Source organism: Gemmatimonas sp., assembly GCF_031426495.1.
GTDB lineage: Bacteria > Gemmatimonadota > Gemmatimonadetes > Gemmatimonadales > Gemmatimonadaceae > Gemmatimonas.
Genome location: NZ_JANPLK010000077.1, coordinates 1 through 57671, shown reverse-complemented (window position 1 = coordinate 57671; position 57671 = coordinate 1). Strand labels below are relative to the sequence as shown.

47 protein-coding genes, 2 tRNA genes, 1 pseudogene and 1 riboswitch (1 of these 51 running past the window's edge) are annotated in these 57671 nt (G+C 65.3%); of the genes and pseudogenes, 24 read left to right on the top strand and 26 right to left on the bottom strand.

Going from position 1 to position 57671, the window contains the following annotated elements:
• The 11 genes from RMP10_RS18820 to RMP10_RS18770 all read left to right on the top strand — a co-directional run.
• Nucleotides 1-700, top strand: the 3' portion of a protein-coding gene (locus tag RMP10_RS18820; RefSeq protein ID WP_310571649.1) for a glycosyltransferase. It extends 563 nt beyond the left edge of the window; only the last 700 of its 1263 coding nucleotides appear in the window; its start codon lies beyond the left edge, outside the window; the stop codon is at nt 698-700.
• A gap of 3 nt (nt 701-703) precedes the next feature.
• Nucleotides 704-1882 carry a glycosyltransferase family 1 protein gene (locus tag RMP10_RS18815; protein WP_310571648.1) on the top strand — a complete coding sequence of 393 codons (1179 nt, stop codon included), beginning with the start codon at nt 704-706 and terminating at the stop codon, nt 1880-1882.
• A gap of 28 nt (nt 1883-1910) precedes the next feature.
• Nucleotides 1911-3920, top strand: a complete 2010-nt coding sequence (locus tag RMP10_RS18810; RefSeq protein WP_310571647.1) for a hypothetical protein — start codon at nt 1911-1913, stop codon at nt 3918-3920.
• The gene (locus tag RMP10_RS18805) at nt 3917-4873 is read left to right on the top strand and encodes a hypothetical protein (RefSeq protein ID WP_310571646.1); all 957 of its coding nucleotides are present in this window, start codon (nt 3917-3919) and stop codon (nt 4871-4873) included. Before RMP10_RS18810 ends, RMP10_RS18805 begins: the two co-directional genes overlap by 4 nt.
• An 85-nt stretch (nt 4874-4958) precedes the next feature.
• Nucleotides 4959-5031 (top strand) — tRNA-Lys (locus RMP10_RS18800).
• Nucleotides 5032-5059: 28 nt separating this feature from the next.
• Nucleotides 5060-6721 (top strand): mechanosensitive ion channel family protein, encoded by a 1662-nt coding sequence (locus RMP10_RS18795; RefSeq protein WP_310571645.1) that lies wholly within the window; start codon nt 5060-5062, stop codon nt 6719-6721.
• Between the two features lie 15 nt (nt 6722-6736).
• Nucleotides 6737-8671: a histidine kinase gene (locus RMP10_RS18790; RefSeq protein WP_310571644.1), complete on the top strand. Its 1935-nt coding sequence runs from the start codon at nt 6737-6739 to the stop codon at nt 8669-8671.
• Between the two features lie 82 nt (nt 8672-8753).
• Nucleotides 8754-9434, top strand: a complete 681-nt coding sequence (locus tag RMP10_RS18785) for a response regulator transcription factor (RefSeq protein ID WP_309669101.1) — start codon at nt 8754-8756, stop codon at nt 9432-9434.
• A 69-nt stretch (nt 9435-9503) separates the two neighbouring features.
• Nucleotides 9504-10019: a phosphatase PAP2 family protein gene (locus RMP10_RS18780; RefSeq protein WP_310571643.1), complete on the top strand. Its 516-nt coding sequence runs from the start codon at nt 9504-9506 to the stop codon at nt 10017-10019.
• 252 nt (nt 10020-10271) lie between these two features.
• Nucleotides 10272-10730 (top strand): hypothetical protein, encoded by a 459-nt coding sequence (locus RMP10_RS18775; protein WP_309669099.1) that lies wholly within the window; start codon nt 10272-10274, stop codon nt 10728-10730.
• 101 nt (nt 10731-10831) lie between these two features.
• Nucleotides 10832-12454 (top strand): transglycosylase SLT domain-containing protein, encoded by a 1623-nt coding sequence (locus RMP10_RS18770; protein ID WP_310571642.1) that lies wholly within the window; start codon nt 10832-10834, stop codon nt 12452-12454.
• Nucleotides 12455-12499: 45 nt separating this feature from the next.
• Here the strand turns inward: RMP10_RS18770 and RMP10_RS18765 are convergent, their stop codons facing one another.
• From RMP10_RS18765 to RMP10_RS18755, 3 genes are all read right to left on the bottom strand, one after another.
• Complete coding sequence (locus tag RMP10_RS18765) at nt 12500-13204, bottom strand: transglycosylase SLT domain-containing protein (protein ID WP_310571641.1); 705 nt, start codon at nt 13202-13204, stop codon at nt 12500-12502.
• A gap of 126 nt (nt 13205-13330) precedes the next feature.
• Nucleotides 13331-13837 (bottom strand): cyclic pyranopterin monophosphate synthase MoaC, encoded by a 507-nt coding sequence (gene moaC, locus RMP10_RS18760; RefSeq protein WP_310571640.1) that lies wholly within the window; start codon nt 13835-13837, stop codon nt 13331-13333.
• The gene (locus tag RMP10_RS18755; protein WP_310571639.1) at nt 13834-14925 is read right to left on the bottom strand and encodes a hypothetical protein; all 1092 of its coding nucleotides are present in this window, start codon (nt 14923-14925) and stop codon (nt 13834-13836) included. Before RMP10_RS18755 ends, moaC begins: the two co-directional genes overlap by 4 nt.
• 46 nt (nt 14926-14971) lie before the next feature.
• Between RMP10_RS18755 and RMP10_RS18750 the strand changes: the two genes are divergently transcribed.
• From RMP10_RS18750 to RMP10_RS18740, 3 genes are read left to right on the top strand one after another with little or no spacing between them, the layout of a single operon-like run.
• The gene (locus RMP10_RS18750) at nt 14972-16180 is read left to right on the top strand and encodes a P1 family peptidase (RefSeq protein ID WP_310571638.1); all 1209 of its coding nucleotides are present in this window, start codon (nt 14972-14974) and stop codon (nt 16178-16180) included.
• 11 nt (nt 16181-16191) lie between these two features.
• A complete protein-coding gene (locus RMP10_RS18745; protein ID WP_310571637.1) occupies nt 16192-17394 on the top strand; it encodes a hypothetical protein in 1203 nt (400 codons plus the stop codon).
• Nucleotides 17391-19016, top strand: coding sequence for a hypothetical protein (locus tag RMP10_RS18740; RefSeq protein ID WP_310571636.1), 1626 nt, complete (start codon nt 17391-17393; stop codon nt 19014-19016). The genes RMP10_RS18745 and RMP10_RS18740 overlap by 4 nt, the downstream gene beginning before the upstream one ends.
• A gap of 11 nt (nt 19017-19027) precedes the next feature.
• Here RMP10_RS18740 and metX read toward each other — a convergent pair whose 3' ends face one another.
• From metX to RMP10_RS18700, 8 genes and pseudogenes are all read right to left on the bottom strand, one after another.
• Nucleotides 19028-21145, bottom strand: coding sequence for a homoserine O-acetyltransferase (gene metX, locus RMP10_RS18735; protein ID WP_310571635.1), 2118 nt, complete (start codon nt 21143-21145; stop codon nt 19028-19030).
• Nucleotides 21142-22520 (bottom strand): annotated as a pseudogene (locus RMP10_RS18730) (O-acetylhomoserine aminocarboxypropyltransferase/cysteine synthase family protein). The gene metX and the pseudogene RMP10_RS18730 overlap by 4 nt, the downstream one beginning before the upstream one ends.
• 65 nt (nt 22521-22585) lie before the next feature.
• Nucleotides 22586-22660, bottom strand: a riboswitch (SAM riboswitch).
• Between the two features lie 228 nt (nt 22661-22888).
• Entirely contained in the window at nt 22889-24130 is a 1242-nt protein-coding gene (locus tag RMP10_RS18725) for an acetate kinase (protein WP_310571634.1), read from the bottom strand.
• 46 nt (nt 24131-24176) lie between these two features.
• Nucleotides 24177-24554, bottom strand: a complete 378-nt coding sequence (locus RMP10_RS18720) for a hypothetical protein (RefSeq protein WP_309669087.1) — start codon at nt 24552-24554, stop codon at nt 24177-24179.
• 7 nt (nt 24555-24561) lie between these two features.
• Nucleotides 24562-25749, bottom strand: a complete 1188-nt coding sequence (gene purK / locus RMP10_RS18715; protein ID WP_310571633.1) for a 5-(carboxyamino)imidazole ribonucleotide synthase — start codon at nt 25747-25749, stop codon at nt 24562-24564.
• Nucleotides 25746-26249 carry a 5-(carboxyamino)imidazole ribonucleotide mutase gene (gene purE, locus RMP10_RS18710; RefSeq protein WP_345785828.1) on the bottom strand — a complete coding sequence of 168 codons (504 nt, stop codon included), beginning with the start codon at nt 26247-26249 and terminating at the stop codon, nt 25746-25748. The genes purK and purE overlap by 4 nt, the downstream gene beginning before the upstream one ends.
• 203 nt (nt 26250-26452) lie before the next feature.
• A complete protein-coding gene (locus tag RMP10_RS18705) occupies nt 26453-27607 on the bottom strand; it encodes a serine hydrolase (RefSeq protein ID WP_310571632.1) in 1155 nt (384 codons plus the stop codon).
• Nucleotides 27608-27645: 38 nt separating this feature from the next.
• Complete coding sequence (locus RMP10_RS18700; RefSeq protein ID WP_310571631.1) at nt 27646-27975, bottom strand: hypothetical protein; 330 nt, start codon at nt 27973-27975, stop codon at nt 27646-27648.
• A gap of 71 nt (nt 27976-28046) precedes the next feature.
• On the opposite strand from RMP10_RS18700, the gene RMP10_RS18695 reads away from it, so the two are divergent.
• Nucleotides 28047-29033, top strand: a complete 987-nt coding sequence (locus RMP10_RS18695; RefSeq protein WP_310571630.1) for an ion channel — start codon at nt 28047-28049, stop codon at nt 29031-29033.
• A gap of 1 nt (nt 29034) precedes the next feature.
• On the opposite strand, the gene RMP10_RS18690 is transcribed toward RMP10_RS18695, so the two are convergent.
• From RMP10_RS18690 to RMP10_RS18680, 3 genes are read right to left on the bottom strand one after another with little or no spacing between them, the layout of a single operon-like run.
• The gene (locus RMP10_RS18690; RefSeq protein WP_310571747.1) at nt 29035-29952 is read right to left on the bottom strand and encodes a rhodanese-like domain-containing protein; all 918 of its coding nucleotides are present in this window, start codon (nt 29950-29952) and stop codon (nt 29035-29037) included.
• Complete coding sequence (locus RMP10_RS18685) at nt 29952-31409, bottom strand: pitrilysin family protein (RefSeq protein ID WP_310571629.1); 1458 nt, start codon at nt 31407-31409, stop codon at nt 29952-29954. Before RMP10_RS18685 ends, RMP10_RS18690 begins: the two co-directional genes overlap by 1 nt.
• Entirely contained in the window at nt 31409-32791 is a 1383-nt protein-coding gene (locus RMP10_RS18680) for a pitrilysin family protein (protein WP_310571628.1), read from the bottom strand. The genes RMP10_RS18685 and RMP10_RS18680 overlap by 1 nt, the downstream gene beginning before the upstream one ends.
• Nucleotides 32792-32855: 64 nt before the next feature.
• Between RMP10_RS18680 and RMP10_RS18675 the strand changes: the two genes are divergently transcribed.
• Together RMP10_RS18675 and RMP10_RS18670 are read left to right on the top strand one after the other, a co-directional pair.
• Nucleotides 32856-34232 carry an amino acid permease gene (locus RMP10_RS18675; protein ID WP_310571627.1) on the top strand — a complete coding sequence of 459 codons (1377 nt, stop codon included), beginning with the start codon at nt 32856-32858 and terminating at the stop codon, nt 34230-34232.
• On the top strand, nt 34229-35101 hold the full coding sequence (locus tag RMP10_RS18670; RefSeq protein ID WP_310571626.1) for an MOSC N-terminal beta barrel domain-containing protein: 873 nt from the start codon (nt 34229-34231) through the stop codon (nt 35099-35101). Before RMP10_RS18675 ends, RMP10_RS18670 begins: the two co-directional genes overlap by 4 nt.
• On the opposite strand, the gene RMP10_RS18665 is transcribed toward RMP10_RS18670, so the two are convergent.
• The 7 genes from RMP10_RS18665 to uvrA form a co-directional block, all read right to left on the bottom strand.
• Nucleotides 35088-35936, bottom strand: a complete 849-nt coding sequence (locus RMP10_RS18665; protein WP_310571625.1) for an alpha/beta fold hydrolase — start codon at nt 35934-35936, stop codon at nt 35088-35090. The genes RMP10_RS18670 and RMP10_RS18665 overlap by 14 nt on opposite strands.
• Before the next feature lie 103 nt (nt 35937-36039).
• Nucleotides 36040-37227, bottom strand: coding sequence for a hypothetical protein (locus RMP10_RS18660; protein WP_310571624.1), 1188 nt, complete (start codon nt 37225-37227; stop codon nt 36040-36042).
• Nucleotides 37224-38141 (bottom strand): prepilin-type N-terminal cleavage/methylation domain-containing protein, encoded by a 918-nt coding sequence (locus RMP10_RS18655; protein ID WP_310571623.1) that lies wholly within the window; start codon nt 38139-38141, stop codon nt 37224-37226. Before RMP10_RS18655 ends, RMP10_RS18660 begins: the two co-directional genes overlap by 4 nt.
• Nucleotides 38129-38509 (bottom strand): hypothetical protein, encoded by a 381-nt coding sequence (locus RMP10_RS18650; RefSeq protein WP_309669073.1) that lies wholly within the window; start codon nt 38507-38509, stop codon nt 38129-38131. The genes RMP10_RS18655 and RMP10_RS18650 overlap by 13 nt, the downstream gene beginning before the upstream one ends.
• Complete coding sequence (locus RMP10_RS18645; protein ID WP_310571622.1) at nt 38506-38994, bottom strand: GspH/FimT family pseudopilin; 489 nt, start codon at nt 38992-38994, stop codon at nt 38506-38508. Before RMP10_RS18645 ends, RMP10_RS18650 begins: the two co-directional genes overlap by 4 nt.
• A gap of 261 nt (nt 38995-39255) precedes the next feature.
• Nucleotides 39256-39329 (bottom strand) — tRNA-Asn (locus RMP10_RS18640).
• 84 nt (nt 39330-39413) lie between these two features.
• Nucleotides 39414-42251 carry an excinuclease ABC subunit UvrA gene (uvrA, locus tag RMP10_RS18635; RefSeq protein ID WP_310571621.1) on the bottom strand — a complete coding sequence of 946 codons (2838 nt, stop codon included), beginning with the start codon at nt 42249-42251 and terminating at the stop codon, nt 39414-39416.
• A gap of 42 nt (nt 42252-42293) precedes the next feature.
• Here uvrA and RMP10_RS18630 point away from each other — a divergent pair, with 42 nt between their 5' ends.
• From RMP10_RS18630 to RMP10_RS18615, 4 genes are read left to right on the top strand one after another with little or no spacing between them, the layout of a single operon-like run.
• On the top strand, nt 42294-44303 hold the full coding sequence (locus tag RMP10_RS18630; RefSeq protein ID WP_310571620.1) for an ABC transporter ATP-binding protein: 2010 nt from the start codon (nt 42294-42296) through the stop codon (nt 44301-44303).
• A 59-nt stretch (nt 44304-44362) separates the two neighbouring features.
• Complete coding sequence (locus tag RMP10_RS18625; protein ID WP_310571619.1) at nt 44363-45154, top strand: Stp1/IreP family PP2C-type Ser/Thr phosphatase; 792 nt, start codon at nt 44363-44365, stop codon at nt 45152-45154.
• Nucleotides 45147-45350 (top strand): hypothetical protein, encoded by a 204-nt coding sequence (locus RMP10_RS18620; RefSeq protein ID WP_310571618.1) that lies wholly within the window; start codon nt 45147-45149, stop codon nt 45348-45350. The genes RMP10_RS18625 and RMP10_RS18620 overlap by 8 nt, the downstream gene beginning before the upstream one ends.
• Nucleotides 45350-46027 (top strand): thioredoxin family protein, encoded by a 678-nt coding sequence (locus tag RMP10_RS18615; protein ID WP_310571617.1) that lies wholly within the window; start codon nt 45350-45352, stop codon nt 46025-46027. Before RMP10_RS18620 ends, RMP10_RS18615 begins: the two co-directional genes overlap by 1 nt.
• Before the next feature lie 8 nt (nt 46028-46035).
• Here RMP10_RS18615 and RMP10_RS18610 read toward each other — a convergent pair whose 3' ends face one another.
• Nucleotides 46036-47319 carry an HD domain-containing protein gene (locus RMP10_RS18610; protein ID WP_310571616.1) on the bottom strand — a complete coding sequence of 428 codons (1284 nt, stop codon included), beginning with the start codon at nt 47317-47319 and terminating at the stop codon, nt 46036-46038.
• A 304-nt stretch (nt 47320-47623) separates the two neighbouring features.
• On the opposite strand from RMP10_RS18610, the gene RMP10_RS18605 reads away from it, so the two are divergent.
• Nucleotides 47624-51403: a TonB-dependent receptor gene (locus RMP10_RS18605; RefSeq protein ID WP_310571615.1), complete on the top strand. Its 3780-nt coding sequence runs from the start codon at nt 47624-47626 to the stop codon at nt 51401-51403.
• Between the two features lie 53 nt (nt 51404-51456).
• Nucleotides 51457-53088, top strand: coding sequence for a hypothetical protein (locus tag RMP10_RS18600; RefSeq protein ID WP_310571614.1), 1632 nt, complete (start codon nt 51457-51459; stop codon nt 53086-53088).
• A gap of 755 nt (nt 53089-53843) precedes the next feature.
• On the opposite strand, the gene RMP10_RS18595 is transcribed toward RMP10_RS18600, so the two are convergent.
• From RMP10_RS18595 to RMP10_RS18585, 3 genes are all read right to left on the bottom strand, one after another.
• Nucleotides 53844-54440: a hypothetical protein gene (locus RMP10_RS18595; RefSeq protein ID WP_310571613.1), complete on the bottom strand. Its 597-nt coding sequence runs from the start codon at nt 54438-54440 to the stop codon at nt 53844-53846.
• 15 nt (nt 54441-54455) lie between these two features.
• Nucleotides 54456-54695 (bottom strand): hypothetical protein, encoded by a 240-nt coding sequence (locus RMP10_RS18590; protein WP_310571612.1) that lies wholly within the window; start codon nt 54693-54695, stop codon nt 54456-54458.
• A 193-nt stretch (nt 54696-54888) separates the two neighbouring features.
• Nucleotides 54889-55239 carry a hypothetical protein gene (locus tag RMP10_RS18585; RefSeq protein WP_310571611.1) on the bottom strand — a complete coding sequence of 117 codons (351 nt, stop codon included), beginning with the start codon at nt 55237-55239 and terminating at the stop codon, nt 54889-54891.
• 562 nt (nt 55240-55801) lie between these two features.
• Between RMP10_RS18585 and RMP10_RS18580 the strand changes: the two genes are divergently transcribed.
• A complete protein-coding gene (locus tag RMP10_RS18580; protein WP_310571610.1) occupies nt 55802-56548 on the top strand; it encodes a hypothetical protein in 747 nt (248 codons plus the stop codon).
• Between the two features lie 741 nt (nt 56549-57289).
• Here the strand turns inward: RMP10_RS18580 and RMP10_RS18575 are convergent.
• Nucleotides 57290-57671 (bottom strand): phosphoenolpyruvate carboxykinase (ATP) (locus RMP10_RS18575; protein WP_310571609.1); only part of this gene is annotated, 382 nt, incomplete at its 5' end.

Here is a 57671-nt window from a genome sequence, read left to right as displayed (position 1 = left end):
GCTCGACCGACTCTTTCCGCTCACGATCGTCGCCTCCGACTACGCGGCGACCGAGCTCGCGCGCATCGGGATCGACCGCGTGGCCAAGGTCCCGCTCGGCGTCGATCTTGAACGATTCTCGCCGGAACGCCGCGAGCGTGCACGAGACACGCGTCGCCGATTCCGGTTGCCCGATGGGCCGTTGGCGGCATTCGTCGGACGATTCGCTCGCGAGAAGGAGCTCGGTGTGGTGCTGGATGCGTGGCGAGACGTTGAGCGTCGATGCGGTGCGCGGCTGGCACTGGTTGGCGCGGGCCCGATGGAGTCAATGCTCAAGGCGCATCCGTACGGAGACCGCGTCACGTTCATCCCATTTCTCCGCGATCGGGATGCGCTCGCCGATTTGCTCGCGTCGCTCGATCTCTATATCGCGGCCGGCCCACTCGAAACCTTCGGGCTGTCCGCCATCGAGGCGATGGCGTCGGGCACACCAGTCCTCACGGTGCGCCACGGCGCCGTCCTCGAGCATGTGCGCACCGGCGGCGGGGCGTCGTACGAGCGCGGCAGCGCGGGATCCCTGGCCGATGAAGCGGTGCAGCTCTTTGCGCGTGACCTGTCCACACTCGGGGAAGCGGCGCGCAGCCATGTGGAACGCGCGCATGCCTGGGATACGGTGTTCGACCGTCTGTTCGCCGTGTACCGCGATGTGCTGGAGCGCTGAGTGATGCCGACAGACACGGGGGCCTCGGTGCGCGCCGACGGGCTGCGTCTCGCGCTGTTCACCGACACCTACGCGCCGCAGGTGAATGGTGTCGCGCGGACGTTGGAGCGCCTGGTCGCGGCGGTGGAGGCGCGGGGCGGGGTGGTGCGGGTATTCGCGCCCTTTGATCCCGAGGGGCAGGCCCATGACGCCGTGGAGCGCTTTGGGAGTCGGGCATTCTGGGCGTACCCGCAACTGCGGCTTTCATGGCCTTCGTCGTCTCGCGTGGAGGCGGCGCTGGCGGCCTTCACGCCGACGCTCGTGCACGCCGCGACCGAGTTCGGCCTCGGCTTGGCCGGCCGTCGGGCGGCGCACGCGCTGGGGATCCCGTTCGTGTCGTCGTATCACACCAGCTTCGTGGCCTACGCCGAGCATTACCGCTTGGGTCTCTTGGCGCGTCCGGGTTGGCACTTCATGCGTTGGTTTCACAATGGGGGATTGCGTACGTATTGCCCGTCCCAGTCCATCGTCGAGGAGGTGAATGCGCACGGGTTCGAGCGGACGGCGGTGTGGTCGCGTGGCGTTGACGGCGAGCGATTTGCGCCGCGCCACCGGTCGTCAGCGCTGCGTGAGCGCCTCGTACAAACCAACGACACGTTGGTGCTGTCGTACGTGGGACGGTTGGCCGCGGAGAAAGGTCTCGACGTGGCCCTCGATGCGCTGGAGCGGGTCGAGCGGGCACGACCGGGGCGCGTGCGTTGGCTGGTGGTCGGCGATGGGCCGTACGAAGCCGAGGTGCGGCGGCGTGCGCCGCAGGGTACGGTGATGACCGGAAAGTTGCAGGGGCCCGCGCTGAGTGAGGCGTATGCCAGCGGTGACGTGTTTCTCTTTCCGAGCACCACGGACACCTTTGGCAATGTCATGCTCGAGGCGATGGCGTCCGGGCTGCCGGTGATTGGCGCCGACGTCGGGCCCACCCGCGAGCAGCTGCAATCGGGGGGCGGGTGGCTGGTGCCGCCGGGCGACGCGGCGGCGTTTGCCCGCACCATCGTGGCCCTGGTTGACGACCGGGCGCTGGTGCGCGATGCCGCCCGTCGGGCGAGTACGTTCGCCGCGTCGAAGTCATGGGACGTCGTGTGGGATAGCCTCCTGCGTGACTATCTGCAGCTGCATCGCGTCCACGCCCCGCCGTCGTTGCGCTAGTCCACTACGCCGAGGTACATAGAGCGTGGTGCCCCGTCCGCTTGGCATTTCCCACCTCTTCTCGGCCATCATGCGACGTTGGAAATCAGAAAGGGTACGCGTCCTGCTTCGCTCGACGCTGGCGACAGCGCTGGTCGCGGGTGCCTGTGTGGCCCCGCTCAAGTTGGCGCACGACGATTCGGATGTCGTATTGGCGCGGCAACTCCTCGCTGCCCCGAACCCGTCGCAGAAGGGCAGCTTCGCCGTCAAGTCGCTCTACTACGGCAGCGGCACCGACAAGCAGCGCGCAGTCTATCGTGATTCCGTCACGCTCAAGACAGCGGTCGTGAACGGCGCCAAGTTCGCGTCGGCCCCTGATCCGAAGCAGGCGCAGATCCGCAAGAAGTATTGGGGGTTCGACTTCACGAAGCTGCCCGTGAATGGGCGCGTCTGGTATCCCGATGCACCGGGGGTATTCCCGTTGGTGCTCGTGGTGCACGGCAACCATGACATGAAGCAATTCTCCGATCCCGGATATCAGTACCTTGGCGAGCTGCTGGCGTCACGCGGCTACATCGTGGCGTCGGTTGATGAGAACTTTCTGAATGGCATTCGTGGTGAGAACGATGCGCGCGGCTGGATGCTGTTGAAGCATCTGCAGGCGTGGAAGGGCTTCAACGACTCCACCGGCTCGCCGCTCAATGGCAAGGTCGACATGCACAACATCGCGCTCATGGGACACTCGCGTGGTGGTGAGGCGGTCACGGTGGCCGGAGCGTTCAATCGTCTGGCGTACTACCCCGACGATGCCACGGTGAAGTTCGACTTCAACTTCGACATCAAGTCGCTGGTGGCGATTGCGCCGACGGACGGGCAGTACCGCCCGGCCGACAAACCGACGCCGGTTGCGAACTACAACTATTTCCTAATGCACGGCTCGCACGACGGTGATCTGTCCACGTTCGTCGGGCTGCCACAGTACGAACGCATCCGGTTCACCGACGGCAAGCCGTGGTTCAAGTCGGCGGTGTTTGTGTACCGCGCGAATCACGGGCAGTGGAATACCACGTGGGGTAGTCTCGACGGCGGGCCGCGTAGCGCGCGCTCGCTCGATACGCGCGGGTTTCTCTCGCAGGCGGATCAGCGGAAGTTCGCGGAGGTGTACATCTCGGCGTTTCTCGACGCGACGTTGCGCGGGAAGAGCGAGTATCTGCCGATGTTCCGCGATCATCGCGTCGTGGGGCAGTGGCTGCCGAAGACGATGTACACGACGCGTTTTCAGGAGAGTAGATTCCGGACGGCCGCCGACTTCGAGGAAGACGTTGACGTGACGTCCGGGTCAGTGCGTGGTATCGCCTTGTCGAGTGACTCGGTGGCGGTGTGGAAAGAGTCGCCGGTGCCGTTTCGTGCGCGCGGATCCACGCAGGCGCACAACGCCGTCACGATCGGCTGGAACAATCGAGTTGCCGGTGATGACACCACGAAGTTCGGAAAGCCGGCGTCGTTCGCGATGCAGGTCAGCGATTCGCTGCGAAGCGCATGGAACGTGGGCGCGTCGTCGTCGCTGGTGTTTTCACTGTCGCCGACTGACGCCAAGCCCGGTCCCCGTGCCGCCGCGCGTGACACCACGAAGAAGGCCGACTCGCTGTCAAAGAGCGCTGCGAAGAAGCCGGTGCCCAAGAAGCCGGCGACCAAGGATGTGAAGCCCGACACGGTCGCCGTTGACCTCTCGATCGAGGTGACCGATGCCACCGGGCGTTCGGCCTCGCTTCCGTTGTCGGCGTATGGAGTCGTCCGCCGTCCGCTCGAAACGTACGTCTATCGACGGGCCGGCCGCGACAAGCAGCGCTTTGCGAACGTGTACGAAATCGTGCTACAGACGTACGCGATTCCTCTCGCCGATTTCACCCGCGCAACGCCCGGGTTCGATCCGGCCCGCATCGCGCACGTGCGGTGGCGCTTCGATCGCAGCGTGGCCGGTACCATCATTCTCGACAACATCGGCTTCTCCAACATGCGTCCCGAGTTCACTGCACAGACGATCGGAGCGGCCCGATGAGCCGTGCGTTGCTTCGCCGCTCCGCGATGGCGGCCTGTGTGGCGAGTGTGTGCGCCAGCGGCGCTCTGGCGTCGTTCGCGCAGGCACAGGCCCCGGCGTCCGATCAGCGTGAGCGCTACGCCCCGCTCATTCTCAAGCTGCCCGCCACGGCGCGCGTGCTGTCGCTGGGCGGCGCGCAGGCGGCGCTCCGTGATGTGGATGCGGTGTTCGGCAACCCGGCGCTGGTAGGCACGGCGACCGGACTGGCATTCGGTGCGGAGCGCTATGCAAACGGCGCCACCGCGGGCCAGTTCGCCAGCAGCTCCACCATCGGACCGCTGGGCCTTGGCGTCGGCGTGCAGTTGCTCGACGCCGGTCCGCGCTACGGCATATTCCCGGCGACGAGTGAGGTGCTCACGCGCGAGACTGCCGCCGGTGCCAGCAGCCTCGCGGCGACGCTCGCCGCGTCGCTCACCTGGAAGCAGATGCGCTGGGGCATCGGCGCGAAGTATGTCGAAGAGCGTGTGACCGACGATCGCGCGGCCGGCGTCGTGTTCGACCTCGGCGTCTCGAAGTCGCTGCAGTTTCTGAACAGCACGGTGGGCGTTGCGGTGCAGCACCTGGGTCCTCGTCTGGAAGTCGCCGGCCGCCGTGAGTCGCTGCCGTCTCAGCTTGCGCTGGGCATCGCCACCGCCCCCCGGGGCCTCGGCAAGTGGTTTGACCTGTCGGGCACGGCGCAACTCGATGTGCGACGCGACGGTGAGCTCTTTCCCCGTGGGGGCGTGGAGTTGAGTTACTCGCCGCTGGAAGGGATTGCCTTCACCGGTCGTGTGGGCGGTCGTCGGCCGCAGCTGCGTGAGGAGCGTCCGGTCGCAGTAGGCGCCGGGCTCACGGTGGATCGCTTCACCCTCGACTACGGATGGGAAGCGCTGCGCGAGGGTGCGGGCCATCGGATCACGGTGCGGTTGCGGTAATACGTTTTTGCGCGCCGTGCCCCCTGTTCGCGCGGCGCGTCATTTCGCTAAATTGAGAGGCTGGCCCGCTTCACCGCGGGTCGGCGCTCCGGTAGCTCAGTTGGTAGAGCAGTGGCCTTTTAAGCCATAGGTCGTGGGTTCGAGTCCCACCCGGGGCACTCGCTGGTCACCCGGCTATCTTTGAGCATGCGCGTTCGCATCCTCATTTCCGCGGCGTTGGGCTTCCTCGCCGCCGGCCTGTCTCTCCCGCAGCAGGCCCGGGCCCAGTTCGGGCTCCCCTCGCGGCCCTCGAGCACGGACAGCGCTCCGACCAGCATGTCGCCGGCATCGCCGCGGGCGGCGCTGCAGTCCTTCCTGCGCCTCGCCGAGGCCAACGACTGGGTTGGTGCCGCCGAGTATCTGTCGGTGCCCACCGCGGAGCGCGATCGGGCCCCACAGCTGGCACGTCGGCTCAAGACGATCCTCGATCAGCGGCTCGCGATCGATGTCCGCACGGTGTCCGGTGCCGTCTCCGGCGACACGACGGATGGCGACCTGGGCGGCGACCGGATCGGCGTGATCACGTCGGTCAACGGCCGCGAGGATCCGGTCCGCTTGGTGCGCCTGTCCGCGCCCGCGTCTGGAGGGCCGGTGCGATGGGTGTTCTCGCAGGCCACCGTCGGCTTCATCGATGGCTGGTTCGAGAATCTCGGCGCACCGTGGCTGCGCGAGCGGCTCCCACGCACGCCCATGCGTACGCTCATGCGCGAAGGCCCGTTCAACGTGTACTTCTGGCAGTGGATCGGACTCGGGCTGGCGATTCCGGTCGTGCTGTTGCTGGCGTGGGGACTCGGGGCCGTGCTGCGCAATCTCCTGGGGCGCATCGCGCGACACACCGTGACCGAGTGGGACGATCTGCTGCTGGAGCATTTGCGCGGCCCCTTCCGATTGTGGGCGGCGTCGTTGGCGATCGGACCGCTCCTTTCGCTGCTGGACCTCAATACGCGCGTGGCCGGATTCTTCACGTCGCTGACGCGCGGTCTCGTGCTGATCTCGATCTTCTGGGGTCTGCTGCGCATCATCCGTCTCGCGCAGGATCGCGTGGCGAATGCGGCGTGGGCCACGGGGCAGGGTACGCAGGCGCGCACATTGGTGCCGTTGCTCGGCAATTTCCTGCGGGTGACGCTGGCGATCATCGCGATGCTGGTGGCGCTGGCGCAGTTCGGCTATCCCGTCGGCACGTTGCTGGCCGGTCTCGGCATCGGAGGTATCGCGGTGGCGCTGGCCGCGCAGAAAACGGTCGAGCATCTGTTCGGCAGCGTGTCGCTGGCCGCTGACAATGCCTTTCGCGTGGGCGACTGGGTTCGCGCCGGTGCGGCGGAGGGCGCCGTCGAGCGCATCGGTCTGCGCTCCACGAGCATCCGGACGGTCGACCGCACGGTCGTGCGCATTCCCAACGGACGACTCGCCGACGAACGCATCGAGACCTTTGGTGAACGCGATCGTATTCTGCTGCGCACCGATATCGACCTGACCTACGGCACGACGGCGGAGCAACTCGAGCGCATTCGCGACGCACTCGAAGCGGCGTTGCGCGCGCATCCGATGGTGTTCGCCGATATCGTACGCGTGCACGTGGTCGGCTTCACCGACTCGGCAATTCGCATCAATGTCGTATCGTGGTTTCTCACGACCGATTGGCAGGTGTTTCTGCGCATTCGGCACGAGATGTTGATCACGTTCATGCGGATCATCGGCGAACACGGATCCAGCTTCGCGTTCCCGTCACGCACCGTGTATCACGTGCAAACGGACGGCGCCCCGCCGGTGTCGATTATCGGCGCCAGCGCGCCGGCGACGGATGTATAGCGTCGTGTGGGCGTCATGAGCCTTCCGCTGTTGGTCCTGGCGCAGGGCGACATGATTCAGTCGCCGCCGCCGCTCTTGGCGACGGAGCTGGCGGCGACGCTGCTGCAGGGGGCGATCACCACCGGACTCGCGGCGCTGTGCGCGCACTTGTATGTGCGGTACCGACGTCCATGGTTCGGCTGGTTCGCGGTGGCGTGGAGCGTGTACGTGGCGCGCCTGCTCTGCATTCTCAGTTTTCTGCTCACCGGCGAGCGGGTCTGGCTGTACTGGCACCAAGTCACCACCGGATGGACCGCGCTCGTGTTGCTCTGGTCGGCGATCGTGTTCCTGCGGCAGCCCAAGGCACGACCGGCGTATCTGGCGTTGGCGCTCTTTCCCGCGCTGTGGTCATATGTCGCCATTTATGAACTCGATCATTTCCTCTGGGCCGCATTGCCCGCCGTGTTGTTCCTGAGCGGTGCGACGCTATGGACCGGATGGGTGTTCTGGCGTCATCATCGCATCGCGAGTTCGACTGGCGCGCGCCTGCTCGCCATCTCGTTCTTCCTGTGGGGACTGCATCACCTCGACTATCCGTTCCTGCGGGCGCAGGGCGCGTGGACGCCGTGGGGCTATTACCTCGACATCTCCTTCGAACTGCTGGTCGGGTTCGGCCTGGTGTTGTTGGTGCTTGATGATCTTGGTCGCGGCGTTCGCGCGTTGTCGGCGCTGTCCGGCGACTTGCAGCGTCGTGATCGCACCACCGATCCGCTCGATGCCCTGCTGTCACGCCCGCTTGCGTTGCCGGGCGTACGCGGCACGGCGATGTACCTGTTCGATGCAGACGGGGCCGACGATGCGGCGGCCGCCGACGTGTTGGATGGCGTGCTGACGGCTTGGCGTGAGGATGAGCCGGCCGACGCGTCGTTGGCCGATCCGACGCCCGTCGCCAGCGCGCCGGCCACCCGCGGACGTTTCGTGCGCGGTGCCGGCTCGTGTGCGTCGTGGGACAATGCCCGCCCCGACAAGGCCGTGCTGGACGCGCTGACGCGCATGCGCATCTCGCGGCGCCCGCAAGTCGTGGCGGCGGAAGGGCGTCAGCCGTTCATCGCCGCGCTGCCCGTGGGTACGGGCACGCGGCTCGTCGGCGCGTTGGTGATGGCGGGCGACGTGCGCAATCCGTTTACGGCACTCGACGACGACTTCCTGCTCACGCTCGGTCAACAGGTTGGCGCGGCACTCGAGCAGTCGGCGCTCGACCGTCAGTTGGCCACACGCACGAAGGCGCTCGAACAGCTCTCCGCCCGCATGGTGCGGCAGCATGAAGACGAGCGTCGCCGCCTGTCGCGCGAATTGCACGACGAAACCGCGCAGGTCTTCTCGGCGGTGAAGATGCAGCTCGAGGCCTTGCGCCCGTTGTTGGCCGACGGGGCGTCGCCACGTCTCGATCGCCTGCTGTCGCTGGTCGATACCGGCATCGCAAGCATTCGGCAGGTCACCAGCGATCTGCGCCCGTCGCTGCTCGATGATCTGGGGCTGCGTCCGGCGTTGCATTCGCTGGTCACCGATTTCACGGAGCGGAGCGGGATTCGCGCCACCTTCGATGCGCCGGCTGGGTTTCCGCCGCTGCATCCTGACGCCGATCTGGCGCTGTTCCGCGCCCTGCAGGAAGCGCTGTCGAACGTCGTGCGCCACGCGCAGGCCTCGCAGGTCGATGTGCTGGTGACCGTGGATGGCCAGGGACTCGTCCTGTGGGTCCGCGACGACGGCAAGGGGTTTCCGATCGGCCGCAACGGCCGTATTCGCGACGCCGAGCATCGCATGGGGCTCACCGGCATGCGCGAACGGATCTTCGCCATCGGCGGCGACGTCGTCATCGCCAACCGGAGCAAGGGCGCTGAAGTGCGAATCAGCGCGCCGCGCGTGGCTGTCGACCTTTCAACGACTCTTTCAACGACTCCGACCCCTTGAACCTAGCGTTCAACGACTCCGACCTCTTGAACGCACCCTTTCAACGACTCCGACCCCTTGAACCTCCTCTTGCTGGCATCTCGTGAAGCGACCCTCTGAAGTCGCGGCGGCGTCCGTGCGTATCCGTGTCTTGATTGCCGACGATCACGCGCTCGTACGCGAAGGCCTGCGCTATGTGCTCGATGCGGATCCGGGCATCGAAGTGGTGGCCGAAGCCGCCAACGGTCGCATCGCCGTGGAACTCGCGCTGCAGTTCGCACCGGATGTCGTCGTGCTCGACATCACGATGCCCGAAGAAACCGGACTGCATGCGGCGGCGCGTATTCGCGACGCGCTGCCTTCGGCGCGTATCCTCATGCTGAGCATGCACGATCAGTCCGAGTACGTGCGCGAAGGCATGCGCATCGGCACGCACGGCTATCTGTTGAAGGACTCGGCCGGCGAGGAACTGCGGGCCGCGATTCATGCGGTACACGCCGGTGGTACGTTCTTCAGTCCCGCCGTGGTCAAGCGTCTCACCGCGAGCGAAGCGGCACCGGTGTCGGCGCCGCACGCGCAGCTCGAGCAGCTCACACCTCGCGAACGCGATGTGCTGAGCGGCGTGGCCCGTGGACTGACCAATAAGGCGATCGCGGCGGAGCTTGGCATCAGTCGCCGTACCGTGGAAGCGCATCGCGAGAGCTTGATGCGCAAGCTCGAGATTCACAGTGTCGCGGGGCTCACCAGATTCGCACTGGAAGCAGGGTTGGTCGCCGACGCGTGACATCCCCGTGTCCCACTGGTGATCGTTCCGTCGGCGCTCCGTCACGGGCGATGACGAATCTATCTGTCCATGAGCCCATGGCTGATTCGACTCGATGCGCGTGACCGCGCCTGGTTCGCCCGCCTTGCCCTGACGTCGGGAACGGCCCGTTCGCGCCGCCAGTTCTGGACCTCCCTCACCCACCTCGGCGGCGCCCGCGCCAGCATCGGTCTCGCGCTCACGCAGTCGCTGCTTCCCGATGGCTCGTTCGCGCTCAGCTGGCGCACGTTGTGTCTGCTCGGGCTGTCGCATCTGGTGGTGCAGCTGATCAAGCGGTCGGTGGGTCGGCCGCGGCCATCGGCCGGTGAATCGTCGGGAGCGTTGGTGCTCATCCCCGATCGGTTCTCCTTCCCGTCTGGACACGCCTGCGCCGCGATGGCCCTCGCGCTCGGCGTCGCGAGCGCGGTACCAGCGCTCACCGTGCCGCTGCTGATCGCGGCGCTGCTGGTGGGGTTCTCCCGCGTGATGCTGGGTGTGCATTACCCTGGCGATGTGCTCATGGGCCAGGCGATTGCGCTGATATCGGCGTACCCGGTACTGGGGTAGGGAGCGACCGGTAGAACCGCGAACAGCGAACTCCCTAGGGAGCAGGAGGGAGGATGTCAGGAAGGAGGAGGCAGGAACGACGCGCTTTTTCCCTGCCTCCTCCCCCTGATACCCTCCCTCCTGCTCCCTAGGGAGTTCCCAGTCTGGAGTTCGCCGCGCAGTCGGTGTGCGACACGTCACACCCCGCCGTGACAGCGCCCCACATGGTTCGTCACCCCTGTGAAGCTCCCACCTTCGCCCCGATCCATTGACATGTTTCTCCCTGAGCTGCTGGTCGGCGGCCTCACGACGACCCGCGTGAACCCCACTGGTACCGCCAGTCGCCTGCGGCTCCTGAGCTGCCGTCTGGAGCGCGGACCGGTCGCGACGTCGCGCGTGTCGGTGGAGTTCGAGGGTCCCGCCGAGTCGCAACGGATTGTGAGTCGGCAAGAAGGATCGGCGTGTCCTGGCGGCGACCTCCGTCTCGCGGCGCTGGCGACCCTGCACGCCATCACGCAGGCCACGGGCGGTGCACTGACCTTCGAGTTGATCGGCGTGAAACCGGTGCGCGCGTTCGATACCACCGTGATGATGGTGGCCGTTTTCGCCCAGCATGGTGGAGATGTGACGCGTATCGTTGGCGCAGCGATCGTCGAGGACGATCAATTGGTGGCCACCGCGCGTGCGGCCCTCCATGCCGCCAACCGGCTGTCTTCGCCTCTGTTCGAATAGTTGCCGTCTGTCGCCTGAAGTCAGCGGGCTGACGGAACGTCACAAGGGGCGAGGGGTCCGACCGGCCACCCCTTCGATCCGGTTCCCGTTAGGTTCCCCGCGTGAAACTTCCTTTCCATTCCGCATCGGTCCTGCTGTTACTCGCGACCGGAGCGTGCGGCCGTGCAGGATCGGTCGCTCCCGTCACCGCGCCGACGCCTGTAGCCGTCGTGCCCAAGCCGGCGACGGCGAAGACTGCGACGCCCGCTGCAACGGCCGACCGGGCCACGCCTGACGAAGTGGTGAGCACGGTGGTCGCCGTCTTCGGCGATAGTGCCGTGCTTCAACGTGCCGACTCGGCCAACGCGGCTGACGACCCGATCTGGGACATCAACGTGCGGTCCTACGAAACGCACGATCGGGTCGAGCACTATGTCGGGCTGTTCTCGAACAGTGCGAAGGAGCGTTTCCTCTCGCGTCTCTCACGCGGCACGCGTTACGAGCCGATGATTCGTGCGAAGCTTCGAGCGAGCGGCATGCCGGAGGACTTGACCTATCTCGCCCTCATCGAGAGTGGCTACGATCCGAATGCGTACTCGCGCGCGGCGGCGGTCGGCATGTGGCAGTTCATGAGCGGAACTGCCCGTGGGGTGGGCATGCGCGTGGATTGGTGGATGGACGAGCGCCGCGACCCGGCGCGATCGACCGACGGCGCGATCCGATTTTTGCGCGAACTGCAGAAACAGTTCGGCTCATTGTACCTGGCGGCCGCAGCCTACAACGGCGGCCCAGGTCGCGTCGCGCGTGGCCTCACGCGATTCGCCAGCGAGATGGATGGTGCCGAAGGCGAGGATCGCTTCTTCGCGCTCGCCGAACAGGACTATCTGCGCGCCGAAACCAAGAACTACGTGCCGCAGATCATCGCGGCGGCGCTCGTGGCCAAGATGCCGGCCCGCTACGGGCTGGTGATCGATTCCTTGCCTCTGTATGGGTACGACTCCGTGCTCGTCACCCCGGGCACCAGCCTCGCGCACATCGCGGCGGCCAGCGGTGCCACGAAGGCGGAAGTGCGCGACCTCAATCCGGCCGTGCTGCGGGGCATCACGCCGCCCGACGCCAGCATCTGGGCGCGCGTGCCGGTTGGACTGGCTGATCGCACGCGCCTGGCGCTCGACGGTATTCCCGAGGAGGAACGCCGGGGCTATCGAGTGGCCTCGGTGAGCGGTAGCACCAGTACGCCGGCCGGCTTCGCCGACGCGCATGGCGTAACGGTCAAGCAGCTGCGTTGGTTCAATCCGACCATCAAGACCACGAAGAAGGGGCGCCTGGTCGCCGGGCAATCGCTACGGATTCCCAGCGCCCTGGCGATCGATTTCGCGCGGGAGATCCCGGATCCCGGCATCGAGCGGTACGGCGGCACGTCGTCGACCACGCTGACCTCCCGCGTCATTCACGTGGTGAAGCGGGGCGAGTCGCTGGGGGCGATAGCCAAGCGTTACGGCACCACGGTGACCCGGCTCAAGTCGCTGAACGGCATCAAAGGCTCGCGCGTGATCGCCGGCCAGACGCTGCGGGTGCGTAGTGGCACGACGACCGTATCGAGTAAGTGGTCGTCTGTGAAGAAGTCCACCGCGAAGAAGTCGAGGGTGAAGAAGTCCACCGCCGAGAAGTCGCCGGCGAAGAAGAAGCCCGTCGCCAAAAAGAAGGCGGCGTCCTCCAAGAAGAAGACGCCGCCGAAAAAGTAGGACTCCCTACTCCCTACTCCCTACTCCTTACTCCCTACTTCGCCGTCAGTCCAAATACCCACGGCCGCGGTAGCCTTTCGTAATGATGCTCTCGTAGCCGTTCGCGGGGCTTAGGCCCATACTGAGCGACCTCTGCACCGCCACTGGACCGCGGTTGTACACCAAGAGGGCCAACTTGAGATCGCCCTTGTAGTCGCGAATCAGCCCTCGGAGATACTTGAAGCCGATGCGGAGGTTCACGTCGGGGTCGAGCAGTTGCTCCCGCGTGACGTTGGGCTCGTAGTCACGCGCGGTGCCGAGCATGAGCTGCGTGAGCCCTAACGCCCCGGCCGAGCTCACGGCTCGGGTATCGAAGACGCTTTCTACGCGCACCAAGCGGAAGCCTAGCTCGGGTTCGATACCGGCGGTTGTCGCGGCATCATAGATCCGGCGGGCCAGCTCCGGCTTGATGCGGTACTTCGCGCTGTATGTATAGATGCGATGCAAGCGACTGAGCGACTCACGGCGCTCGCGTTCCTTCGCATCGTGCCCGATGGGCAGCGACGGCGCCACCGAAACGGCCTTCGAACGCTTGAGCACTTCACCTGCCGGACGCCAGAGCGGCTGGATCGGCAGGCTGGCGGCCTTGGCAGCCGCCGGTGCGGTTGCCGTCATCCCGGTAAAGGGCATGGTCGGCGCCACCACGAGCGTGGGGGCATCGGGGGTCACGATGACGGCGAGCGTAAACACGACAGCTGCCGCTACGAACACGTTCGTTAAACGACGCTTTGCGTGACGACGATGCATCCGTCGTCTGCGAGCCCTCGCGTCGCGGCTCGGTACTTTATCGGTCGAATCGGTCGAATCGGTCATAACACCTCTCGATCAGCAGGACACTCACGGATCTCGGGTGAAATCCCCCTTCGTACCGCCGCGCTTTTCGCGCAGCACGATGTCGGAGATCACCATTGTCCGGTCGATTGCCTTCGCCATGTCGTAAATCGTCAACAACGACACGGAGACCGCAGTCAACGCTTCCATCTCCACCCCCGTCTGAGCGGTGGTCCTGACGAATCCCTCGACCCGAAGGCCCGGCAGGGACTCATCAACGTTAACCCGGACGTCGATCCCCGACAAAGGGAGCGGGTGGCATAAAGGGATGAGGTCGGCGGTCCGCTTCGCAGCCTGAATGCCCGCGAGTCGTGCAACCGGAATCACATCGCCTTTTTTTAACGTGTTGTCACGTATGGCTTTAAGTGTGTTCACCTCCATTCGAATCGAGCCGCTCGCGAGCGCCGAACGGACCGATATTGGCTTCTCAGCCACATCCACCATGGTGAAATTTCCTGCCGCATCCAGGTGCGAAAACTCGCGCGCGGGCACTTCCGGCTTGTCTGGACTCACGGGCGGAGGGTCCGGTGAAGGGAGGAGAGCAACGAAGCACCAAGCAGTTGTGGGCTCACATTGCCCTGTGCTTTGGCCTTCGCGAATTCAACAATGACCACCGCTGATGCCGTGCGTCGCGCGTCCGCCTCACGTCCGACATCGACCAACTGTTTGGCGCGTGCATGCAACAGATGCGTCAACGCCTCAAGGGTATCGGTGAACGATCCGCGCGCGCCGGCCACGCCCTGACGCGCCGCCGCCTTGATACGTTCGGCGGTGCCATCCGGTGTCGACGGATGCAGCGCGGCCTCGAGCAAGCGGCGCGCGGCGGCGAATGCTGCCGCCATTGATTCGCCTGCGAACAACTCGCCAGGCGCGCCATTCATCCGCGCCAGCGCTTCGTCGCGCGGCACTCGGGCGAGCTTGCGTTCCACCACCGCGTCGTTGAGAAACGCATCGATGTCAGCGCGGTTGAGGGTGGGCACGCGAATGGCCACCACGCGCGACTTGATCGTGGGGAGCAGATTTCCCGGTTCGCTGGTGGTCAGAATGATCGTCGTGCCGGGCGGCGGCTCCTCGAGCAGCTTGAGAAAGGCGTTCGCCGCTTGATCGGCACCTTCCTGCGACACCATGCGCTCGGCGTCTCCGACCACGAACACCGCCCGCCGAGCCATGGCGGGGCGCAGCGACGCCTGATGCACCAGCGCGCGTACCGTGGCCACGTAGAGCCCCTCGGTGCCGATCGACGGTGCCCACAACCCTTCCGCTTCCATGCGTTCGGCGATCGCCTCGCTGTAGTCGGCCTTGACGTCATCCGGCGACGCGTCGCCATCCTTGAGACGCGGGCGCGGAAAGAACCAATGCAGGTCGGGGTGCGTGCCGCGCACGGTATAGCGGCAGTGCTGGCAATCCCCGCATGGTTCGTCGAGGCGTTCGGACAGTGCTCGCTCGCAGAGCAGGTATTGGCCGAGCCAAAGTCCGAGTCGCTGCTTGCCGACACCGCGGCGACCTTGCAGCATGATGCTGGCCGGCAGCCGGTCATCGGCGGCCGCCGCCGTGAGCCGATGCCGCAGGGCGGCATGTCCGTAGAGCGGGCGAAGCGACATGCGCGCAATATGCAGGGATCACGGTCCTCCCCGTCAGTCCGCCTCCATGACTCCGATAATGCAGATTTTTGAGGTAGGTACGCGATTCGTCGCAGTCGGTCTGGCGTTGATCGCCGTTTCCGCACCGGTGGGCGCCCAACAGCGCGCTCGCACGATGGGGTTGGCTCCCGGCGTATTCGCGCCCGGCCCGAATAACGCCATCACCGATGTGGCCGGCGTGCGCGTTGGCCATGAGACGGTGACGCTTGGCGACTCCATCCGCACCGGGGTCACCGCCATCATCCCGCATGGAGGCGACCTCTATCGCGATCGCGTGCCGGCGGCGCTTCATGTGGGCAACGGTTTTGGCAAACTGCTTGGCGTGACCCAGCTGCGCGAATTGGGTGAACTCGAGACCCCGATCCTGCTCACGTGTACGCTGTGTATCTGGCAGGCCGGCGACGCACTCGCGCAGTACATGCTGGCGAAGCCGGCAAACGCCAACGTGCGGTCGATCAATCCGGTCGTGGGTGAAACGAACGATGGGCAACTCAACGCTACGCGAGCGCGGCCGGGTATAGCGGCGGCTGTGAACCGGGCGCTGGCGAACGCGGACACCGGTCGGGTTATCGAAGGCAGCGTGGGCGCCGGGCACGGCACCGTGATGTTCGGCTGGAAGGGCGGCATCGGTACGTCGTCGCGGAAGCTGCCCGCCTCGCTGGGCGGCTACACCGTGGGCGTGATCGTGCAGGGCAATTATGGCGGTGTGCTGCAGATGGCAGGCGTGCCGGTTGGGCAGTTGTTGGGTCGCTACGCCTTTCAGCGCGATGTGGAGCGGGCGGCGGGCACTCCGCCGGGAGGCGGCGGCTTCGGCGACGCTGGTGCTGAGCGGGGGGACGGGTCCTGTATGATTGTAGTCGCAACCGACGCGCCGGTGCTCTCCCGAAACCTCGAGCGGATGGGGGCCCGGGCGGTCATGGGGCTCGCGCGCACGGGCTCCAGCGCGTCCAACGGCTCCGGTGATTATGTGATTGCTTTCTCGACGTCGCTGCGGGTACGCCGTTCGCCCGATGCGACACTCTCCACGAACGACGAACTTGGGAACGACGCCATGTCGGCGCTGTTTCAAGCGGTGACGGAAGCGACGGAGGAAGCGCTCTACGACGCGCTGCTGATGGCGACCCCGGTCTCGACGCGGGCCGGTCGCGTGAACCCACTGCCGCGCGATTCCGTGCGCGTGCTGCTGCAAGCCCGCGGTATTCGCGCCCCTCGATAACGGACACCCTCATGGATTCTGCCTCTCTTCGCATGACCGCGGCCGATCGTAGCCGCGTCGACTCCCGATCAACTTCTCACGCACTCCCGTGGCAGCTCGCGGCGGTGGTGTTTGCGGCCACCAGCGTGATCGTCGGACTCATCTGGGATATCTCGTGGCATATGACGATCGGCCGCGACACGTTCTGGACGCCGGCCCATCTGGCGATCTATACCGGAGGGGCGGTGGCGGGACTGGCCTGCGGCTTCGAGGTCTTGCGTCGGTCGTTCTTCACGAACGGCGCGTCCTCCGCCGGGGTCACCGTGTGGCGCGTATTCAACGGGCCGCTTGGCGGATGGCTCTGTATCTGGGGGGCGGTCGCCATGCTGACGTCGGCGCCATTCGATGACTGGTGGCACGCGGCCTACGGACTCGACGTGAAGATCATCAGTCCGCCGCATGCCCTGCTGGCCTTGGGCTTTATCACGATTCTTGGCGGCGCGCTGATCATGGCGGTGGCGGAGCAGGGGCGCGAAGCCGATCGAAACGCCGATGGCGACGCGGAGGCATCGGGGGTAGCACCGTACCTCGTGGCCTACACGGGTGGCCTGGTGCTCGCCATGCTGTCGATTTTCACGACCGAGTATCACGATCGCGAAGCGATGCACCTTGGCAGCTTCTACGCGGTCTCTTCGTTGGTGTTTCCGTTCGCACTCGTGGCCGCGGCGCGAAGCACGCGACTCCGATACGGCGCGACGGCCACGGCGCTCGTGTACACGCTGCTCATGTGCGCGCAGGCGTGGGTGCTGCCGTTGTTCGAAGGATCTCCCAAGCTGGGGCCGATTCGCACCGCCGTCACCCATATGGTGTCGTTGGACTTCCCGTTGCTGCTGTTGCTCCCGGCCATCGGGATCGACCTGCTCATGCCGCGTGTTCGTGAACGTCGTGCGTGGGTGCAGGCCGCCGCGTTGGGCGTGCTGTTTCTGGCGGTGCACGCACTGACACAGTGGCCGTTTGCAAACTTTCTCGTGAGCGATGCGTCGCGGAATTGGTTCTTCAACACCGACAACATTCCGTACATGATGCCGCCCGACTGGCTGCGCCCCATGCGACAGTTCGCCAGTGAGCCGATCACGCAGACGGCGAGTGCATTCGGGGTGGCGGTCGTGCTGTCGGTACTCTCGGCGCGCGTCGGACTCGGCTGGGGCAACTGGCTTCGCTCGGTACGTCGGTGACGAGCGCTCACTCGATACGCACCGGCGCGTTGTTGTCGCGCCTGGGCGCGCGGCTCACGGTGCTTGGCAGCGCGCTGCTCGCGTTCGTGCTGCTGTCGGCGCATGTTGGCAGCAACCAGGTCGTCTTCGAAGGCCAGGCCGGCGGCTATCCCGTGCGCGTGCTGATCAATCCGCCCGGCGTGGTGCCGGCGCAGGTACCTATTACGGTGCGTGTGTTGAGCGGAACGCCGTCGCGTGTGACGCTGCGCGCGGCGCAGTGGAACGTGGGCACGAAGGGCGCTCCGCCGGCCGAAGAAGCCGCCGTCGTGCCCGGCGATCCCGGCGTGTGGGCGCACGACTTGTGGATCATGACGGCCAGCATCTATGCGGTCTATGTCGCGGTCGAGGGGCCAGCGGGTAATGGGACGGTAGTGGTGCCGATGCAAACGAGCGCTACGCGAACCCTCGGGATGGAACGCGGCATGGCGGCCATCCTGATCGCGCTCGGCACGCTGCTGGTGGCGGGCATGCTCACCATCATCGGCGCGGCGGTGCGCGAAGGCCCGGTGGCCCCCGGGCAAACGGCTCCCCCGGCGCGGGTTCGCGGTGCGCGCCTCGCGATGGGCGCTGGCGCGGCGCTGTTGGCGCTCGCGCTGTTCGGGGGATCGACGTGGTGGGATGTGGAAGAGCGTGCGTATCAGCGTCGCATGCTCAAGCCGATCGCAATGCGGGCCTCGGTGCGATTGGTTGATGCGGAACGTGTGTTGACCATGGCCATGACCGATTCGCTGTGGCTCACCAACCGATTCGCCCCCGTCATGCCCGACCACGGCAAATTGATGCACCTGTTTCTGATCCGCGCCGGCGGAGCGGAGGCGTCGAGTGTGCTCGCGCATCTGCACCCATTGCGCGTGCATGCGGACACGTTCGTCACACGCATTCCATCGATGACCGCCGGACGGTACCTGCTGTTCGGTGACCTGCTGTTGCAAAACGGCTCGCAGCGCACGTTGGTGGACACGATCGACGTGCCAGTCGCGCCCGTGGTGCCCGGTGGGGATGGTGCCGCCGCGGAGGTAACATCCTCGGTGATTCCGGCGCTCGACCCCGACGATGCGTGGAGTGCGGTGACGCCCGTGCCGCTTGGCGGCGCCTATCGCTTTGCGAGCGGCGCCGCGATGGTGCTCACAGCAGATGCGCGGGTCGACGCGGGGCGCGATCTTCGATTGGTCGCCACAGTCTCGAATGCCGACGGTTCGCGCTCGATGCTCGAGCCGTACATGGGCATGGGCGGACACGCGATGGTGCTGCGCCGCGACGCCGGCGTGTTCATGCATCTGCACCCCATGGGCACCGCCAGCATGACCGCGCAGGCGCAGCTGATGCGCCGAGAGCGCGGCGACACGGCATCGCTCGACTCGGCGCAGATCGCGGCCGTGATGGCGACGGCGGAGATGGCATCGGATCGATCGCACGCCACGCACGCGACGGACGCGGCCGGGCCGAGTACGCTGGCGTTCCCCTTCGCGTTCCCGACCCCCGGTGCCTATCGCGTGTTCGTGCAGGTGCGGCGCAACGGCGCAGTGGAAACGGCCGCGTTCGATGTGGCCGTCGGAGCGCCGGTGCGGCCCCCCGCGCCGTGATGCGACTGGTCTTAGCGCGCCACGATGTCGGCCAACACCGCCCCCGCCGTGGCGCGCCCACCGGCGCCCGGCCCCTGAAACACGAGTGATCCGGCCGTCTCGCTTTCCACGACGATGCGATTGAACGGCCCTGCCACACGCGCCCACGCATCGTCGCTCGTAATGCGAGTGGGAAGAATGCGCGCGACCAACGCATCGCCCTCCCTCGCGCAACTGGCGATGAGTTTGACGCGATCGCCTTCGATGGCCACACGCGTGGCCCACGCGGCGGTTTCGGCGTCGATACCGCGCCTAGTGACGTTGAGCGTGGCCGGATCCACGCCGAAACACATCCAGGCGAGAATGCGCAGCTTGTCTTCGGCGTCCTGCCCCGAGAGGTCGCGCGTCGGATCCGCCTCGGCGTAACCCAGTCGCTGCGCGGTGGCCACGGCCTCGGCCAACGAAGCGCCTTCGGCCACCTTTTCGAGCACGTAATTGCTGGTGCCGTTCAGAATGCCGCTCACCTTCGTGATGCCCACGCCGGCCGCACCGCTGCGCACACACCGCACGATGGGAATCGCGCCACACACCGCACCTTCGAAGTCGAGACGCGTGTCGGTGATACGCGCCAGTGCCGCGAGCGCCGCGCCGCGCTCACCGAGCAGGGCCTTGTTAGCGGTGACTACACGAATGCCGCGACGCAGCGCCGTCTCCACCAGCGTGCGTGCCGTAGTCGTGCCGCCGATCGCTTCCACCAGCACATCGATATCGTCGCTGAGTAACAGCGTCGGGTCGGTGATGCAGGCATCCGGTCTGGCGATGCCCCGCGCAATCGCTTGCGCGAGCGCGGGTCGAGCACGTTCGGCATCGCGCACCAATACGCGATCGACGCGAATGGGCTGCGCATTCCCGAGCTGCTGCGCGCGTTCCCCGAACAGCTCAAGCAAGCTGCCGCCGACATGGCCGCAACCGGCGAGTGCCACCCGCAACGGACGTACGCGCGGCGTTACCGACGTGACGATTGGCGGCGTCGTCACTGCCGCGAGGGGCGCCGCCGATGCGTGACGCAGTACAGACTCGGCGATCGCCTTGGCGATGATCGCCGACACACGGTCCACTTCGAGCAGGAACGCATCGTGCCCATGAACGGAGGGCAGCTCCACGTACGTGGCCTTCGCGGCGGTCGTCCATTCACGCACACTGTCGGCGGGATAGAGCAGGTCGCCCGGAATACCCACGCCGATCAATCGGTCGCCGACGGCCGAGAGGGCGGCCGAGAGTCCTCCGCGATCACGACCCACGTCATGTTCGTCCATCGCATCGATGAGCGCGCCGTAACTCGTGGCATCGAAGCGCGAGACGAGTTTGTCACCATGTACTTCAAGCCAGTCGCGCACCTGAAACGTATCGTGTTCGCTGCGCGACCGCCCGAAGCGACGCTCGAGTCCTTCCGGCGTGCGATAGCTGAGCATGCCGACCATGCGCGCAAGGGCGAGTCCTTCACGCACGCCGCCCAACGCAATCGCGCGCCGCATGATCGCGTTCCAGGCAATGCCCTGTGCCGTTTGCGCGGCAGGCGCTGCCAGCACGACCGCCGACCGCACGCGGGCGGGGAAGCTCGCGGCAAACTCGAGTATCACCATGCCGCCCAGTGAACCGCCACACACCAGTAGCGGCGCCGCGATACCGAGGCTGTCGAGCAGACGCGCCAGCACGGTGGCCTGATCGCGCGTGCTGAACGGTGGCAACGCGTCCGGATCGTCATCGCTCGGTCCCGTGGTGCCGTCGCAGCCCCCGAGCAGGTTCGCGCAGAGCACCGCATGCTTCGTGGGATCGACGGCGGCGTTGGCGCCAATCACGCCCCTCCACCAGTCGCTCGCGTGCGTGGTGCCCGTGAGCGCATGCACGACGAGCACCACATTGTCGCGCGCCGCGTTGAGTGTGCCTTCAAGCCGATACCGCACATCGACGCGGTCCAGCCGGTCGCCGCGCTCCAGCGCGACATCGTGAAACGTGATCGTCTCGTCGCGGATCGGCCACGATGATGCGCCGCTTTTCGCGGCGCCATTCGTGGCACGCGACGGAATGGAGGACCGCGGAACGCGCACGGCGGCGCGGCCGACGAGGAGACTCGAGGGCAGGGTGCTCATGCGGCGTGCTCACTTCGCTGCGCGGCAGCGGTGATGGTCCGACCGGCGTCGACAGCGACGGCGGCGGCCAGGGCGCGATCAAGATCGGCAATGAGGTCGTCGGCAGCTTCGAGGCCGATGGACAGACGCACCAGATCGGGCGTGACACCGGCCGCGCGCCGTTCGGTCTCGCCGAGTTGCTCGTGCGTGGTCGTCCACGGATGGATCACCAAGCTCTTGGCATCCCCCACGTTGGCGAGCAACGAAAAGAGCTTAGCCTCCACGATGAAGCGTCGCGCCGCGGCTTCACCGCCCCGCACGCCGAAGGTGAGGACGCCACCGAACCCGCCCGTGAGATGCGCCACGGCGTGCGTGTGCGTGGGATGCGAGGCGAGCCCGGATAACGCACCCACGTCACCGACGGATGCGACTGCAGGAATTCAGCGACCTTGAGCGCATTTGCACTGTGCTGACGGATGCGCAGCGGCAACGTCTCCAGTCCCTGCAGGAACAGGAAAGCGTTGAACGGCGACAGTGCGGCGCCGATGTCGCGCAGCAGCAGTACGCGCAGGCGCACGGCGAATGCGATGTTCGCGCCGTTCACATTGCCGAAGGCCTCGGAGAAGCGAAGGCCGTGGTACGCCGGCTCAGGATCGTTGAAGAATTTCCGGAACCGTGCGGTGGCCCCCCAGTCGAAGCGGCCGCTGTCGACGATCACGCCGCCGATCGACGTGCCGTGTCCGCCGATCCACTTCGTCGCGCTGTGCAGCACGATGTCGGCACCATGATCGATCGGACGCGTGATGATCGGCGCGAACGTATTGTCCACCACGAGCGGTACGTTGTACTCGTGCACCAGCTTGGCCAACGCGGTGAGATCGGGCACGTCGAGCGCCGGATTGCCGACCGTCTCCACGTACACCGCCTTCGTGTTTTCGTCGATCGCCGCGGCAACGGCTTTGTGATCGTGAATGTCCACGAAGCGCGTGCGAATGCCGAGGCGGGGCAGCGTATGCGTGAGCAGGCTCACGGTGCCGCCGTACAGCGACTGCGACGCCACGATGTTGTCACCGGCCTCGGCGAGGTTCAGCAGTGCCAGCGTCTGGGCCGCCTGACCGCTGGCGACCGCCACTGCCGCCACACCACCTTCGAGTGCAGCGATGCGCTGCTCGAACACGTCGGTGGTCGGATTGTTGATGCGCGTGTAGATGTTGCCGAAGGCACGGAGGCCAAACAGATCGGCGGCGTGTTCGGGGCTGTCGAACACGAAGGAACTGGTCTGATAGATCGGCACGGCGCGGGCGCCGGTGGCACCGTCCGGCTTTTCCTGGCCCACGTGCAGGGCAAGCGTGTCGACGGCGAGCGGACGAGCTGCAGCAGTAACAGAATCGGACATCGTGGCACTCTCCAAATGGGGTGAGTGCCGCCCAACAACACGAACGCGCCCGGGCGGATAGATGGCCGCCGGGCGCTATCGCAGTTTAGCTCTTTATTTTACGTGGCGGCAATCGGCGGCAAATCACCACGGAAGCGACACCGGCGCAGGCCGATGGCCCTTCACCTTCAGTTTTGTTGTTCGACTGCCGGAAACGACTGACGGCCGGCGCCGATTTCTCGTCGCAGGCCGTCAGGGCCGCGACTTAGACGGATAATCAGTGCCACAGGCACTGAGTGCGCGGCCCGTCAAATCGGGGAAACCGCCGCGCACACGTGAGTATCGTCCGGTCAAGCGAAATCTGCAACCCCCTCGTGCGCCGTAATACCTCAGGTTGGCTCGACGCCGGCGATCACGCGGAACGTGTCGCGAGCGATCAGCAGCTCTTCGTCGGTGGGCACCACCCACGCCGCGAGAGGGGAATCGTCGGTCGAGAAACGTCCCTCCCGACCATTCGTGAGCGCCGTGTTGGCCGTCGGGTCGACATGCAATCCGGCCCACTGCAGTCCGTCGCATATCCGTCGTCGGATCTCGGGCGAGTTCTCCCCAACGCCGCCGGCGAACACGATGGCGTCGGCGCCTCCGAGCGCGGCGAGATACGCGCCCACATACTTACGCGCCCGATAACAGAAGATGTCGATGGCCAGCTTGGCGCGACGATCCTGATGCTCGTCCGCTTCGGCGAGCAGATCGCGCATGTCGTTCGTGAGTCCCGAAATGCCAAGCAATCCCGACTGGTTGTTCAGCAGCGCTTCCACCTGCGGCAACGTGAGGCCCTCCTTCCCCGCGATGTAGTCCAGCAGCGCGGCGTCGATGTCACCGGAGCGCGTGCCCATCACGAGTCCTTCCAGCGGCGTAAAGCCCATGCTCGTGTCGATCGACTCGCCGCCCTTGATGGCGCACGCTGAGCAGCCGTTGCCGAGATGCAGCGTCACGATGCGCACGTCGGCGCGATCGCGCCCGGTCAGCATGCGCCAGCGATAGGCGATGGAGCGGTGCGACGTCCCATGAAAGCCGTAGCGACGGACCTTGTGCCGACGATAGAGCGGGTACGGAATCGCGTACAAGTACGCGTGCTCCGGTAGCGTGTGATGAAACGCGGTGTCGAACACCGCCACCTGTGGTATACCGCTGCCGAGCGCCGCACGGGCCGCTTCAATGCCGCGGAGGTTGTGCGGATTGTGCAGCGGCGCAAGTTCGATGGTTTCCTCGATGCCGTGCAGCACGCTGCTGTCGATCGCGACACTGCTGCGGAATCGCTCGCCGCCGTGCACCACGCGATGTCCCACCGCATGCAGCTCCCCTCGACTCGTGAGGCCGGTACCGCTCTCCTCCGACGTGACGAACCCCACCAGCCAGTCCACCGCCGCGCGCAAATCGCGAAGCGACGCGGTACGCTTGCGCGGCACTCCATCAGCGCCACGGATGGTGATGATCGACTCGCCCCCGATCCGCTCGATCTGGCCGCGGATCAGTCGCTCGTCGCGGTCTTCGCTGATCCGATCGGCGTCGGTGACGACTACCTGAAACTTCAGTGTCGCCGAGCCCACGTTGAGCACGAGAATGTTCACGGCTGCACGCGTTCGCGGGGAGCGGAAATCGGAAGGGGCGTGTGCACTAGAACGGCTTGTACAGCGCCATGTACACCGCCAAGCCAGCCAGCAGCGGGAGCAGGAGCAAAAACGGCTTGGCCAGTGCCGGCTTGCGGTACGGCAGCAGCACCACGGCACTGAGGATCACCCACACGATGATCTTGACCCACAACCAACCGGGAAAGTTGCCGCCGTGCATGAAGCCGAGTCGGGCCAGCATGCCGAAGCCGCCCACGAGAATCAGGAGGGCACCGAGGCCGTGCATCGAGCCGATCAGCGGGCGCGTGGAGCTCGTACCCTTGGAGCCCCCGTTGGCGGCATGCGTCGCCACGCCACCGATGGCGATGAACAGCATGGCGATGCCGATGATGTGCAGAATTTCGTAGAAGTCGCGCGGAAACATGTCGGGATCAGTTGGTGGAGCGAGCGAGCACGGGCTCGTGCACATCGAAGCTCGCGATCGTTTCCGGCGACAAACGCCGGTAGCTCTCGAGCACGCGCCCGAGAGCCTGCTGGGCGCTCTCGCCGACCGCGGAGAGATGGCCCATCTTGCGGCCGCCGCGCGCGTCGGCCTTTCCGTACAAATGCAATCGGGTGCCTTGCACGTCGAGCGCGTGCGTCGTGTGCGGCGGCTCGTGTTGCAGCCAGACTTCGCCCAGCAGGTTCACGATGGCCGACGGAGCATGCACCTCGGTGCTGCCCAACGGTAAGTCGCACACCGCGCGTACGAGCTGTTCGAATTGGCTGGTGGCGAGGCCACGTTCACTGTGGTGATATGTGTTGTGCGGACGTGGTGCGAGTTCGTTCACCAGTAGGTCGCCCCCGGTGGTCACGAAGCATTCGACCGCCAGCAGTCCCACGATGCCGATGCGCTCTGCAATCGCCGACGCCAGCGCCTGCGCCTTGTCGGACATCTCCGGCGCAATGACGGCCGGGATCACCGCCCACGTGAGAATGCCGCTCGTGTGGTGATTGCGCGACGGTGGGTACACTGCCATCTCGCCGCCAGGTCGGCGCGCGACCATCACCGATATCTCGTAGTCGATCGACACCATCTTTTCGACGAGGCAGGTGCGACTGCCAAGCGCCTCCCAGGCATCCAAAGCCTGCTCGGGCTCGCGCAAGCGAACCTGACCGCGTCCGTCATAACCACCGTGCGTGGACTTGGCGATGCACGCGCCATGTTCGCGGACCGCCGACTCCACGTCCGCCGACGATGCCGCGGCCACGAACGCACCGAGCGGAAAGCCCTGCGCCTGCAGCCACTCCTTCTGGCGGATGCGATCCTGAATGATGTACACCGGCGCACGCCCCGGCCGTAGCGCGGTGTGCGCGGCGACCGCATCGAGGACATCCGGATGGATCTGCTCGATCTCAAGCGTGACGACATCACACGCCTTCGCGAGCTCGACCGCCGCTGCAATGTCGGTGAAGGGCGCGGTAATCGTGCGCGAGGCCACGGCGCGCGAGGCACAGGCGACATCGGGATCGAGCACGTGGATGTCGTAGCCCATGGAGCGCGCCGCGAACGCGGTCATGCGTCCCAACTGTCCACCACCGAGAAAGCCGATGGTGGCTCCGGGAAGAATCGGCGTCACGTGGCGGAAGGAATGAAGTCGTTGGGGGCGATCGCGTTCGGGGCCGCCAGCGGGCGCGCGAGCGCTTCGGTGGCCTTGTTGCTGCGTCGGGCGGCGAGCATGTCACGCAACGCGGCATCGTTGGCGGCGAGCAACTGCGCCGCAAACAACGCGGCATTCGACGCGCCCGGCTTCCCGATGGCGAAGGTGGCCACCGGCACACCGGCCGGCATCTGCACGATGCTCAGCAACGCGTCCATGCCGTTCAGCGGCGTCGCGACGACCGGCACGCCAAGCACCGGCACCAGCGTCTTGGCGGCCAGCATCCCCGGCAGGTGCGCCGCGCCACCGGCGCCGGCAATGATCGCCCGCAGGCCGCGTGGGAACGCGGTCTCGGCATACTCGAACAGCCAGTCGGGGGTGCGATGCGCCGACACGACCCGAGCTTCGTAGGGGATACCGAGCTCGGCGAGAATCTCGCAGGCCGGGGCGAGCGTGTCGAAATCGCTTGCACTACCCATGACCACACCGATCAGTGGCGTGGTCGCGGCAGCGATCGAGCGGTCGGCAGCAGCGGTCACGTGCACTCCGTAAAAGGAATCGGCAACCCCAACGGGGCCACTCGGTGTGCAAAGTTACGCGCGCGCGTGACCGCCTCCAACCCGGCAGACCGGTTCAACGACTCGGAGTCGTTGAATCGGTTGGTGAAGCTCAGGGCCGGCGCCTACCGCAGGAGCGCGTTCAACAACTCGGAGTCGTTGAAAGTCCGGCCGCCCCGCACGGGTCCCACCCGCACAATGACCAGCTCCTGAGACGGGATCAGATACAGCCGCTGTTTGCCGGCCCCCACCGCCATGACCAGATCGCCCGGCAGCCACTCGGCGCCGACCGCCCGGAACTCAGCGTCACCACCGCGGCCGGTGCCGCCGGCGCCGCGTCGGGCGGCGGCGCGCTGCTTCAGCCGTTCGAGTACCCGGCCGCGAGCTGGTACTCGCGATCCCGCCCCCGACGCGGTGTCGTCATCCCCGACACCGACGCCCGTGGCGCCCATGGCGGGATTGGTCTGAAACGCCGCACCGCGCAGCCACCACGACATGCCATAGGCGGGATTGACTGAGCTCGGACGGAATAGCTGAGCGACGAGCTCCGCTGGCAGAATACGCGTCGTGCCATGCATGCCGCCCCGGCGAATCATTTCGCCGAACGTCGCCCAGTCGCGTGCCGTCATGGCCGCGCCGCCGGCCAGCTGTGGCTTGCCGTCGCCGCACGTCAGGCGCCATTCCACCTTCACGCCAAGCGGGGTGAGCACGCGACGTTCGAGATAGGCATCGAACGGCTCGCGCGGATTAACCCGCTCAAGGGCGGCACCCATCGTGCTGAACGGATACGGGCCGTAGCGAAACCGCGTGCCAGCCTCAACCAGCGATGGGGCCGCGACCGCGTCGGCCCAGGTGCTACGCGGGCCCCCGCAGCCCGTGCCCGGGTTACCGGTCACGATGCCGCTCTCGAGCGAAAGCAGTTGGCGCACCGTCACGCGTGACTTGCGCGGATCGCGCTTCCACTCCGGCAGCACGTCGGCAACCGGTTGGTCGAGCCGCAGCAAGCCGTCCGCAACCGCAGCGATCGTCGCCACGCCCACAAAGCTCTTGCTGCCACTGGCGAGCATCATCGATTTCGATGCGCTGCCATCGCCGAGGTATCGCTCGTGAACAATGCGTCCGCGATGCATCACCACGACCGCCTGACCATCGGTGCGCGCGGCATACGCGACCGCCCGTTCGAACTGGGCCGCAGTGGGTGCCTGTGCCTCGAGCGTCGGAGTGGCGAGTGCCGAGAGCGACAGCATCGCAGCCATGGGGATTCGTGAGGAACGTGTCATACCCCGTAGACGAGCACGACGTCGTTCGCGTTAAGCGCTCACGTTGGCGACGGCTTTACGTCGGCGCGCGCCGTCGTTCGCCAGAAGTACCATTCGCGCGTCGCCGTCCAGCCTTCGGCCGCCGCTCGTTCGTCGCCGTACTTGCAGTGCGCCGTCGCCTGCGTCAACGTGCGAAAGGCCTCGTCGAACTCGGTGAGCAGGTCGCGCGTTTCGGCACTCGCCGGGCGAACGCGCAACCGTTGGGCGATTTCGTGGCGTACCCGCAGGAGGTCGTCCGGCAGGTCCGCGCTCCCCGTGCGCGCCGCGTCGTCGACGCCACGCGCCCAGAGAGCCACCAGCGCTGGCAGGTTGACCCGGGTCAGATGCACGGGCGTGACGGTCGAACGGAGAGAGTCGGCATGGCCGTACGATAGCGGGTGGCGGTGCTAAATTCCCGCCTATGTCATCGACGCCTCCCCCGCTGCCACGCGAAGACAAGGGCGACTTCGGCCTCGGACGCGATCTGTCCAACACGCGCGGCCAGCGACTCTTGAATGCCGACGGCACGTTCAATGTTCGACGCGAGGGCCTGTCGTGGACGCAGGGTGGCAGCTTGTGTCACGATGCCCTGACGGTGACATGGGGCCGGTTTCTCGGCTGGACGGCGCTGGCATACGTTGGCATCAATTTGCTCTTCGCCGCGGTCTATCTGCTGCTCGGCAACGACGGACTCAGTGGCGCGTCGGTCGATCGCTCCGGTGGTCTGTTCTGGCGGGCATTCTTTTTCAGTGTGCAGACCTTCGCTACGATCGGATATGGGACCATTGTCGCCAATGGGATTGCGGGTAATCTCGTCGTGACGGTCGAAGCGCTGGTCGGCTTGATGGCGCAAGCGCTGATCACTGGGCTCCTGTTTGCGCGATTCGCGCGCCCGACGATGGCGCTGCAGTTCAGCACCGTGTCCGTGATCGCGCCGTTCAACGGCGGGACGGCACTCATGTTTCGCATTGCCAACCGTCGCCGGAACGAATTGATCGAGCTTGAAGCGCAAGTGACCGTGACGATGCGCGATACCGACATCGGTGGCGGAGGCCGTCGCTACTATCCGCTGCCGCTTGACCGCCGTGCCGTCAGCTTCTTGCCGACGACGTGGACGCTGGTCCACCCCATCATCGCCGACAGTCCGCTGTGGGGAATGACGGCGCGTGATCTGGAGGCGCGGGAGGCGGAGATCCTCGTGCTCATGCACGGCACCGATGAAACGTTCGCCACGCGGGTCTCGTCACGTCGGTCGTATCGCAGCGACGAGGTGGTGTGGGGCGCCAGGTTTCGCAACATTCTGAATACGACACGCGCCGGCGGCGGCGTCTCCGTCGACCTGACGCAAATCGATCTGTACGACGCGGTCGACCTTCCGTTGCCGGCCGCGCCGCACGAACGCCCCTGACCTACTTGGCCGGCGGGCCCACAACCGGCAACCGCGCCGTGCCGCTCCACTCCTGAAACGATCCGTCGAACATGCGCGCATCATGCCCGAGCATCGTGGCGACGAACCAGAGCAACGTGGCCTGCTGGCCGATGTGGCAATAGGTAATCACCGGCTTGTTCTGGTCCACACCGGCGTCGGCGAACAACGTCTTCAGCTCGCCGATCGGCTTCAGGTAGCCATTTGTGCTCACGCTCGACAACGGCACGTTCACGGCGGTCGGGATGTGCCCGGGACGCGGGTATCCGCCGCCGTCCCCGTTGAAAAAGCGCGTGAGACGCGCGTCGACAATGTGCCGCGTGTTGTCGTTCGTAGCGGCTTCCACTTGCGCGATCGTCGCGATGATGTCAGGGCGTAACTTCGGCGTGAATGTCGCCGACGGAGCGGCACCGGGCGCGGTGGTCGTGACCGCACGTGACTCGCTCTTCCACGCCTGATAGCTGCCGTTCAGCAGCGAGATGCGATCCATCGCGCCAAGGTAGGCGAGCGTAATGAACACGCGCGTGGCGGATTGCAGCGCACCATCATGCGGGATCACGATCACGCGCGTCCGGTCGCCGATGCCGTTGCGCACGGCCCACGCCGTGAGCTGCTCCACGCCCGCCAGCTGCAGCGTGAGGCCTCCCGGCACGTTGGGCAGCGCCACCTCATCCAGCGCCGTGTGTCGCGCACCGGCAATATGACCGCTGTCGTACTGCGCCTTGCTGCCCACGTGCAGCATCACAAGATCGCGATCGCTCTGATGCTCGGCCAGCCAGGCGGTCGTGACGAGCATGTTAGCCGGGTTCGCCACGGGCATCGCGCGCGGCGGCGCGTGACGGCAGGCAGCGGCGGTGGCGAGACTCGAGGCCACGAGCACGGCACCCATGAGGCGGCGCATCACGGTGTGATCACCGGACGACCGCGTGAGTCGCGCACTTCGACCGGCGCAATGCCGGTAGCCTTGAGCGTGGGTTCGATGGTCGCGCGATCGCCGGCTATCACGATGGTGAGTTTAGCAGGGTCGAGGTATTTGTTGGCGACGCGCTGCGCTGATTGTACGGTAACCGATCCGATGCCGGCGTTGAACGCGCCGAGCGTCGTGAGCGGAAGGCCGTACGGAATGAGCTGCGACAGCTGCGCCGCGATGTCACCGGTGGACTCGAAGTTCTCGGCGTACCCGAGCTGCAGATAGCGCTTAGCCTTCGCCAGCTCATCGGCCGGCAGGGGATCACGAATCGCCTTGAGCTCCCGCATGAATTCAATGAGCGCGGAGTCGGTTTTGGCCGACACCACTTCGGCGTTGGCACGGAACGGGCCGGCTTCCTTGCGCATGGTGAAGCTCGATCCGGCACCATACGTGTAGCCCTTCTTCTCGCGCAGCGTGTTGTTCAGGCGTGACGTGAATGATCCGCCAAGTGCCGTGTTCACCACCATCAGTGGGTAGTAATCGGGCGTGCTGCGGGCGACGCCGAGTCCGCCCAGACGAAAGCTCGATTGCGCCGCCTTCGGTTTGTCCACGATGTAGATGGTGGTGGCCTTGCCGCCCGCACTGGCCGGCGCAGGCTTGGCCGCGAGCGCCGGCAGCGTGCCACGCGCCCACGAGCCGAACGCGCGACGCGCCAACGCTTCCGCCTCGGCCACCGATAGATCGCCGACAATCACCAGCGTGGCGTTGTTCGGGCGGTACCACGTCTTCCAGAAAGTCTGCACGTCGTCGCGCGAAAGGCTCTCCGTGCTCTCCTTGGTGCCGATCGCGTTCTGGCCATACGGATGCGCCTCGCCGTACACCAACGCGGCAAAAGCGCGATCGGCCATGGCCGGCCCACGATCCTGTTCCTGTAGCAAGCCCGTGGTGCGCTCGCTCTTGAGGCGGAGGAATTCCTTCTCGGCAAAGGTGGGGCGCAGCGCCACGTCGGCCATCAGGCTGATCGCGCTGTCGAGTGTCGCCTTGGTGGAGTGCATCGCCACCGTGCTCTGCTCGAAGCCGGCGCCGGTGCGCAGGCCGATCGCCAGAAATCCGATCTGCTCGGCCAGTCCGAGCGCATCACGTGTACCGGCCCCTTCGTCGAGCAGGTTCGCGGTGAGCGTGGCCAGACCGGCCTTGCCCCTGGGGTCGGCCTCGGCGCCGGTTCGAATCACCAGTGACACGTCTACCACCGGGATCTCGTGCTGCTCGACGATCACCAGCTTGAGACCGTTGGGCAGCACGCGCTCGGCAATCGTTGGCAGCGTAAGCGGTTTCGGCGCGGTCAGCTTGGGCGGTGTGGTCGATGCCGGCTGCACCACTACGGCCTGTGCGGACAGTATCACCGGCGCGGACGCCAGCGAGGCGAGAACCATCAAGGTGCGGCGCATCAGCGGAGGTCTCCTGCGGTCAACGCGAGTTCCTTCTTGCCTTCCGGCACGACGGTGAGCACGATCTTCGGCTGGCCGGCCACGTACTGCTTCGCCACGCGCTGGACGTCGGCGAGTGTGAGCGATTCATAACGCTCGAGGTCCTTGGCCATGTAGTCGGGCGTGCCCGCGAAATAGTTGTAGTAGCTGAGCTGCGTCGCCTTGCCGAGGACGCTCGACAAGCGGTCGATGGTGCTGGCGCGCATACCGTTCTTCACGCGAACCAACTCCCGTTCGGTCACGCCGCGTTCTGCGACATCGGCGATCACCTTGGCGATCTCCGCGTCGAGCTCGCGTGGATGCACGCCCGGCTTGGCGGTAGCCGTCAACATGATCATGCCATCGAGCTTGCTCGAGCTGTTGCCCATGCTGACGTCCTGGGCGATCTGCTTCTCGTATACCAGCGTGCGGTACAGGCGCGAGCTCTTGCCACCGGCAATGATGTCCGTGAGCGCATCGAGCGCGGCATCGTCGGGGCTGAAGGCCTTCACGCTGTGCCACACGTAGTACGCACGCGGCAACTGCACGCGGTCTTCCATCATCATCACCGTGTCCTTCGTCAGGGCCACGGCGGGCACCACCGGTCGCGCAATCTCCGCGTTGCGCGGGATGTTCCCGAAGTACTTGCGCACCCAAATCTTCGCCGAGTCGGCGTTGAAGTCGCCGGCGATCGTGATCGTGGCGTTGTTGGGCGCGTAGTACTGGCGGAAGAAGTCACTCACGTCGGTGACCGAGGCGGCGCTCAGGTCGGCCAGCGAACCGATCACCGGCCACGAGTACGGATGATTCGACGGGAACATCACCGGCAGAATCGTCTCGTAGGCGCGTCCATACGGCACATTGTCGTAGCTCTGTCGCCGTTCGTTCTTCACCACGTCGCGCTGCAGGTCGAGCTTCACCTTGTCCATGGTCGGCAGCAGCCAACCCATGCGATCGGCGTCGAGCCAGAGCATGAGGGGCAGGGCGTTCGACGGACCGGTTTCGTAGTAATTGGTGCGATCGAAGTTGGTGGAGCCGTTGTTGTTCGCGCCGGCCGCTTCGAGCCATTCGTCGAACTTGCCCACGGGGACGTTCTGCGAACCCATGAACATCACGTGCTCGAACAAGTGCGCAAAGCCGGTGCGGCCGCGCTTTTCGTCACCCGATCCCACCTTGTAGAAATTCTCCACGGCCACGATGGGCACCGAGCGATCCACATGCAAGATCACCTCGAGGCCATTGGGAAGCGTGAATTTTTCGTAGGGAATCGACGGCGCTTTTTGGGCCGTGGCGACGCCGACGGAGCTCCCCAGCGCCAGCAGACAGGCCGCTGTGAGGGAGCCGACGCGATACCGAAGTGTCATGGTTCTGAAAGTCGAAGAGGGGTCACTGGTAGCGCTGGAAATGTACACAGGCCACTTTGGCGCCATGGATATACACGCGCCCCAGCCGGTTGGTTACGCCGCCCGCCTCGGCCTCTTCTCCGGCACGATGCTGGTCGTGGGCGGCATCATCGGCTCCGGCATCTTCCTGTCTCCATCGGTAGTGGCACAGCGGGTCGGCACCGCGCCGCTCACGCTGGCCGCTTGGGGCATCGGTGCCGTCGTGGCCATCATCGGCGGCTTCGTGTACGCCGAGCTGGGCGCCCGACGCCCGCAGGCAGGAGGCACCTACGTCTATCTGCGCGAGGCATTCGGCACGCTGCCGGCGTTTCTTTACGGCTGGGCGCTGTTCCTGATCATGGCAACCGGGGCCATCGCGGCCGTGGCCATGACCGGCGCCAGCTATCTGGCCACCTTGCTGGGGTGGTCACCGGAACACGCGCGGGCCATTGCCATCGCCCTGATCGTCGTGCTGACGCTGTTGAACGTGTTGGGCGTGAATATCGGCGCCACCACGGGGAACGTGCTGACGGTACTCAAACTGTCGGCCATCGCGATCCTGGTGGTCGCGGCGCTGGTCATGTCGCCGGCGAACGCATTGCCAATACCGACCATTGCCGCTGCACCGCTGGTCCCGCCGCAAGGCATCACCGCCACCGTGGTGGCGATGGGCGCCGCGCTCGTTCCGGTGCTCTTCTCGTTCGGCGGATGGCAGCAGACCAATGCCGTGGCCGAAGAGTTGCGCGATCCCGCGCGTACGTTGCCCCGAGCCTTGATTCTAGGCGTGCTGATCGTGGCCGCAACGTATCTGCTGGTGAACGTCGCCTATCTGCGTGCCCTTGGCGTCGAGGGACTTGCCGCCAGCACCGCGCCGGCCGCCGACACCATGTTCGTGTACCTCGGCCCGGCCGGGCGCACCCTGATCACTTGCGGCATCGTGGCTTCAACCATCGGCTTTCTGGGTATGGTGATCCTCATGTCGGCCCGCGTGTATCAGGCGATGGCCGCTGACGGACTGTTCTTTCAGAGCATGGCGGCGCTCCATCCCGTCACGCGCACGCCGGTGGTGGCGCTGGTGGCACAAGGTGCCGTCGCGCTGGTGCTGCTGCTGACGGGCACGTACGGCCAACTGCTGGACTACGTGGTGTTCGCGGACTGGATCTTCTTTGGCGCCACGGCTGCCACGTTGTTCGTGTTGCGGCGGCGTGACGCGCATCGTGACGGACCCGCGTTGGCGCAGGCGCCGGGACATCCCGTCACGACGTTGATCTTCATCGCGGCCGCCGTCTACGTTGTCATCGGCTCGATCATCTCGAACCCGGGCAATGCCGCGCGCGGCGCGGGTCTGCTCGCGCTCGGCGTGCCGGTCTACCTGTACTGGAACGGGCGCCGCGCCGCGTCACGGCCACCCGCTACGCTGTGAGCGAACACACCGCCATGGCCGCCACCGTGCGGGTCGCTGCGCTCTTCGTCCATCCGCTCAAGTCCGCGGCAGGCATTCGCGTGCAGGAGCTCACGCTGGACGAACGCGGCGCGGTTGGAGACCGCCGATGGATCTTGGCCGACCACAACGGCGACATGATCACCGCGCGAGAGACGCACCGCCTCGTGCTGATTCGCCCGTCGTTCCTCACGCACGACCGCAACGGAGGCATCCGGCTCACGGCACCTGGCTTGCCAGCGCTCGATGTGCCCATCGAGTCGGTAGATCGCGGTGCGCCTGTCCAGAACGTGCGCGTGTGGGATGACGAGGTCGTCGCGCACGACGTGGGGGACATCGCCGGCGCGTGGTGCTCTGCCGCCGCGGGACGCACCTGTCGGCTGCTGCGACTGGCCGATGTCGATCGACGACCGCTTGCACCGCGCTTCGCGGGAACGATCGACGCGCACGCGCGCTACGTCGCGATGTCGGACGGTGCGCCCTTGTTGTTGCTCGGCATGGCCAGCATCGAAGCCCTGAATGCGCGTTTGCTCGACAGCGGCCACGCTGCGGTCATGGACCTGCGTCGGTTCCGCGCGAATGTGCTCGTGACCGGCACACGTCCACATGACGAAGATACGTGGCGCGATATTCGGATTGGTGAAGTGTCGCTCAGCGTGGGGTCCGGCTGCACGCGCTGTGTGCTCACCACGGTCGATCCCGATACGGCCGAACGCGGTCACGAGCCCCTGCGTGCCTTCGCGCAGTATCGTCGCGCCGACGGTGGCGTGATCTTCGGGATGAACACTACGCACCGCTCAGCCGGCGTGATCCGGGTTGGCGACGAGCTGCAGGTCCTCAGTTTTCGTTAGCGACACCAGCGGAGAAGAACTTCGCGATCGCCGCAATCGTGATCGGGTCGCGCAGAATCCTTCGATGCCCGACGTGCTCCACTGGTAGCAGCGTAGAGCGCGGCCAGAATCCCGCGATCCGCTCTGCGTCGCTAAAGGGCACTTCCTTGTCGTCGAGGGCATGGACCACCAGCGCCGGGACCGTGACCGCGCGCAGTGCGCCTTCGATATCGTCGGTGCGATAGCCGCGCGCCATGATGCGGCGCCGCGCGTCACGCACGAAGTGCTCCGTCGCCTTCGGCGGCAGATGCATGGCCGCGGAGAACCGGTGGATTACGTCGTGCAGCGACGACGGGCTGGCGATGAGCGCCGCTCGCGACAATGAAAGTCCCGACGAGAGCGCCAGCGCGATACTCCCGCCACCCATGGAGTGCCCCACCGCGCCGTACAGCGATCCGATGTGTGCGCTGACGTCGATCAACGCTTCGGCGAAGCGATAGGGGTCGGACTGCCGTCCCCGTGAATGCCCGTGCCCTGGCGCGTCAATGGCGACCACGCTGAATCCTCGTGCCAGCAGAGCAGGGGCCAGCACCGCAAACTGCGTGGCGCGTCCCTCCCAGCCGTGAATCAGTGCCACCAGCGGGCCCTCACCCGCCCGAAGCACCGACAGGCCACTGGGCAGGCGTTCGCGTCGCGCCAACGCTTCGAAGGGTACTTCCCACTCGCGGGGCGTGAACTTGCGCGGCGTGGAAAAAATCCGGCGACTCAAACGCGACGCCAGCGATGGCGCGACCCGGCCGAGGGTGCGGTTTGCCCCGCGAATGATGCGGATGCCGGCGGGGATGTCGTTGACCATACAGAAGTATCGCTGAGATGCACGAAGGGCGGCCACCTTTCGGCGACCGCCCTTCGCGTTCCGCTCCCCCTCCCGAGGGGCCCTGCAGACTACGAAAGCGCGCTCAGTACAGCTGGACCCAGCTACGCTCCTTCGTGCGGGTCAGAATCGCCGATCCGCGAAGGGCGGACTCGACCGCACACTTGGACCAGTTGAACGACGAGTTACCAACGATGTCGTTGCCGTCGTTCACGTTGGCGTTACGGGACATGATGCTGCCCCACATGTCGAAGGTCCCGTTGCCCTTCGTGATGTCGTCGCGGGCGATGATCAAACCGAACCACTGAAAGTTGCCCGCCAAGCGAATGTCGCCGTTGACCAGGAGAATGCCCTGTCCGCGCCCCTTCGTGAGCTGAAGCGACCCACCGGCATAGATGATCGGGAAGTAGTCGGTGCAGCCGGCGATGTACCCGTTTCCGCTGCGCAGCGGCTCGCCCCAGTTCGACGTATTCGACAAGTCGCAGGTCGTCGCGGTTCCAACCGGCTCAGGGCCCAGATTGCCGGCCGGCAGCGTGATGTCGGCATTGGCCACGAGCGTATTCCAGCTTTCCGTGCCGTAGCGGACATACGTGTTCGAGTCGGCGGCAGCGGCACTTTGGTTGATGCCGCCGGTCACCATGTTGGGTTTCTGAATCGTGGCCGTCTTGCCGGTGGCATAGCTGATCGCGAACGTGTCGCGGCCGGCGATATTCGCGCATTGGGTCCAGCCTACCGGATTCGTATTCGTACCGGTGATCTGCGCCGAACCCTTCACATCGATATTGCCGGCGGTCACAATGGCACCGCCCGGATTGATCGTCGGGTAGGCGATGCGCACCACCATATGCGTCTGGCGCTGTGACTCCAGCGCCCCGTTACCGATGTTGGCGCGGCCCACGGATACGACCCAGAAGGTCGTCTCGGTCAACCGCTGCACCCGCACGCGAGCCGTATCACCCTGTGCGACGAACACGTTCGTGGAATCGATGGCGCCGATCGCCATGCCCTTGGGGGCGGGGAGATTGCGGGCACGATCCCACTTGGAGATTTCCTGATTCAACCCGAACTCGGCCACCGCAAACGCGCGCTGCTCCACCAGCGTATTGCGGCCGGCGCGGAAGTCCTGCATGGCGCCGAGCACCGCGCCGGTCGAGAGAATGGCGAGCACGACCACCGCCACCAGCGTAATCAGCAGTGCCGTGCCGCGACGGATCCGTGTGGTCCGCGTCGTCTCGGTGGCCTGCGCTTCGTACGGCGTTGCGGGACTTGTCATTGACGGTTCCTCAGGGCGATGCGAAAGGCGAGTGAGTCGGTGTTGCTGGTGCTGCTGCTCCCCACACCGCCGGAGCTGTTCGCGCCCTTGGCGCGCAGGATCATGTCGATGCGCGCCACGTCGCGGCCCAACGCGGGATTCGTAACGGCGAGGCCGAGACTATCGAAATATGAGAAACGAATCCCGCCGTTCGAACTACTCGGCGGCTCGTATGGTCCACTCACCGCCGTGGCCCCTTGCCACGCCCCGCCTACGTACTCGGCCCGCGTGAGGTAGTACCGCCCGCTGCTCTGTGCGGTGAGTTGGAAGCGTGCGCTGCGCGTGAACCGAACCGCTGATCCGACTTTGATCGAATCGGGCAGGTTCGGCGAGACCGTCACCCGAAATCTGGGCTTGCCGATGTCGAGCACGGCATCAATGAATGGGGAGAGGGGGCAGAGCGCTGCACTCTGTGACACGGCGGTGATCCGCAGCGGCACCCACACGTCGTCTTCGGCACCACGTGACAAGCTGTCGTTGAACGCCCACACCGTGTCACCCGCCTGCGGGGTGGTATACCAGCTCGTGACGGTATTGCGCGCCATGTTGAGCGGCGGCAGGTCGAGTGCGCTGTTCGACGGACGCGCGCATACGGCGGATGCCCCCAGCACCGCGCGAAACGTCAACGACGTGGAATTGAAGGTGGTCAAGTCGCCGCCCGACGACGAGATCGACCGCAAGTCGGCCGGCACCAGGTTCATCGCCGATCGCAGCTCGCGGCGCATCCCCATCTGCTCATTCGTGCGCTGATAGAAGCGCTGCTGTCCCATCATGAGACGCGACACGATGATGCCCACGACCGAGAGGATGGTCATCGTGACCAGCATCTCGACCATTGTGAAGCCCCGGCGGCGCATGGAGGTCAATCGCGGCATGGAATCACCATCGAGTAAACGAGAGTCTTCGTGCGGCGGGGGATCTGGATGTTCACGGCGATCGTCTTGATGTTGCGGCCGTCGGTCACGGTCCATGACTCTTTCACGCCGCGCGTCGTGCTGTTCCCGGTGGCGGCGCCGGCCGCGAGCTGCGCGCAGGAGAGGCTGGTGAGCGAGTCGAGACGCGCTTGGGCAACGCCGGCCGCAACGGTCTGCCGCACGCCGCCACCCATCTGATTGGCCACCGCGGCCGAGCTGCTCAGGAGTCCACCCACGGCCACCGTGAGCATCAGGACGGCCACGAGGATCTCGACCAGCGTCACGCCATCGCGAGTGCGGCGCGCCGTCGAGACTGCAGGCTGCTTCATAGCTGACACCCCTTGGGCATGATGATCCCGGCCGGACTGATACACAGCGTGTCCGACGACGACGAAATGCTGAGCTTGTATTTGAGATTTGTCGCCGGCGTCGGCGTCAGCATGCCGCGCGCATCGAAGTTGAGCGTGACCGGGGAGCCGGACAGCGCCGTCAGCCCGACGCCGAACTCGGTATCGAGTTTGATCGGACCGAAGACGCTTACCACGTTGCCATTCAGCCCGCTCTGTACCGAGACGCGGGCCGAGGAGCCGTCGATCGTGAGCGTCGAGGTCTTGCCCTTCTGCAGGGCAGCGGCGCGCGCGGCGGCGAAGGCCGCAGTGAGCTCCTGACGGGCGGCGCGCAACGACGTACTGGTCTTGATGGTCGTCATGCGAGGCACGACCATCGCGAACATGATGGCGGCGACTCCCACGACGAGGAGTACCTCGATCATGGTGAAGCCCAGCCGACGGCGGAGCGGAACGCGAGAGGTCATGACGGCACGGTGGACGAAGGGCGATGCGGCATCGGGTGACGCACGCGGTTGGCGTACGGACCCTGATCTGATGCGACATGGACAACGTCACGGTATGCGGCGTCACAGAACATTCCTGTCGTGGCGCTTGCCCTCACACTGCACGTCATTATTCGGTCAATATGAAGCAAAATACATGAAATCAACGATTTACGATGTCCCTCACGCAAGAAAGGCCACCGCGTGAGCGATGACCTTTCTCGTGTCGAACGTCGTGTTCAGCTCCCGGGGAGGGACTCGAACCCCCGACAGGGTGATTAACAGTCACCTGCTCTACCTGGCTGAGCTACCCGGGAATATCGACGGCCGTCGCCGCCGTCTCACACAACCGCGAACGGCCATGCAAGAGCCCAATAGTATCGTCACCACACCCGACTGAGTCAAGCGGGCAACACCGTCTTGAGCCACCGCCCCGTGTGCGACGCAGCGACCTGTACGATCTCTTCCGGCCGCCCCATCGCCACCAGGTGCCCGCCGCCGTCGCCGCCGTCCGGGCCCATGTCCACGATCCAGTCGGCCAACTTGATGACATCGAGGTTGTGTTCGATGAGCACCAGCGTGTGCCCTTGATCCAGCAGCCGCTCAAAGACCTGCGCCAGTTTGCGGATATCCTCGAGATGCAGGCCGGTGGTCGGTTCATCCAGCACGTACAGCTTCCGGGCACCGCCGCGGGCCGTCAGGGCGAGTTCCCGGGCAATCTTGAGGCGCTGCGCCTCGCCGCCCGAGAGTGTGGTGGCCGGCTGCCCCAGACGTAGGTAGCCCAGCCCGACCTGCTGGACGTGCCAGAGTGCCTGCGCCAGTTTGTCCTCACGCGGGAAGAACTTGATTGCCTCGTCCACCGTGAGCTCGAGCACGTCGGCGATGTTGCGGCCGCGCACCCGTACCTCGAGCACGTCGGGTTTGAAGCGCTTGCCGCCACAGGCATCACACGGCACGAAGACGTCGGCCATGAACACCATCTCCACTTCGATCGCCCCCGCGCCTTCACACTGCTCGCACCGCCCACCAGCCACGTTGAACGAGAAGTGCCCCGGTCCGTAGCCGCGCGTTTTCGACAACGGCATCTCGGCGAACAGCTTCCGGACTTCGTCGTACGCTTTCACATACGTGACCGGGTTCGACCGCGGCGACTTCCCGATCGGGCTCTGATCCACCAGTACCACGTCATCGAGAAACTCCTCACCCGACAACGACGTGAACGTGCCCACGGTCTCGCCCAGATGTTCCTTGGCCGAGTGCTCGCCGTGCAGCCGCGCTTCGACGGCATGAAAGAGAATGTCGTGCACCAGCGTGCTCTTGCCCGACCCCGATACCCCGGTCACCACCGTCATCGCACCGAGCGGGAAGCGCACGTCCACGCGATTCACGTTGTTCGCGCTCGCCCCCTTGAGGTCGAGCCAGCGCGGCCCCACCGCCCGTCGCTTGGCGGGCAACGGAATCGTGCGCGCGCCCGTGAGATACTGCCCGGTGAGCGGACTGTTCGTGATCTCGGCGATCGGTCCGGCGAACACCACCTCGCCGCCATGCTCTCCGGCGTGGGGGCCAAGCTCCACCATGTAGTCGGCGATGCGCATCGCTTCGAGATCGTGTTCCACCATGATCACGGTGTTGCCGTGATCACGCAGCCGCATCAAGAGCGCGAGCAGTTTGTCGAGGTCGCGCGGATGCAGTCCGATACTCGGTTCATCCAGCACATACGTCGCATCCACCAGCGCCGCTCCCAGCGCATTCGACAGCGTGATACGCTGGGCCTCGCCGCCCGACAACGTGCGCGTGGCGCGGTCGAGGGTGAGATAGGTGAGCCCGACATCCGATAAAAATCGCGTACGACTGCGCGCCTCGCGCAGCACGGCCTCGGCGATCTGCATCTCGCTGGGAGACAGCAGCAACGTGTCGAGCCACGCGTGCAGATCGCGCACCGGCATCTGCGTGACATCGGCGATCGTGCGATCCTGAATGCGTACCGCCATCGCGTCGGGCTGCAGCTTGCTACCACCGCAATCGCGGCACGCGCGCGCACTCTGATACTTCCGCAGGAAAATGCGGATGTACTGCTTGTAGCGCTTCTCTTCGAGCGCCTCCAGAAACGGAAAGATGCCCGTGTACGCGAGCGACTTCGACCGTAACAGTTGTTCACGCGCTTTCGCCGGCAAGGTCTTCCACGGGGCATCGGGCGACACGCCGAGCGTTCGCGCAAACTCCACGACCGTCCGACGTTGCTTCTCGTAACGAGGGGCGGTCCACGGATCGATGGCGCCGTCGCGCACTGAGCGCTCCTGATTCGGCACAATCAGCGCTTCGTCGTAATCGAGCGTGGCGCCGAATCCGTTGCACGTGGGGCAGGCGCCGCGCGGATTATTGAACGAGAACAGCTGAGGCGTTGGCGTCGGCGCGCGTGTGCCGTCGTTCGGGCACTCAAAGCGCTCGGTGAACGCCAAGCGAGACACCGGCTTGTTGCCCGTGCTCGCCCGCAGGGCTTCCGGCGGTAGCACCGGCTCAGGGAAGAGCAACACCGTGTCACCGTCGCCTTCGTTGAACGATGTCTGCACGGCGTCGGCGATGCGACCACGGGCCGACGCCTCCACCCGCAACCGGTCGATCACGATCTGCACGTCGCCGGCGGCCGCCAGGTCGATTCCTTCGGCGTCCACATCGTCCAAATGTACGATGCGCTCGCCGAGCGCCACGCGCACCAGGCCGCGCGCCCGCAGGTTCTCGGCGATCACCGCGTGGGTCACCTCGCTGGAGCGGATCAACGGACACGCCACCATAAAGCGCGTCCCATCGGGGAGCGCCATGGCCGCGTCGGTGACTGTTTGCACCGTATCGGGACGCAGCTCGCGGCCGCACACACGGCAGAAGGTGTGCCCCACGCGCGCCCAGAGCAGGCGCAGGTAATCGTAAATCTCGGTCGCGGTGCCCACCGTCGACCGCGACGTCCGTGTGGGGTTCTTCTGCTCGATGGCCACGGCTGGAGAAAGCCCCTCGATGGAATCGACGGCCGGCTTCTCCATTCGCTCCAGGAACTGTCGCGCATACGCCGACAGCGACTCCACGTAGCGTCGCTGACCTTCCGCGTAAATCGTGTCGAACGCGAGCGACGACTTGCCCGAGCCCGACACGCCGGTCACGACGGTGATGGCCCGTCGCGGAATGTCGAGGTCAAAGCCCTTCAGGTTGTGCTGGCGGGCGCCACGGATACGAATGCGATCCTTCATGCGCTGAAAACTATCGGGGCGGCCAACTAGATTCCGCAGCTCATGCCCGGGACCGCACCCACCACGTCATCAGCCGACGACGAAGCACTCGGTAAAGCGTACGACGCGCGCCTCGTGCGGCGCTTGCTGGCATACGTGCGCCCGTATCGTCCCTTGGTCGTCGCGGCGCTGGCCTGCATCATGATCCAGTCCGGAATGCAGTTGGTTGGACCGCTGCTCACCCGCTGGGTGATCGATCGCGCGTTGCCGGCCAAGGACGTCGGCTTGGTGATGCAGGTGGCGTTCATGTACGCCGCGCTCCTCGTGGCCCAGTTCGGTGCGGCGTTCGGCGAGACCATGTTCACGTCGCTGCTGGGACAGCGCGTCATGCGCGATCTGCGACGGGAGCTGTTCGAACGGTTGCAACGTCTCCCAGTCGCGTACTTCGACCGGAATCCGGTGGGGCGGTTGGTCACGCGGGTCACCAGTGACGTCGAGGCGCTCAACGAGCTGTTCACGTCGGGCGTGGTGGCCGGCGTCGGTGACCTGTTCACTCTGCTGGCCATTGGCGTCGTCATGCTGTCTGTGGATTGGCAGCTGGCTATGGCGTCCTTCGTGGTCATTCCGCTGGTCCTGGTCGCGTCGCGGGTGTTTCAGAATTCCGTGCGAACCGCCTATCGCGACATCCGTACGCGGCTGGCGCGCCTGAATGCCTTCATCGGTGAGCGGATCGGCGGCATGCGCATCGTGCAGCTCTTCGGTCGGGAGGCGCACGAGGTCCGGCGTTTCGACGCCCTCAATCAGTCGCATCTCGACGCGCATCTGAAGTCGATCCGGGTGTACGCCCTGTATTTCCCCGTGATCGAATTCCTCACCACCTTCGCCTTGGCCAGTCTGCTCGTGACGGCCGGCTTCCGGGTGGGGAGCAGCGCGATCACGGTCGGCACGGTGGCGGCCTTTCTGCAGCTCGTCCGTCGCTTCTTCCAGCCGCTCCAGGATCTCTCTGAGAAGTACAACATCCTGCAGGCCGCCATGGCCGCATCGGAGCGGATCTTCGGCCTGCTTGATACGCCGGTGGCGGCCGGGGGGGCGTCTACGCCCGATCGGGACGCGCGGGTGGGCGCCCTCCGATCGGCCGGCGTGACGGTGGCGTTCGAGGATGTCTGGTTTGCGTACGACCGGGAGCAGGGGGTGTCGGACGACCACTCGCCCGCCTCGCAGCGTGCGGCCGACGCGCTCCGCCCGACTGCGGCCGGTGCTGCGGAGTCGGCCGCCCGCTGGGTGCTCAAGGGCGTCAGTTTTCGCGTGGCACCCGGGCAGGAAATCGCGCTGGTCGGTCACACCGGCGCCGGAAAGACCACGATCGTGAACCTGCTGCTCCGCTTCTACGAGCCGCAGCGCGGGCGCATTCTGGTCAATGGGGTCGATATCCGGGAACTCCCGGTGGACGTGCTGCGCGCGGTCATCGGGTATGTGCAGCAGGACATCTTCCTCTTCGCCGGCGATGTGGCCGGCAATCTCCGACTCGATGCCGACATCGACGACGAGACGCTCGCCGCGTCTGCCGCCCGGGTAGGGGCCGACCGGGTGATCGCGCGTCTCCCCGGTGGTTGGCACCACGAGCTGGCCGAACGTGGTGGCGGGGTCAGTGTCGGCGAGCGTCAGTTGCTCGCCTTTGCGCGCGCCGTCGCGGCCGACCCGGCCTTGCTGATCCTCGATGAGGCCACCAGCGCGGTGGATTCCCATATCGAAGCGGAGATTCAGCGGGCCGTCTCGGAGCTCATGCGCGGCCGGACCACGATCGCCATTGCGCACCGCCTCAGCACGATCGTCGAGGCCGACGAGATTCTCGTCTTGCATCACGGCGAGGTCGTCGAGCGGGGCACCCATCGCGCGCTGCTGGCCGGTCAGGGCCTCTACGATCGGCTCTTTCGATTGCAGGTGGGCGAGCCGGAAGGCGTCCATCCGGGCGATCCGCCGGCCCGTCCGCCCGAGGAATCGCCCCCCGGCGGGGACACGGATCTGTCGGCGAGCTCGGCGACGCGCTTGCCAACCGACGCAACTCTCGGGTAGCTTCGCTTCTCTGCTCCACGTCCCATTCGTCATCCTCGGTCAGACCTCTTCCTATCCACGTGCAGCTATCCGTCGCCGCCGGCACAGATGTCGGGCGCATTCGGGCAGGCAACGAAGACAGCCTTTATGCGGACGCCGATCAGGAGCGAGGGCTCTTTATCGTTGCGGATGGCATGGGCGGTCACGCCGCAGGCGAAGTGGCCAGCGAGATGGCAGTGCAGATCGTTGCGCGCGACCTCACTGATGTCCGCGACCTGACCGGCAACCCGCCGCTCTCTCGTATGGGTGAAGCGCTCAAGGCCGCCAATCGGGCCATCTACGAGCGCACCATCCAGGAAGCCGACAAGCAGGGTATGGGCACGACGGCCTCCTGCATCATGATCGGGCAGGGACGTTGGATCATCGGCCACATCGGTGATTCACGCATCTACCTCCTGCGGGATGGCGCCCTTCGCCAGCTCACCAAGGACCACTCCTATGTTCAGGAGCAGGTCGACGCCGGCTTCCTCACCCCCGAGCAAGCGCGTTACCACCCCTACAGCAACGTGATTACCCGTTGCGTGGGCGCCAACGCCGCCGTCGAGGCCGACGTGCTCCAGGGTGAGATCCAGAACGGCGATCTCTATCTCGTCGCGTCAGACGGCCTCACCGGTATGGTCGAGGATCCGCAACTCAAGAAAATTCTCGAGTCCAAGCAGACCCCAGGGCGCATGGTCGATGCGATGATCACCGAAGCGAATCGTCGCGGTGGACTCGACAACATCACGGCCATCGTCGTGCAGGTGCTTCAGGTCCATGGCACCGGCAGCACCGGCACCACGGGCGAGCAGGCTGCCGTTTCACATGCCTGAGGCGTCGGTCGGGGAGATTGCCGAGCTCTACCTTGGCAATCTCCTCTATGCGATCGAGCGATGCGCGCTGTCGCTCGAGGCTGACGACAAGGCGCTCGATGCCGCCTTTTACCGCGGCATCGGGCGTAAACTGGCTGACGCACACGGGCGCACGAAGACGCGCCCGACAGATCACCGCTCACCGGACCGCCCCTGATGCTCCACACGCGACTTCGCGCCCGCGTCATGGCCGCACTGTCGGCGGCCCTCGTCGCCCTCGCCGGTTCGCCGACGTCTGCCGTCGCGGCGAGTCGCCCGGGCTGCGTGATCGGGCAGGACAGCACCTTGCTGTCGTTGTTCAACAGTGGGCAGAGCTTTCCGGACTTCCTTGCCGCGGCCAAGGCGCGCCGGGAAGGGTGGCTCAAAATGGCCGATAGTGCGCGGGTAGATGACGCGCTGGTGGCCCGCGCCAAGGCGGTGGGTGGTACCTGGCATCTGCTGGTGGTCGCCATTGACGCCTGCGGCGACTCGATGAACAACGTGCCCTATCTGGCGAAGCTGTCGGAGTTGGTACCTGGGCTCGACTTGCGCATTGTGCTGCCGGTGAACGGCCGGCCCGTGCAGGATTCGCATCGCTCGCTCGACGGTCGCACCGCGACGCCCACCATCGTGCTGCTGGACAGCAATGGGAACGACGTGGGGTGCATTGTGGAACTACCGCGCGAGATCCGCGACTGGGCGCACGGTGTGCGCGGCCGCGTCAGCAGCGATTCGCTGCACGCCGGCATCCGCACGTTCTACGCTGGCAACCGCGGCGTGGCGATTACCACCGAAGCGGTGGAGATGCTGGAAGCGGCGAAGGCCGGAGCGCCGCGCTGCTCGCGCGGCTCCTGACCGTAAGTCTAACCGAGGAGTGCGGTCCCGGCATCGAGTCGGGCTCGCACCACCTCGGCGTCTTCACGGAGTGCGGCAAGCACGCGGGCTTCGGGAACCGGCGCACGATCGGTGGTGAACACACGCAGCCGCCGTGCGCTGCGGTAGAGTTCTTCGCTGAGCCGCGGCAAGTTGATCGCACCTTCCCACCCGGCGGCCGTGAGCTGTTCCACGCGACCGTCGCGACGCTGCATGGGGATATCGAGCCCCAGCATCTGCGTCTTCGCCGGATAGTCGAGCAACACGGCGCCGGCCGGCAGTCCAAGCTCGCGCGCGAACGCATCTTCCACGCGCCGCGTGAGATGGAAATCGCTGGCGATCCACTCGCCCACCTCCTCCCCCAGGGTAGCGGCGGGACACTCGTAGGCACGCTTATGCAAACGACGGAAGCGCAATCCGTCCAGCATAGCGCGGGCCTCGGTCGGCAACGAGGGCACATCGAGATGTACGAGCAGCCCTTCATCCGTGAATTGTGCGACCTTGTCCGATGCCACATGTCCGGAGTCGAGTGCGACCGCGACCAGTCGTTTGTACATCGCCGTCGCACTGCGCACCGCATGATGCCAATACACGTTGCGGTACATCTGGTATTTCGCGAACAGCAATGACTCGAGTGCTGAGAGGCCTTTCTCGTGCACGCCGACCATGCGCGTGGTACGCTCTGGTGTCTGCACGATCACCAGTGAATTGAGCAGGCGATCCACATCGATTTCACCATACGGCACGCCGCACATCGTCGCGTCGCGTTTCAGATACTCGATTTTGTCGAGATCGAGCGAACCCGAGATGAGTCCCTGCAGCGCATCCGTGCTGCGACCGGTGATCAGGGCGAACACTTCGTCGGGGGCCGATTCGCCGAGGGTGCGGCGCAGCACAGCGGCCACGGGACCCGAGGTGATCAGCGGATACGCCACCTGCTCATGGTGCGTGACACCGATCTCTTCGAGCGCATGCGAGAACGGATAATGCCCGACGTCGTGCAGTAGTGCCGCCGCTCGCACGATCTGCTGGGCGCGCGCATCGATGCCCTCGAGGGCGCCGCGTTCTTCGAGCAGGCGGAGGGCCACGCCGGCAAGGTGCCAGGCACCGAGCGCGTGCTCGAATCTGGAATGTGTCGCACCTGGATAAACCAGGAAGGCGAGTCCGAGTTGGCGCACGTAGCGCAGGCGCTGCACCACCGGCGTTTCCAGCAGTGCCAGCGCGAGCGGATCGAGTCGGATGTTGTTCCAGAGCGGGTCGCGAAGAATCTCCATACCGAAAGATATGAAGCGGAGCCGTCAGCGGGGCATCAGCAGCAATCCGGCGGTGCGCGACCCCGTCGGGGACGTCCCCGAGTGCCTCGGGGACCAAGCGCTGCTGCAGTGTCCCCAAACGCGAAACGGCACCATTGGGGGTCGTGCCACGTTGTTCCCCGTCGATGCGAAGACTCGCCGAATTCGTCAACGAAATCACCGAGCCCCGTGTAATTGGCTCAAGCAGTCCGACGTCGAATTTCCCTCTGAAAAGACGTTCGAAATCCGCTCTTAACGCGGGTGCAGTTTCCCCGTCTACATTGACGTGACCCATACCTCCTTCTTTCTCAGACGGCTCCTCGGCGCCATCGGATTGCTCTTCGTGTGCAGTCTGCAATTGGCCGCGCAGGCAGTCGATATCATCCGTGGCCGCGTGCTCGGCACCGACGCGCAGGCGATCCCCAATGTGCTCGTCACGGCGACGACACTGAGTGGCAACGTCAGCCGCTCTTCACGCACCGACAAGAATGGTCGCTACACGATCTCCTTCCCCGGCGGGGAAGGCGATTACTGGGTGACGTTCTCGGCCGTCGGCCTCGGCCCCCGTCGCTATCAGGTGAAGCGCACGGCGGATCAGGAAATCCTGATTGCCGATGCACGCATGGCGCCGGCGACGATCACGCTCGACGCCGTGCAGGTCACGGAACGGGCGGCGGCCTCGCGCACCGATACTGTCTCCGATGTGTCGGGCACCGAGAAGACGGTCGATGATGCGACGGCCGGCTTCCTCAACGCCGATCAGTTAGGCGATTTGGCCGCGATGGCGTCGGCGATTCCGGGCGTACAGTTGCTGCTTGGCGCCGACGGCGCCGCCGATGCCTTCTCGGTATTCGGACTGGGCGGCGACCAAAACAATACGCAGCTCAACGGCCTCAACTTCGGCGATGCCGCTCTGCCGCGCGATGCCAGCGTCTCCACCTCACTCGCCACGTCGTCGTACGACGTGTCGCGCGGGGGATTTTCCGGTGGACAGTTGCAGGTGCGTACGCGCTCCGGCTCGAACTTCATCCGGCGCACCCTCAGCGGCAACCTGATTACGCCGCAGATGCAGTGGCTCGACCAGACCGGGCTCGCCACTGGCCAGCAGTACACGAACATGTCGTTGGGGGGCTCGGCGTCGGGACCGATCAAGGCCGATCGCGCCTTCTTCAACTCGTCGTTCCAGTACGATCGTCGCTTGCAGGACCTGCAAACGCTCCTGAGCGAAAGCTCGCTGGGCTTCGAGACGGCCGGCGTGGCTGCTGACTCCGTCGCGCGTTTGCTCAGCATTCTCGGGTCCAGCAACGTGCCGATCACCGTGGGCGGGTACTCGCCGCAGCGTATCGTGAATCGCGCCACGGTCCTCAACAGCTTCGACTACGTGCAGGCCAATTCCAATCGTGGCAACACCTTCGCGATCACGCTATCGGGCAACTACTCGGGCACGGCGCCGGTGGGCGGCGGTGGTGGCGGCTTCGGTGGGTTCGGTGGCGGCGCGGCGAGTCTGTTCACGCCCACGCGTGACGGCACGCGCGACAGCTACGGCGGCGCCCTGCAGGCGCGTCACAGCGGCCTGCTCGGCTTCCAGGGCATCTTCACCGAAAGCACGATCGGCTACAGCATGAGCCGCAACGCATCTGATCCGTTCGCGATTCTTCCGGCTGGTACGGTTCGCGTGAACTCGCAGCTGGTCGATGGGTCGGCGGCGGTCAGTAGCTTGCTGTTCGGTGGTTCGCCGAGTCTGAACACGGCGTCGACCAACGCGTCGTTGGCGGCCAACAACACGCTGTCGTGGTTCTCCAACGACAACCGTCATCGCGTGAAGCTCACCAGTGAGCTGCGCCGCGACGACTTCTCGCAGAACGTCGCGTTCAATCAATACGGGTCGTTCAGCTACAACTCGTTGACCGACCTGCAGTCGAACACGCCGGCCTCATTTACCCGGACGTTGTCACCGCGCACGCGCACCGGCAGCCAGCTCGTGGGCGCCATGTCGCTGGGCGATGCCTGGCGCCCCACGAACGATGTGCAGGTGCAGTACGGCGTCCGCGTGGACGGCAATCATTTCTCGAAGGGACCGCAGACGAATCCCGCCGTGCTGTCGGCGTTCGGCTTGGACAACGCCGAGACGCCGAATCGCCTTTACGTAAGTCCGCGCGTCGGATTCTCGTGGACGGTGGGACAGGCCGATCAAATGGCACTGCTTCCGGGCATGATCCGCGCGCCGCGCGCGGTCATCCGTGGCGGCGTCGGCGTCTTTCAGAACACCCCCGGCGTTCAGCTCATCTCGAACGCGATCGACAATACGGGGCTTCCCTCAGCGCTACAGCAGCTCACCTGTTTTGGTTCGGCGACGCCGCGACCGAATTGGTCGGCGTATGCGGTAGACGAGGCGAACATCCCACGTACCTGCGCCGACGGCACCAGCGGGACGGTCTTCGCCAACAGCTCGCCGAACATCACACTGTTCGTCCCCGACTATCAGGCCCAGCGTTCCATTCGCGGAAACCTGCAGTGGGCCGGCGCCGTCCTCAAGAATCGCTTCATGTTCTCGGTGGACGGTACCTATTCGCGTAATCAGCGCCAGCAAGGCGGTGTGGATCTCAACTTCCCGGGCATTCAGCAGTTTACGCTGGCGAACGAACTCGGCCGACCCGTCTTTGTCACCCCCGCCGCGATCGTACCGACGACCGGTCAGGTGGCGTGGCGTCAATCGCGCGTCGCCGACGCGTTCGGCCGCGTGACCGGGCAGACGTCGACGCTCGAGTCGGAAAGCAAGCAGATCAACATGAGCTTGCGCCCTGCGGTGTTCAACTCGCACTACAACTGGAGCTTGGCGTACGTGCTGGCCGACGTGCGTGAGCAGTACCTGGGCTTCAATAGCACGGTCGGCTCACCGACTGGTACGGAATGGTCGAAGAGCGCGTTTTTCTCGCGGCATCAGATCCAGTACTCATTCAGCTACAACGCGTGGGATGCGGTGCGCATCTCGTGGAACGGCAACTTCCGCTCGGGCATCAACTACACGCCCACGATCAATCAGGACGTGAACGGCGACAGCTACGGCAACGACCGCGCGTTCATCTACGATCCGGCCACGGTCACCGATCCGGCGCTCAAGGCTGGTCTCGAGAACCTGCTGGCGACCGGCACGCGTGAAGCGGTCTCCTGTCTGCGCGGACAGCTCGGCCAGTTCGCTTCCCGCAACTCCTGCACGAGCCCGTGGACGATGCAGGGCAACCTGAACATCTCGTTCAACTCGCTCAAGATCGGATTGCCGCAGCGCGCGAACCTGAATCTGCAAATCGCCAATCCGCTCAATGGTCTCGATCGCCTGATCAACGGCGAAGCGGGACTGAAGGGGTGGGGCGCCAATCCGAGCCCGAGCGGCCAGCTGCTGTTCGTGCGCGGCTTCGATGCCACGAACAACACCTTCAAGTATGAAGTAAACGAGCGCTTCGGCTCCACACGTCCGGCGCAGACCACGCTCCGCTCCACCCCGATGTCGATCACCATGACGATGAGCATCGACGTTGGCCCGACACGCGAACAGCAGCAGCTGTTGCAGCAGCTCGATCGTGGTCGTTCGCGCGCCGGCAACAAGCCGTCGTTACAGCAGCTGCGCGGTACGGCGACGTCCGGCATCATCAACCCGATGCAGCAGCTGCTCCAGCAGTCGGATACGCTCAAGCTCACGCGCAAGCAGGCCGACAGTCTCGCCACGCTCAACCGCTACTTCGTGCTCCGGTCCGACAGCATCTGGAATCCGGTCACCAAGTTCCTCTCCGAGCTGCCCGACAAGTACAGTCACGACGACGCGTACGGCCGCTACAAGGACGCTCGTGAACAGACGGTCGACATGCTCATCAAGTTCGCCCCGGGCATCAAGAGCCTGTTGACGCCGGCGCAGATCCGGATACTCCCCGCGTCTCTGGTCGGCTTCCTCGACAAGCGCACCCTGCAGGGATTGCGGTCGGGAACGGCGGGAGGGAATCAGTTCGGTGGCGGCATGGGAGGCATGGGTCGTGGCGGTGGCGGTGGCGGCGGTGGCCGAGGAGGCAACTGATCATGTCGGACCTGACGAATCGAAATTTCTCTCGACTACAGAGTGGTACTCGCATGAGCGTGTCGCGTACGAAGTCCGCGACGTGGGCGATGGTTGGCGTGTCGATTCTGGCCGCCACCGCATCGACCGCGTCGGCGCAGGTCTCGCCGGAAACGCCGTCTACCTCCACGGTGCCGGTGCGGGAAGTGACGGCACCGTTGGCCAAGGCCACGCGTCCGATTAACGGCGCGAACATGCTGCGCGCGCTGCCCGACGGTTCGATCTTCATCAACGACGTGCAGCGTCGTCAGCTGCTGCGCTTCGACCCCACGTTGCAGAACGTGGTGGTCGTGGCCGATACCGCGGCGGGCGCGCTCATGCCGTATGGTCAGCGCCCGATCGGATTGATTCCGTACCTCGGTGACTCGTCGATCGTGGTCGACCCGGCCACGCTGTCGATGGTGGTGCTGAACAAGGACGGCAAGACGGTACGCGTGATGGCGTCACCGCGTACGAACGATGTGAACACGCTGTCCAACATGAACCTCGGATCGCACGCCTTCGATCAGCAGGGGCGCTTGTACTATCGCCAGGGTAATGCCGGCGGCGGTCCTGGCGGCGGTGGCATGGCGATGATGTTCGGCAGCGGCAACGATCGTGGCGGTGGTGGTCGCGGCGGCCAGGGCGGGCAAGGGGGGCAGGGCGGCAACACCCAGCCGCAGGGTCGTGGCGGCGCACAGCCCGCGCGTCCCACGGCCGGCGACGATCCCGCGTTCCGTGGCGGCGGGCAGGGCGGCGGCCAGCCGTTCGGTGGCCCCGGCGGTCGCGGCTTCAACCCGCAGAGCCAGCCGGACTCGGTGCCTATCGTTCGCGTCAACTTCGACACGCGAAAGGCGGACACGGTGGCGTTCGTGAAGGTGCCCAAGAACGAAACGCAGATGACGCGTGGCGAAGACGGCAGCACCAAGATCGCGATCAAGATCAATCCGCTGCCGCAGGCCGATGATTGGGCGCTGCTGAACGACGGCACGGTGGCCGTGATGCGCGTGCTCGACTTCCATGTGGACTACTACCGTCCTGATGGTTCGCACATCGCGTCGGACAAGCTGCCGTTCGACTGGAAGCGCATCACCGACGACGACAAGACCAAGCTGGTGGATTCGCTGCAGACGCTGGCCAAGGCGGCCACCGAGCGTGCCGCCGGCAACGCGGGCGGTGGCGGTGGATTCCGCATGTCCTTCGAGCCCGTGGCCGCTGAGAAGCTGCCCGACTACTACCCGCCCATCCGCGCCGGCACCACGCTGGCCGACTTCGATGGCAACCTGTGGGTGCTTCCGGCCACGTCGAACCTCTCGGCGCAGCTCGCGACGCAGTTCATGGGGGGCATGGGCGGCCGCGGTGGGCCCCCTGGAGCTGCCGGTGGTGCTCCGGGTGCTCCCGGTGCGGCTCGGGCGTCCGGCGCAGCTCGGACGCCAGGTGACACCACGCGCGGCACGATGCCGGCCGCCGCGATGGGCATGATGGCGGCGATGATGAACCAGCCGCCGCTCGTGTACGACGTGATTAGCCCGGCGGGCAAGATGATCGAGCGCGTGAAGCTGCCCGCCGGTCGTCAGCTCCTCGGCTTCGGCCCCAACGGCGCCATCTTCCTCGGCGCCCGCGATGGCCGTCAGCTCTTCGTCGAGAAGGTGATGCGGAAGGAGTGATGCACCGCCTCTGATTCGAAGAGCCGCCCCGGAGCTGCATGCTCCGGGGCGGTTTTGTTCTTGTTGGAGATCGCGAAGCAAGAACAGCAATCGCATCACCGCGTATTGGCACGAATGACCGCGGATGAATGCAGCGCGACGACGCGCGCGGACTGTCCGCAAGCCGACATTGAGCCTCCCAGAGTAATGTGGACACCTTGATAAGCCTGTCGGCAAATTCAGGGTTCAGGTGAGCAATGAGGGCCGCACGAAGAGGGAAGCCGGTTAAAGCGCCTGCGGTCCCAGAAACACCTCGAGTGCTCTCGCCTGAGCATAAGCGCGAGGCCGTGCCTGTCGCGGCCGTGGGGGATCGGACCGTGCGCGCCGTCGCACTGGCGCTGTGGGCGCGCGCCCCGACATGCTGTACCCGGGGAAACGGCAAGCCCAGGCGAGGGTCCAGCAGCCGGTGGCGCTGGGCTGACTTCGGGACTTATCGTACATGCTGGTTATGCCGATCAAATCAACAGAGGCGCAATGTCCAATCTTCCAGATCAGTCTCGAAGCTCTCGACCGAAGCGGCTTGGCTTCAGCGCGCGACACGATGCTGCTGCCAACTCCGACACTGAAAGGATTAGCTCCGCCATTGGTATCGCGCATCTGGTCGTTGGCGCCATTGGCGTGGTTTACGCTGGGGTCGGCCTGCTCACGGCTGCCGCGATCTCGCCAGTTTTTCTAGGTCCGGTGGTCGCGCGGCTTATCCCGGACATACTCACCTGTTATGCCGGGCTCCTGATTGGTGAAGGACTCCGGAGGGGAGCCATCATCGGGATTCTCGGCGGCGCTCTTCGCTTGGTACTCTTCATAGTCGCGTCAAGTTTCGGAATGATGTTCGTGCTGACGCTGGTGCTAATAGTAGCGGCGGTGTGGATACTACCAACGCTAATGTCATCGGATCGCCCGAAGCTGAACGGCCGGGAAGATAGGTGACACTTTGTCCGGGGATATGGTAAACAGTTCTTCTTGAGTGACGGCGCGCCGGTGATCGTGCGTGCGCGCTCGTCGAATCGACCGAGCAGGGTTTGGTAGTAGAGCACGTTCCAGATGCCATCATCGGTCTCTTCCAATCCGATCATTTCATTCTTGAGTGCGCGACTGAGAAAATGCTGGCCATTGTGCAGACGAATGGTGCCAGCGCTGCTGATGTGTCGCCCCTCGACGTGCCAGGGGTAGGTGGGTGGGGTGATGCGCGTGGGGAATGGACGCGTGGAAGGATGCCGGCGCGAGGCCGGCGTCTCGTCATTCGGGGCCTCATGGGGCCGGACCTCGTTGTACGGCGGCACGAATGCGTTGAACACGCGCATCTGCAAGTTCACGTTTGCCGTGGCAGGTTACGCGACTCGCGCCTTCAGCACGCGATTCAGCCGTTCGCGCGCCCCATTCTCTAATGGGCTCGCGGGCGCAATCCGTTGATGCACGATATCGAGTTGCAACCACCGGGCGTTGAAGCGATTCAAGCCATGAGTGCCATTCGAGGCGAACGGCGCGCCGCTATCACTGCGGATCGCGTCGGGCAGCGCGTGCCGCCGCAACAGCAGCCGCAGCTGACGGTGGACATCGTCGGCTTTCACGTCGGGAGAGATTTGGCAGCACAGCACGAACGACTAGGGTGATCCGCGATGCTGAGCGGATAGCAGTGGATGCCGTCACGCGTCCGAAACTGGCCTTTGAAGTCGGGCCGCCTCCAGTTCTTCGGCCCGCTGCGTAAACTCGGTGCGAGTCCCGTTCCGATGCTTCGACGCATTCACCGGCAGCTGCGCGCCATCAATCGCAAACATCTCGCGGCGGGATCAGGCCATGGCCGTCGAAGACCGCCAGCACGGCCCGGAACACATGCGCGATGTCGTCGCGCGGCGAGCTCACGAAGTGGGTGATGGTGGTGAAATGGGGCGCGGTCATGGCGCACGACGCAATGAACCTCACTTGCTCGTGGCTCACCCGTTCAATTGCCCAGCCGCGCACGATGCCTTCAGAGTGCACTACCTTGCGCCGCATGACCGGCGGGTACCCCGGCGCGCAGGTCGCATCGTTATTGAAGCGCGCGTAGAAGCTCGCCAGATGCACTTCGCGATCAAGCAGGTGGTTCGGCGCGTGCTCGAACGTCCCAGGCAGCAACTTGCGCGCGAGGTCGACGCTCAGAACCGCAGATTCGTCTCGAAGGGATGTAAAGCAGGCGATGGTGGTTGCTCGACAGCGAGACGGAACAACACCGCATTCGATGCAAGACAAACTCGCCGCATGCCGAAACGTTTCGTTGCCGAATTGGCATGCCGCTGGCCATTTCCTACAGCTTCGTTACAACGCCGGCGCCGTTTGCTATGGAACTACGCAAACCGATTGTTGACAATTCTTGCTATTCGATGTAAAAACTACGTGCGCGCTGACGCCTGACTGGTCTGCGCAGATTGAGTGCGATGCCGTTCCCAAATTGCGGCGTAGCACAGTTCAGCTCGGTGACGACAATGCGTCCCGACTTCACTTTCTAGAGGAGTAGTTGCCAATGCGTTGATTAATCGATGTCCGAAAGTCCGCGGCGAGTTTGTTGCTCGCTAGCTTGGTAGCATGTGCCGAGCGCAGTCCCACTGGAATGCCTTCGTCAGAGATCGACTCTGGACTTAGGGCACGTCGAACCGTCACGATCGCGGACGGTGTCTCGGATGGAGTTACTGAGCTGCACGTGAACCCAGTGACCGGAGAGCTCAGTATTTCGGACGCAGGTGGTGCAAATCGCGTTTGGCTGCAGTATGACCCCCAATTGTTTAGTGAGATTGTCGCGGGCGTCAGAGATGTTCGCGAGGGCGATTTGAATGCCGATGCAACCAGCGTGTTGGATCCTTGGGAAAATTCCGGCGGTTACGCCGAGCGTACCGCGATCTCCGAAGAAGATAGTATTCCATCTCCGCTGATTCGTCGCCGCGGAAGCCGGATTGAAACAAAACTGGACCCGGTTGCCGCCGCATTGCTCTCTGGTGAATGGAGTCCGGACTGTCCGTCTATCGCGGCTGCCATCGGAGCTCATAGGGCGTCATACGCGTCGACTCGCTCCAACCTCTTTCAGTCGATTCGCGGAATTCAAGGTATTCCGGCAATGCGACTCGTCTGGAGAGAGGGGCGCCCGTACATAACACTCCAGGATGTTCGAAATCTGTACATCAGCAGTGGCATGACCTGGGCCGAAACGAAGGCTTCGTCGATCGCATTGGGAGTGATGAGGCTACACTACAATGGCAACTTCTGCCAGCTGCCGATCGTCGTTCAGCCGCCTTCGTTGGGAAGCGTGTACGTCCCGAACTCTGGCGGCGGCGGCGGGTTTTCGCTCGGTTGCATCAGCAATAAAGAGACATGGGAAATATCGTTTGACGGGGGTGCGACATGGATCGACATCCCGGTGGTCGTGACCACTTGCGGAGAGCAGCAAGAGTGACTGTTCCCGGCTTCGGCGCGCAGGCCGCTAGCAAGTTCTCCTTGCGGTTTTGCTGGTCCTTAGCGCTGCTGCCCGTCGCTTCGGGGGCGTGCCAAGCGCAGGCATTCTCCGGCACCCTCGACAGTCTGGCGCGTGCTTGGAGCAGCGGTACTGTGTCACCAGCGTGCGCTCCGATCAAGCCGGCCGGGGCCAGCCCTGGAACTTTGGTGTGCGACTGGACTAATCCATCGCGGCCCGCAGCTGGTAAGGTTTCGACGATACGAAACGCGCAGGATTCGCACTCGGTCATGTGGGAAAGGGCGTTCACCGGCGCGAGCGACGCGAAAGGCGTGGTCGATTCACTCGCCACGCAGTTCTCTGTCCGCGGCCTCAAGTCTCGATCGTGTGCGGTATTTGAGACGCCCACGGGAACAGCGACTGCGACACTCTGGGTCGGTGATTCGCTGGTGGTGTACATAACGAACTTCAGTGGACAGTCGCCGCCATTCACGCTTCTCGTGATGGCATTTACAAACCCCACGGCAGCTGCGTCGTTGCCGTGCCCTCCTCCCGAGTCGACAGGGGCATCCGACGCTCGAGGTCGCGATAGCCAAGATCGCTCACGTGATTGATCGAGAATCATCCGCGGTCATTCGCGCCAATTCGCGGTAAAGCAGTTGTCCTCGATCTACGAGAAAACCGCCCCGGAGCTGAATGCTCCGGGGCGGTTTAATTCAAATCACAAGCAAACTGAGAATAACCTCAGCCCTTCGGACCCGCGCCCAAAATCGCTGGCGACACGGCCGCGCCGAACTTCGTGATGTTCTCACGGAACATGCCCGCAAGCTTACTCGCCTGCGCGTCATACGCGGCACCATCGGACCAGGTGCGACGCGGATCAAGTACGTCGCTTGGCACGCCATCGATCGCGTTCGGCAGGTTCAAACCGAAGATCGGATCGGCGGCAAAGCTCGCGCTGGCCAGCGAGCCGTCGAGCGCAGCCCGCACCATCGTGCGTGTGTAGCCGAGCTTCATGCGCGAGCCCACGCCGTACGCGCCGCCGCTCCAGCCGGTGTTCACCAGCCACACCTGCGAGCCATGTGTGCGCAGCAGTTCGCCCAGCATCTCGGCGTACTTCGTGGGA

Bases quoted from the DNA above. Each gene is read 5' to 3' on its own strand.
- RMP10_RS18755 (WP_310571639.1), bottom strand. From the start codon at position 14,925: ATGTCGCTTCGCCCGCTCTACGGACATGCCGCCCTGCGGCATCGGCTC.
- RMP10_RS18665 (WP_310571625.1), bottom strand. From the start codon at position 35,936: ATGGTCAACGACATCCCCGCCGGCATCCGCATCATTCGCGGGGCAAAC.
- purE (WP_345785828.1), bottom strand. From the start codon at position 26,249: ATGGGTAGTGCAAGCGATTTCGACACGCTCGCCCCGGCCTGCGAGATT.
- RMP10_RS18795 (WP_310571645.1), top strand. From the start codon at position 5,060: ATGCGCGTTCGCATCCTCATTTCCGCGGCGTTGGGCTTCCTCGCCGCC.
- RMP10_RS18600 (WP_310571614.1), top strand. From the start codon at position 51,457: ATGAGCGTGTCGCGTACGAAGTCCGCGACGTGGGCGATGGTTGGCGTG.
- uvrA (WP_310571621.1), bottom strand. From the start codon at position 42,251: ATGAAGGATCGCATTCGTATCCGTGGCGCCCGCCAGCACAACCTGAAG.
- RMP10_RS18695 (WP_310571630.1), top strand. From the start codon at position 28,047: ATGTCATCGACGCCTCCCCCGCTGCCACGCGAAGACAAGGGCGACTTC.
- RMP10_RS18750 (WP_310571638.1), top strand. From the start codon at position 14,972: ATGACTCCGATAATGCAGATTTTTGAGGTAGGTACGCGATTCGTCGCA.
- RMP10_RS18720 (WP_309669087.1), bottom strand. From the start codon at position 24,554: ATGTTTCCGCGCGACTTCTACGAAATTCTGCACATCATCGGCATCGCC.
- metX (WP_310571635.1), bottom strand. From the start codon at position 21,145: ATGAGCACCCTGCCCTCGAGTCTCCTCGTCGGCCGCGCCGCCGTGCGC.
- RMP10_RS18660 (WP_310571624.1), bottom strand. From the start codon at position 37,227: ATGACAAGTCCCGCAACGCCGTACGAAGCGCAGGCCACCGAGACGACG.
- RMP10_RS18655 (WP_310571623.1), bottom strand. From the start codon at position 38,141: ATGCCGCGATTGACCTCCATGCGCCGCCGGGGCTTCACAATGGTCGAG.
- RMP10_RS18620 (WP_310571618.1), top strand. From the start codon at position 45,147: ATGCCTGAGGCGTCGGTCGGGGAGATTGCCGAGCTCTACCTTGGCAAT.
- RMP10_RS18675 (WP_310571627.1), top strand. From the start codon at position 32,856: ATGGATATACACGCGCCCCAGCCGGTTGGTTACGCCGCCCGCCTCGGC.
- RMP10_RS18705 (WP_310571632.1), bottom strand. From the start codon at position 27,607: ATGACACGTTCCTCACGAATCCCCATGGCTGCGATGCTGTCGCTCTCG.
- RMP10_RS18780 (WP_310571643.1), top strand. From the start codon at position 9,504: ATGAGCCCATGGCTGATTCGACTCGATGCGCGTGACCGCGCCTGGTTC.
- RMP10_RS18690 (WP_310571747.1), bottom strand. From the start codon at position 29,952: ATGCGCCGCCTCATGGGTGCCGTGCTCGTGGCCTCGAGTCTCGCCACC.
- RMP10_RS18745 (WP_310571637.1), top strand. From the start codon at position 16,192: ATGGATTCTGCCTCTCTTCGCATGACCGCGGCCGATCGTAGCCGCGTC.
- RMP10_RS18645 (WP_310571622.1), bottom strand. From the start codon at position 38,994: ATGACCTCTCGCGTTCCGCTCCGCCGTCGGCTGGGCTTCACCATGATC.
- RMP10_RS18610 (WP_310571616.1), bottom strand. From the start codon at position 47,319: ATGGAGATTCTTCGCGACCCGCTCTGGAACAACATCCGACTCGATCCG.
- RMP10_RS18615 (WP_310571617.1), top strand. From the start codon at position 45,350: ATGCTCCACACGCGACTTCGCGCCCGCGTCATGGCCGCACTGTCGGCG.
- RMP10_RS18685 (WP_310571629.1), bottom strand. From the start codon at position 31,409: ATGCGCCGCACCTTGATGGTTCTCGCCTCGCTGGCGTCCGCGCCGGTG.
- RMP10_RS18680 (WP_310571628.1), bottom strand. From the start codon at position 32,791: ATGACACTTCGGTATCGCGTCGGCTCCCTCACAGCGGCCTGTCTGCTG.
- RMP10_RS18805 (WP_310571646.1), top strand. From the start codon at position 3,917: ATGAGCCGTGCGTTGCTTCGCCGCTCCGCGATGGCGGCCTGTGTGGCG.
- RMP10_RS18630 (WP_310571620.1), top strand. From the start codon at position 42,294: ATGCCCGGGACCGCACCCACCACGTCATCAGCCGACGACGAAGCACTC.
- RMP10_RS18775 (WP_309669099.1), top strand. From the start codon at position 10,272: ATGTTTCTCCCTGAGCTGCTGGTCGGCGGCCTCACGACGACCCGCGTG.
- RMP10_RS18650 (WP_309669073.1), bottom strand. From the start codon at position 38,509: ATGAAGCAGCCTGCAGTCTCGACGGCGCGCCGCACTCGCGATGGCGTG.
- RMP10_RS18790 (WP_310571644.1), top strand. From the start codon at position 6,737: ATGAGCCTTCCGCTGTTGGTCCTGGCGCAGGGCGACATGATTCAGTCG.
- RMP10_RS18815 (WP_310571648.1), top strand. From the start codon at position 704: ATGCCGACAGACACGGGGGCCTCGGTGCGCGCCGACGGGCTGCGTCTC.